49 protein-coding genes (1 of these 49 only partly in view) are annotated in these 57148 nt (G+C 63.8%); 16 read left to right on the top strand and 33 right to left on the bottom strand.

Going from position 1 to position 57148, the window contains the following annotated elements; all coding sequences use genetic code 11:
* A protein-coding gene (locus tag AC3WUT_RS20435; RefSeq protein ID WP_492349004.1) for a nuclear transport factor 2 family protein crosses the window boundary here: on the top strand, nt 1-125 show its final stretch. 340 nt of this gene lie to the left of the window's left edge; only the last 125 of its 465 coding nucleotides appear in the window; its start codon lies beyond the left edge, outside the window; it ends in the stop codon at nt 123-125.
* Between the two features lie 449 nt (nt 126-574).
* Here AC3WUT_RS20435 and glmS read toward each other — a convergent pair whose 3' ends face one another.
* Nucleotides 575-2476, bottom strand: coding sequence for a glutamine--fructose-6-phosphate transaminase (isomerizing) (gene glmS, locus AC3WUT_RS20430; RefSeq protein WP_492348922.1), 1902 nt, complete (start codon nt 2474-2476; stop codon nt 575-577).
* 158 nt (nt 2477-2634) lie between these two features.
* On the opposite strand from glmS, the gene AC3WUT_RS20425 reads away from it, so the two are divergent.
* On the top strand, nt 2635-3129 hold the full coding sequence (locus AC3WUT_RS20425) for an Lrp/AsnC family transcriptional regulator (protein ID WP_492348921.1): 495 nt from the start codon (nt 2635-2637) through the stop codon (nt 3127-3129).
* A gap of 31 nt (nt 3130-3160) precedes the next feature.
* On the opposite strand, the gene AC3WUT_RS20420 is transcribed toward AC3WUT_RS20425, so the two are convergent.
* Together AC3WUT_RS20420 and glmU are read right to left on the bottom strand one after the other, a co-directional pair.
* The gene (locus AC3WUT_RS20420; protein ID WP_492348920.1) at nt 3161-3925 is read right to left on the bottom strand and encodes a sensor histidine kinase; all 765 of its coding nucleotides are present in this window, start codon (nt 3923-3925) and stop codon (nt 3161-3163) included.
* Nucleotides 3925-5334 (bottom strand): bifunctional UDP-N-acetylglucosamine diphosphorylase/glucosamine-1-phosphate N-acetyltransferase GlmU, encoded by a 1410-nt coding sequence (glmU, locus tag AC3WUT_RS20415; protein WP_492348919.1) that lies wholly within the window; start codon nt 5332-5334, stop codon nt 3925-3927. The genes AC3WUT_RS20420 and glmU overlap by 1 nt, the downstream gene beginning before the upstream one ends.
* Here glmU and AC3WUT_RS20410 point away from each other — a divergent pair.
* The gene (locus AC3WUT_RS20410) at nt 5333-6253 is read left to right on the top strand and encodes a DUF6279 family lipoprotein (protein ID WP_492348918.1); all 921 of its coding nucleotides are present in this window, start codon (nt 5333-5335) and stop codon (nt 6251-6253) included. The genes glmU and AC3WUT_RS20410 overlap by 2 nt on opposite strands.
* Nucleotides 6254-6283: 30 nt before the next feature.
* On the opposite strand, the gene AC3WUT_RS20405 is transcribed toward AC3WUT_RS20410, so the two are convergent.
* Nucleotides 6284-6829: a DUF2917 domain-containing protein gene (locus AC3WUT_RS20405; RefSeq protein ID WP_492348917.1), complete on the bottom strand. Its 546-nt coding sequence runs from the start codon at nt 6827-6829 to the stop codon at nt 6284-6286.
* Between the two features lie 128 nt (nt 6830-6957).
* Between AC3WUT_RS20405 and AC3WUT_RS20400 the strand changes: the two genes are divergently transcribed.
* Entirely contained in the window at nt 6958-7953 is a 996-nt protein-coding gene (locus AC3WUT_RS20400; RefSeq protein ID WP_492348916.1) for a LysR substrate-binding domain-containing protein, read from the top strand.
* Nucleotides 7954-8014: 61 nt separating this feature from the next.
* On the opposite strand, the gene tyrS is transcribed toward AC3WUT_RS20400, so the two are convergent.
* A complete protein-coding gene (tyrS, locus tag AC3WUT_RS20395; RefSeq protein ID WP_492348915.1) occupies nt 8015-9250 on the bottom strand; it encodes a tyrosine--tRNA ligase in 1236 nt (411 codons plus the stop codon).
* Between the two features lie 202 nt (nt 9251-9452).
* Between tyrS and AC3WUT_RS20390 the strand changes: the two genes are divergently transcribed.
* Both AC3WUT_RS20390 and AC3WUT_RS20385 read left to right on the top strand, forming a co-directional pair.
* Complete coding sequence (locus tag AC3WUT_RS20390; RefSeq protein WP_492348914.1) at nt 9453-10808, top strand: peptidoglycan DD-metalloendopeptidase family protein; 1356 nt, start codon at nt 9453-9455, stop codon at nt 10806-10808.
* 56 nt (nt 10809-10864) lie between these two features.
* Entirely contained in the window at nt 10865-11995 is a 1131-nt protein-coding gene (locus AC3WUT_RS20385) for an anhydro-N-acetylmuramic acid kinase (protein ID WP_492348913.1), read from the top strand.
* Nucleotides 11996-12089: 94 nt separating this feature from the next.
* On the opposite strand, the gene mdtD is transcribed toward AC3WUT_RS20385, so the two are convergent.
* From mdtD to AC3WUT_RS20335, 10 genes are all read right to left on the bottom strand, one after another.
* A complete protein-coding gene (mdtD, locus tag AC3WUT_RS20380; protein WP_492348912.1) occupies nt 12090-13541 on the bottom strand; it encodes a multidrug transporter subunit MdtD in 1452 nt (483 codons plus the stop codon).
* Nucleotides 13542-13620: 79 nt separating this feature from the next.
* Nucleotides 13621-13986, bottom strand: a complete 366-nt coding sequence (gene erpA / locus AC3WUT_RS20375; protein ID WP_027476533.1) for an iron-sulfur cluster insertion protein ErpA — start codon at nt 13984-13986, stop codon at nt 13621-13623.
* A 58-nt stretch (nt 13987-14044) separates the two neighbouring features.
* Nucleotides 14045-14440, bottom strand: a complete 396-nt coding sequence (locus tag AC3WUT_RS20370) for a bactofilin family protein (RefSeq protein ID WP_492348911.1) — start codon at nt 14438-14440, stop codon at nt 14045-14047.
* A gap of 39 nt (nt 14441-14479) precedes the next feature.
* On the bottom strand, nt 14480-15187 hold the full coding sequence (locus AC3WUT_RS20365; RefSeq protein ID WP_492348910.1) for a DUF6776 family protein: 708 nt from the start codon (nt 15185-15187) through the stop codon (nt 14480-14482).
* 93 nt (nt 15188-15280) lie between these two features.
* Nucleotides 15281-15673, bottom strand: coding sequence for a 30S ribosomal protein S9 (gene rpsI, locus AC3WUT_RS20360; protein ID WP_492348909.1), 393 nt, complete (start codon nt 15671-15673; stop codon nt 15281-15283).
* A 9-nt stretch (nt 15674-15682) separates the two neighbouring features.
* Nucleotides 15683-16111 (bottom strand): 50S ribosomal protein L13, encoded by a 429-nt coding sequence (gene rplM / locus AC3WUT_RS20355; protein ID WP_019575878.1) that lies wholly within the window; start codon nt 16109-16111, stop codon nt 15683-15685.
* A gap of 260 nt (nt 16112-16371) precedes the next feature.
* Entirely contained in the window at nt 16372-16827 is a 456-nt protein-coding gene (locus AC3WUT_RS20350) for a hypothetical protein (RefSeq protein WP_492348908.1), read from the bottom strand.
* A gap of 148 nt (nt 16828-16975) precedes the next feature.
* The gene (gene queC / locus AC3WUT_RS20345; RefSeq protein WP_492348907.1) at nt 16976-17680 is read right to left on the bottom strand and encodes a 7-cyano-7-deazaguanine synthase QueC; all 705 of its coding nucleotides are present in this window, start codon (nt 17678-17680) and stop codon (nt 16976-16978) included.
* 35 nt (nt 17681-17715) lie between these two features.
* Nucleotides 17716-18189: a cyanophycin metabolism-associated DUF1854 family protein gene (locus AC3WUT_RS20340; RefSeq protein ID WP_492348906.1), complete on the bottom strand. Its 474-nt coding sequence runs from the start codon at nt 18187-18189 to the stop codon at nt 17716-17718.
* 9 nt (nt 18190-18198) lie between these two features.
* Entirely contained in the window at nt 18199-20502 is a 2304-nt protein-coding gene (locus AC3WUT_RS20335; protein ID WP_492348905.1) for a cyanophycin metabolism-associated ABC transporter, read from the bottom strand.
* A 183-nt stretch (nt 20503-20685) separates the two neighbouring features.
* Here AC3WUT_RS20335 and AC3WUT_RS20330 point away from each other — a divergent pair, with 183 nt between their 5' ends.
* The 3 genes from AC3WUT_RS20330 to AC3WUT_RS20320 all read left to right on the top strand — a co-directional run bounded on the left by AC3WUT_RS20330 (nt 20686) and on the right by AC3WUT_RS20320 (nt 26988).
* The gene (locus tag AC3WUT_RS20330) at nt 20686-22905 is read left to right on the top strand and encodes a cyanophycin synthetase (protein WP_492348904.1); all 2220 of its coding nucleotides are present in this window, start codon (nt 20686-20688) and stop codon (nt 22903-22905) included.
* A gap of 41 nt (nt 22906-22946) precedes the next feature.
* On the top strand, nt 22947-25514 hold the full coding sequence (gene cphA, locus AC3WUT_RS20325) for a cyanophycin synthetase (protein WP_492348903.1): 2568 nt from the start codon (nt 22947-22949) through the stop codon (nt 25512-25514).
* A gap of 61 nt (nt 25515-25575) precedes the next feature.
* On the top strand, nt 25576-26988 hold the full coding sequence (locus AC3WUT_RS20320; RefSeq protein ID WP_492348902.1) for an FkbM family methyltransferase: 1413 nt from the start codon (nt 25576-25578) through the stop codon (nt 26986-26988).
* Here AC3WUT_RS20320 and AC3WUT_RS20315 read toward each other — a convergent pair.
* Both AC3WUT_RS20315 and AC3WUT_RS20310 read right to left on the bottom strand, forming a co-directional pair.
* On the bottom strand, nt 26981-27274 hold the full coding sequence (locus AC3WUT_RS20315; RefSeq protein ID WP_492348901.1) for a 2Fe-2S iron-sulfur cluster-binding protein: 294 nt from the start codon (nt 27272-27274) through the stop codon (nt 26981-26983). The genes AC3WUT_RS20320 and AC3WUT_RS20315 overlap by 8 nt on opposite strands.
* Before the next feature lie 3 nt (nt 27275-27277).
* Nucleotides 27278-28066 carry an SDR family oxidoreductase gene (locus AC3WUT_RS20310; RefSeq protein ID WP_492348900.1) on the bottom strand — a complete coding sequence of 263 codons (789 nt, stop codon included), beginning with the start codon at nt 28064-28066 and terminating at the stop codon, nt 27278-27280.
* 80 nt (nt 28067-28146) lie between these two features.
* Here AC3WUT_RS20310 and AC3WUT_RS20305 point away from each other — a divergent pair, with 80 nt between their 5' ends.
* Nucleotides 28147-28656 (top strand): CreA family protein, encoded by a 510-nt coding sequence (locus tag AC3WUT_RS20305; protein WP_492348899.1) that lies wholly within the window; start codon nt 28147-28149, stop codon nt 28654-28656.
* A gap of 4 nt (nt 28657-28660) precedes the next feature.
* Here the strand turns inward: AC3WUT_RS20305 and AC3WUT_RS20300 are convergent, their stop codons facing one another.
* Entirely contained in the window at nt 28661-29599 is a 939-nt protein-coding gene (locus tag AC3WUT_RS20300) for a LysR family transcriptional regulator (protein WP_492348898.1), read from the bottom strand.
* Between the two features lie 104 nt (nt 29600-29703).
* On the opposite strand from AC3WUT_RS20300, the gene AC3WUT_RS20295 reads away from it, so the two are divergent.
* From AC3WUT_RS20295 to AC3WUT_RS20285, 3 genes are read left to right on the top strand one after another with little or no spacing between them, the layout of a single operon-like run.
* On the top strand, nt 29704-30669 hold the full coding sequence (locus AC3WUT_RS20295; RefSeq protein ID WP_492348897.1) for a 3-hydroxyacyl-CoA dehydrogenase family protein: 966 nt from the start codon (nt 29704-29706) through the stop codon (nt 30667-30669).
* A gap of 39 nt (nt 30670-30708) precedes the next feature.
* The gene (locus tag AC3WUT_RS20290; protein ID WP_492348896.1) at nt 30709-31527 is read left to right on the top strand and encodes a beta-keto acid cleavage family enzyme; all 819 of its coding nucleotides are present in this window, start codon (nt 30709-30711) and stop codon (nt 31525-31527) included.
* 33 nt (nt 31528-31560) lie between these two features.
* Nucleotides 31561-32556 carry a Bug family tripartite tricarboxylate transporter substrate binding protein gene (locus tag AC3WUT_RS20285; RefSeq protein ID WP_492348895.1) on the top strand — a complete coding sequence of 332 codons (996 nt, stop codon included), beginning with the start codon at nt 31561-31563 and terminating at the stop codon, nt 32554-32556.
* Between the two features lie 61 nt (nt 32557-32617).
* On the opposite strand, the gene AC3WUT_RS20280 is transcribed toward AC3WUT_RS20285, so the two are convergent.
* Nucleotides 32618-33481 carry a fumarylacetoacetate hydrolase family protein gene (locus tag AC3WUT_RS20280; protein WP_492348894.1) on the bottom strand — a complete coding sequence of 288 codons (864 nt, stop codon included), beginning with the start codon at nt 33479-33481 and terminating at the stop codon, nt 32618-32620.
* Nucleotides 33482-33664: 183 nt separating this feature from the next.
* Between AC3WUT_RS20280 and AC3WUT_RS20275 the strand changes: the two genes are divergently transcribed.
* Nucleotides 33665-34264, top strand: a complete 600-nt coding sequence (locus AC3WUT_RS20275) for a hypothetical protein (protein ID WP_492348893.1) — start codon at nt 33665-33667, stop codon at nt 34262-34264.
* A 16-nt stretch (nt 34265-34280) separates the two neighbouring features.
* Here the strand turns inward: AC3WUT_RS20275 and slmA are convergent, their stop codons facing one another.
* The 4 genes from slmA to argB are packed head-to-tail and all read right to left on the bottom strand — an operon-like array spanning nt 34281 to nt 38085.
* A complete protein-coding gene (slmA, locus tag AC3WUT_RS20270; protein WP_492349003.1) occupies nt 34281-34967 on the bottom strand; it encodes a nucleoid occlusion factor SlmA in 687 nt (228 codons plus the stop codon).
* A 52-nt stretch (nt 34968-35019) separates the two neighbouring features.
* Nucleotides 35020-36447 (bottom strand): sensor histidine kinase, encoded by a 1428-nt coding sequence (locus AC3WUT_RS20265; protein WP_492348892.1) that lies wholly within the window; start codon nt 36445-36447, stop codon nt 35020-35022.
* A 5-nt stretch (nt 36448-36452) separates the two neighbouring features.
* Entirely contained in the window at nt 36453-37157 is a 705-nt protein-coding gene (locus tag AC3WUT_RS20260) for a response regulator transcription factor (protein ID WP_492348891.1), read from the bottom strand.
* A gap of 37 nt (nt 37158-37194) precedes the next feature.
* Nucleotides 37195-38085: an acetylglutamate kinase gene (gene argB, locus AC3WUT_RS20255; RefSeq protein ID WP_492348890.1), complete on the bottom strand. Its 891-nt coding sequence runs from the start codon at nt 38083-38085 to the stop codon at nt 37195-37197.
* 192 nt (nt 38086-38277) lie between these two features.
* Between argB and AC3WUT_RS20250 the strand changes: the two genes are divergently transcribed.
* Complete coding sequence (locus AC3WUT_RS20250) at nt 38278-40665, top strand: tetratricopeptide repeat protein (RefSeq protein ID WP_492348889.1); 2388 nt, start codon at nt 38278-38280, stop codon at nt 40663-40665.
* Nucleotides 40666-40732: 67 nt separating this feature from the next.
* Here AC3WUT_RS20250 and AC3WUT_RS20245 read toward each other — a convergent pair whose 3' ends face one another.
* Together AC3WUT_RS20245 and AC3WUT_RS20240 are read right to left on the bottom strand one after the other, a co-directional pair.
* Nucleotides 40733-41830, bottom strand: coding sequence for a glycosyltransferase family 4 protein (locus AC3WUT_RS20245; protein WP_492348888.1), 1098 nt, complete (start codon nt 41828-41830; stop codon nt 40733-40735).
* A 64-nt stretch (nt 41831-41894) separates the two neighbouring features.
* On the bottom strand, nt 41895-42629 hold the full coding sequence (locus AC3WUT_RS20240) for a SapC family protein (protein ID WP_492348887.1): 735 nt from the start codon (nt 42627-42629) through the stop codon (nt 41895-41897).
* A 135-nt stretch (nt 42630-42764) separates the two neighbouring features.
* Here AC3WUT_RS20240 and AC3WUT_RS20235 point away from each other — a divergent pair, with 135 nt between their 5' ends.
* Nucleotides 42765-46424 (top strand): methyltransferase domain-containing protein, encoded by a 3660-nt coding sequence (locus AC3WUT_RS20235; protein ID WP_492348886.1) that lies wholly within the window; start codon nt 42765-42767, stop codon nt 46422-46424.
* A 69-nt stretch (nt 46425-46493) separates the two neighbouring features.
* On the opposite strand, the gene AC3WUT_RS20230 is transcribed toward AC3WUT_RS20235, so the two are convergent.
* The 8 genes from AC3WUT_RS20230 to gspD form a co-directional block, all read right to left on the bottom strand.
* A complete protein-coding gene (locus tag AC3WUT_RS20230) occupies nt 46494-47630 on the bottom strand; it encodes an acyltransferase family protein (RefSeq protein ID WP_492348885.1) in 1137 nt (378 codons plus the stop codon).
* Nucleotides 47631-47755: 125 nt separating this feature from the next.
* Nucleotides 47756-48685 (bottom strand): hypothetical protein, encoded by a 930-nt coding sequence (locus AC3WUT_RS20225; protein WP_492348884.1) that lies wholly within the window; start codon nt 48683-48685, stop codon nt 47756-47758.
* Nucleotides 48686-48693: 8 nt separating this feature from the next.
* The gene (locus AC3WUT_RS20220; protein ID WP_492348883.1) at nt 48694-49959 is read right to left on the bottom strand and encodes an ABC transporter ATP-binding protein; all 1266 of its coding nucleotides are present in this window, start codon (nt 49957-49959) and stop codon (nt 48694-48696) included.
* Nucleotides 49959-50759: an ABC transporter permease gene (locus tag AC3WUT_RS20215; RefSeq protein WP_492349002.1), complete on the bottom strand. Its 801-nt coding sequence runs from the start codon at nt 50757-50759 to the stop codon at nt 49959-49961. The genes AC3WUT_RS20220 and AC3WUT_RS20215 overlap by 1 nt, the downstream gene beginning before the upstream one ends.
* Nucleotides 50760-50911: 152 nt before the next feature.
* Nucleotides 50912-51916 (bottom strand): peptidylprolyl isomerase, encoded by a 1005-nt coding sequence (locus tag AC3WUT_RS20210; protein WP_492348882.1) that lies wholly within the window; start codon nt 51914-51916, stop codon nt 50912-50914.
* A 178-nt stretch (nt 51917-52094) separates the two neighbouring features.
* Complete coding sequence (locus AC3WUT_RS20205) at nt 52095-54002, bottom strand: cell surface protein (RefSeq protein ID WP_492348881.1); 1908 nt, start codon at nt 54000-54002, stop codon at nt 52095-52097.
* A 202-nt stretch (nt 54003-54204) separates the two neighbouring features.
* A complete protein-coding gene (locus AC3WUT_RS20200) occupies nt 54205-54627 on the bottom strand; it encodes a hypothetical protein (RefSeq protein WP_492348880.1) in 423 nt (140 codons plus the stop codon).
* Between the two features lie 42 nt (nt 54628-54669).
* Nucleotides 54670-56826 carry a type II secretion system secretin GspD gene (gene gspD, locus AC3WUT_RS20195; protein WP_492348879.1) on the bottom strand — a complete coding sequence of 719 codons (2157 nt, stop codon included), beginning with the start codon at nt 56824-56826 and terminating at the stop codon, nt 54670-54672.
* Nucleotides 56827-57148: the final 322 nt, after the last annotated feature.

Below are 57148 nucleotides of genomic sequence, written 5' to 3'. Positions count from 1 at the left end.
GGCTCATGCGTCGTCGTTACGCCTGTATCAACGACATGCCCATTAAGGAATCGGATCGGAAGTTCCATTGGCCACTCGGCCGTCGTCCCGACGATCATCCGAGCCTGAGTGAGCTGGGCCTGTGAGCTGACTCATTCGTCAGCGACGGTACTTGTCGGAACTGTCTAAGCGCCGCGCGCGTCTCGGGTGCGAAGCGCCCCCGGCGGCCACCCAAAGTGCCCCACTTATGGCCACCCGAACTGTTCTGCCTTGACCACTGTGATCTGACGCATTGAACGCGGTGCGTCGGGCACCGCGAAGCCGGACAGGCAGGACGTTACTTCCCCCCCCTCTGAGCGAGGGGAACAGCCGAACAGGCAAACCGGCAGACAATGCGGTAGCGGATCGCTTCAGTGGCCGGCTGCGGCGTGCACCCGACAGACTTTCTTTGAAGGAGCGCAGTAGATAGCATGAAAGCAGCGGTTTCCGACGGACTTTCCTCTACGAGTAGCATCTCGATAGATCAAAGACTTACGGTCGATGTCTCCGACGGACTTTCTTTGTTGCCATCACTTTGATGCCGAACGATCCGCCCTCACTCCACCGTCACGCTCTTGGCCAGGTTGCGCGGCTTGTCCACGTCGGTGCCTCGCGCACAGGCGGTGTGGTAGGCCAGCAGTTGCAAGGGCACCACGTGCAGCAGCGGTGACAGGGCGCCGTAGTGCTCGGGCATGCGGATCACGTGCAGGCCTTCGCCGGTTTCGATGCGGGTGTCGGCATCGGCCAGCACGTACAGCACGCCGCCGCGGGCACGCACCTCCTGCAGGTTGCTCTTGAGCTTTTCGAGCAGGGCGTCGTTGGGCGCCACGGTGACCACCGGCATTTCGCTGGTGACCAGGGCCAGCGGGCCGTGCTTGAGTTCGCCGGCGGCGTAGGCCTCGGCGTGGATGTAGGTGATCTCCTTGAGCTTCAAGGCCCCTTCAAGAGCGATGGGGTAGTGCAGGCCTCGGCCCAGGAACAGGGCGTTCTCTTTGCGCGCGAAGTCTTCGGCCCAGCTGATGACCTGGGGCTCGAGCGCCAGCACGGCCTGCAGGGCGGCCGGCAGGTGGCGCATGGCCTTGAGGTGCTCGGCCTCCTGCTCGGGGCTGAGCATGCCGCGGCTTTGCGCCAGCGCCAGGGTGAGCAGGAACAGGCCGGCCAATTGGGTGGTGAAGGCTTTGGTGGAAGCCACGCCGATCTCGACGCCAGCCCGGGTGATGTAGGCCAGTTTGCACTCGCGCACCATGGCACTGGTGGCCACGTTGCAGATGGTCAGGGTGTGCGCCATGCCCAGGCTTTGGGCGTGGCGCAGGGCGGCCAGGGTATCGGCAGTTTCGCCCGACTGGCTGACGGTGACGACCAGGGTCTTGGGGTTGGGCACCGATTCACGGTAGCGGTACTCGCTGGCGATCTCGACCTGGGTGGGGATCTTGGCGATGGATTCGAGCCAGTACTTGGCGGTGCAGGCGCTGTAGTAGCTGGTGCCGCAGGCCAGGATCAGCACCGAGTCGATCTGCTTGAACACGCGCCAGGCCGCGGCGCCGGTTTCGCCGGGTTGGGCTGGCACGCCGTCGAACAACTCGGGCACGATGCCTTCCACCCCTTCCAGGGTGTCGGCAATGGCGCGGGGCTGTTCGAAGATCTCTTTTTGCATGTAGTGCCGGTAAGGGCCCAGGTCGGCTGCGCCGCTGTGGGCGTGCACCGTGCGCACCGGGCGGGTCACCGGCTTGAGGGCGCCCTGGGCATCACGCCCCAGCACCCAGTAGCGACCCAACTGCACGTCAACCACATCGCCCTCTTCGAGGTACACGATCTGGTCGGTGACGCCGGCCAGGGCCATGGCGTCGCTGGCCAGGAAGTTCTCACCCGCGCCCTCGCCCTCGCTGCGGCCCACCCCCAGGATCAGGGGCGAACCGGCCCGGGCGCCCACCACGCGGTGCGGCTCGTCCTTGTGCAGCACGGCAATCGCGTAGGCACCGTGCAACTGGACCAGGGCGGCCTGCACGGCTTCGAACAGGTCGCCGTCGTACAGGCTGTCGATCAAGTGGGCGATGACTTCGGTGTCGGTTTGGCTGGCAAACACATAGCCGCGGCCCTGCAGTTGCGCCCGCAGCTCGTCGTGGTTCTCGATGATGCCGTTGTGCACCAGGGCCACGCGCGGGGCCCGCCCCTCCTCGGCCCCCTGCCCCTGGCTGAAATGGGGGTGGGCGTTGTGCACCACGGGAGCGCCGTGGGTGGCCCAGCGGGTGTGGGCGATGCCGGTCACGCCCTGCACCTGCTCGGCCTGCACCTGGGCGATCAGCTCGGCCACGCGCGAGGTGCTGCGGGCCCGCTTGAGGCCGTCGGCCCACACCGCGACACCGCAGGAGTCATAGCCGCGGTACTCCAGGCGCTGCAGGCCTTGCACCAGCACAGGAACAATGTTTCGGGTTGAGACGGCGCCAACGATGCCACACATGAGCAAGCTCCCGGAAGGGTTGAAAACGGGTTGCAGAAAAGATTGGATCGAATCTTAGGGAGGACAAAGAAAAATATTCAGCGAATTTATCAATAGGATATGAAATTAAAATTCACTCAAATTCGTTATTGAAATTTTCATTCAAATAACAAACAAATATGGAATCAATCGAACTCGACGACCTCGATCTGCAACTGCTGGATGCCTTGCAACGCGATGCAAGCGCCAGCAACCAGGCCTTGGCCGAGCGCCTGCGGATTTCGCCGCCCACCTGCCTGCGCCGGGTGAAACGCCTGCACGAAGCTGGCCTGATCGAGCGACAGGTGGCGCTGCTGCAGCCCGAGCGCCTGGCCCTGGCGCTGGGGCATGGTCTGACCGCCATCGTGGAGGTGACGCTGGACCGCCAGGACGCCGAGCCCCTGGCGGCCTTCGAGGCCCGAGTTGGGGCGGATGAGGCGGTGCAGCAGTGCTACCGGGTGTCGCCGGGCCCGGATTTTGTGCTGGTGGTGGGGGTGGCCGACATGCCGGCCTACCTGGCGCTGACCCAGCGCCTGTTCAACAGCGACACTCACGTGCGCAACGTGAAGACCTTCTTCAGCGTCAAGCGAAGCAAGTTCGAGCCGCGCCTGCCGGTGCCGCTGACCAGGGGCTAGGGCCTGGTGGGCCTGTTCACAGGCCCTAAGCTCAGGCTGCCGGCAAGCGCAAGGTCACGGTGCAGCCCTGGCCGTGCTGGCCCTGCAGGGCCAACTCGCCGCCCAGGCGGTCCACCATGCGGCGCGCCATGGCCAGCCCCAGGCCCAGGCCCTCGAAGTCGCGCACGGTGTGCAGGCGCTGGAACACGCCAAACAACTGGTCGGCGTGCTCAGGCCGAAAGCCGGCGCCGTTGTCTTGCAAGGTGAGTTGAACCTGCGGGCCCTGGCTCTGCACATCAATGGCGATGCGGGCCTCGGGCTGACGGCGGGTGAACTTGACGGCGTTGTCCAACAGCAGGCGCAGCAGGTCGCGCAACTGGGCCAGGTCGGCCTGCACCCGGGGCAGGTCCTGGGCCTCGGGCCACTGCCATTGCACGGCGCGCTCGCCACAGGCGGCCTTGGCCTGGCTCACGACCTCGCTGAGCACATCGGCCAGCGGCACAGGCTGGACATGGAGTTCGGCCGCGCCGATGCGGGCCAGCGCGATCAGGCCATCGATCATCTGACCCAGGTGGCGCGCCGACTGGGTGATGGTGTCGAGGTACTGCACCGCCGAAGGGTCGGCATTGCTGTCCTGCACCAGCTCACGCACCAGTTGGCCATACGACACGATGTGCCGCACCGGGGAACGCAGGTCGTGTGAGATGGCGCGCAAGAAGGCCTGCTGCTGTTCGCGTTGCTCGGCCAGTTCGGCGCGCAGCCGGGCCAGTTCGGCCCCCAGATCCCCATCACGATCCGTGTCGCTTGCCGCCCCCATCACTGGCCACCCTTGGCGGGGCGTTGCCAGTTGGCAATGCTGACCTGGCGGGCCCGGCTCACGCTCAGGGCGCCGGCCGGGGTGTCTTTGGTGAGGGTGGAGCCGCCACCCACCGTGCCACCAGCGCCCAGGGTGATGGGCGCCACCAGCACGCAGTTGCTGCCCACGTGCACGTCGGCCTCGATCACCGTGCGGTGCTTGTTGGCGCCGTCGTAGTTGGCGGTGATGCTGCCGGCACCATAGTTGACGCGCTCACCCACGGTGGCGTCGCCCAGGTAGGCCAGGTGATTGGCCTTGGCGCCCGCGGCGAGGGTGGAGTTCTTGACCTCGACAAAATTGCCGATGTGCACCTCGGCCCCCAGCACGGCGCCAGGACGCAGGCGGGCAAACGGCCCGATCAGCGAACCAGGGCCCACCTGAACCCCGGCCTTCTCGCCTTCGATGTGGGTGAAGGGGTGGATCACCGCGCCCGCGGCAATCCGGGCATTGGCGATCACGCAGTGGGCGCCGATGCGCACGCCATCGCCGAGCACCACCTGGCCTTCGAACACGCAGTTGACGTCGATCTCGACGTCGCTGCCGCATTGCAGGGTGCCGCGCACATCCAGGCGGGCCGGATCGGCCAGGCGCACCCCGTCGGCCATCAGGGCGTCGGCGCGACGGGCCTGGCAGGCGCGCTCCAGGGCGGCCAGTTGCTGGGGGCTGTTCACGCCGGCCACCTGCACCTCGTCGGTGGTGGGCAGGCCCAGCACGCCCACGCCGTCGGCCACGGCCATGGCCACGATGTCGGTCAGGTAGTACTCGTGCTGGCTGTTGTCATTGCGCAGGCGACCCAGCCAGGCCTTCAGACGGGCCGCCGGCACGGCCATGATGCCGGTGTAGGTCTCGGCAATGGCCCGCTGGGCTTCGGTGGCGTCTTTGTGCTCGACGATGCCGCGCACGGCCGCCCCCTCGCGCAGGATGCGCCCATAGCCGGTGGGATCGTCCAGCACCACGGTGAGCAGGGCCAGGTGCTGGCCGTCGCAGGCCTGCACCAGAGCCTGCACGGTGTCGGCGGCGATCAGGGGCACATCACCATTGAGGATCAGCACCACACCATCGTCGGGCAGCAAGGGCACGGCCTGTTGCACCGCATGGCCAGTGCCCAGTTGGGGCATCTGGCGGGCAAACTGCAACTGGCCACCCTGGCGCAGCGGGTGCCCGGCCAGGTGGGCCTCGACGGCTTCGGCGCCGTGCCCGGTGATCAACACCACGCGGCGGGGCGACAGCGACTCGACAGTGTCAAGAACATGGCGCACCATGGCCTTGCCCGCGACACGGTGCAACACTTTGGGCAAACTGCTCTTCATTCGCGTGCCCTTGCCCGCAGCCATCACCACCACATCCAGCGCAGATCCAAATCCCGACATGAAACGTCCTCTTGCTTTTGGCGGCCCGGTCACAACAACGCCGGCCATCCTGTCATTGCGCCGGATTATCTCGCTGGCAACGCTGCTCATGGCGGTTTTGTGGCTGAGTGCCTGCAGCGCCGTGAAGCTGAGCTACAACGCCCTGCCCGAGGTGACGTACTGGTGGGCCGATGCGTACGGGGATTTCAATGGTGAACAGTCGCTGCGCCTGAAACAGGACCTGGCCGATCTGCAGGCCTGGCACCGCTCGCGGGAGCTGCCGCGCTACCGCGAACTGCTGCAAAACCTGGAACGCCTGACCGGCACCGAGCCCGACGCCACCCAGTTGTGCAGCCTGCTGCCCCCGGCGCGCGAGCGCCTGCAGGCCCTGGCTGAACAAAGCGCCCCCATGATCGCCCGCCAGGCCTTGAGCCTGAGCCCGGCCCAACTGGAGCACATGGCCAAGAAATTCGCCAAGAACGAGGCCAAGCTGCGCAGCGAGTGGGTCGACCTGTCGCCCGGCGAGTTGCTGGACAAGCGCATCGAGCAGTACACAGACCGGGCCGAGGCGCTGTACGGGCGGCTGAGCCTGCCGCAGCGCCAAAGCCTGCGCGAGGCCTTGCAAGCGTCGCCGTTTGACCCGCGCATTCGCCTGGCCGAGCAGCAGCGGCGCCATCAGGACATGCTGGACACCCTGCGCCGCCTGCGCAGCAGCGGCGCCAGCCAAGCCCAGGCCGAACAGGCCTGGCTGGGCTGGCTGGCCCGGGCCTTGAGCCCGCCGGTGCCAGCCCACCGCCTGCAGCAGGAGCATTCGATCGAAGAGGGCTGCCAGATCTACGCGCAATTGCAGCGCCAGGCCACGCCCGAACAACGCGACAAGGCGGCCAAACGCCTGCGTGGCTGGGCCGGCGATGTGCAGGCCTTGTCGCAGCAGCCTTGAGGCCCGCGGTCTCAGAACGTGTTGACGTTCTCAGGCCGGGTGCCGTTGCCGGCCGCTCTGCAGCAACAGCCAGCTCCAGCGTGCGCTGCCCACGGCCAGGCGCCCCAGCGCCCCCACCACGGCGCCACCGGCCTGCCAACCCTGCCACAAGCCCCGGCTCAGGTCGGCCAGGGGCAAGGCGAGGTCGGTGGGCAAGGCGCTGGCCGCCTGCAAACGGCCTGGAGCCTGCGCCACCAGAGGCAGTGCACGGTCCCAGCGGAAGACCACGTCGACCGGCGCCGCCTGGGTCAGCTCCTGCGCCAACACAAAGGCCTCCAGCACCACGGTCTGGCCGGGTTCAATCACCAGCCAGTCGCCCGGCATCAGAAAGCGGTCGCCCAGGTCGTTGGCGTGGCCGCGGTGCGGCCCAGTGAAGGTAAGCCACAGGCGGCCCTGGTTCATTTCGATCACGCTGCGCTCGCGCGGGCACAGGGTCAGTGCGCGCCCGGGCAAGATGTTCCAACCGCCGGGGAACGCGCGGCCAGCCGGTGCAAAGGCGGCGGATTGTTGCGATTCCAGAACAGGGCGGGACAGCATGATGAACTCCTTGAGTGAGAAAAAACCGTTGAGGAGCCTTCATGATCGGCGGCAGAATGCAGATGGTCCAATGAATTGCACACCCGCGATTGATACCTCTTTCGCATGAATGAGACGATGCCTGCCGCATGAGCAAAGCCAGCCCTTCCATCACCCATCTGCGCACCCGCACCGTGGCCGTGGGCCACCTGCGCGCCTTCGAAGCCGTGGCCCGACACCTGAACTTCCGCGCCGCCTCCGAAGAGCTGGCGCTGACGCAGTCGGCCGTCAGCCGCCAGATCCAGTCGCTGGAAGATGAGATCGGCGTGCCCCTGTTCCTGCGCCACACCCGGGCGGTGGAGCTGACCAGTGCCGGCTCGCAGTTGCTGCGCACCCTGCTGCCCACGCTGGAGCGACTGGACAGCACGGTGCGCCAGATCCGCCAGAGTGCAGGACGCAAGAGCGTGGCCATCACCACCTGGGCCTCTTTCGCGTCGATGTGGCTGATCCCGCGGCTGGAGGCCTTTCAGCGCAGCCACCCCGACATCGACATCCGCATCGACGCCACCGACACCGCGGTCGACCTGGAAACGGCCGACATCGACCTGGCCTTGCGCTACAGCCTGCCCGGGGCTTCCGTGCGCGGGGCACAACGCCTGTTTGGCGAACAACTGGCCGTGGTGGCCAGCCCCTGGTTGCTGAAAAGCGGACAGCCCATCCGCAAACCCGCTGACGTGGCCAAGTTCACGCTGATCGAGGCGGGTGACGCCCATCGCACCCAGCACATGGAGTGGCTGTCCTGGCGGCGCTGGTTCGAGACCCAGGGCCTGAGCAATGTCGAGCCCAAGCGCTGGCTGTATTTCAACTACGCCCACCAGATCGTGCAGGCTGCCCTGACCGGCCAGGGTGTGGCCCTGGCACGCATGCCCTTGATTGCCGACAGCCTGGCCTCGGGCGATCTGGTCGAGGTGTTGCCAGGCTTCCGCCTCGATTCGCCACTGGTGTATTGGCTGCTGGTGGGCCCGCGGACGGCCCACCGCCCCGAGGTCAAGGCCTTCAGCGACTGGCTGGTGGACGAGGCCTCACGCACCCGCCACACCGTGGGAGAAGTGCCGGACACCGATCTGTGCGACGACCTGGGCTGAGCCCGGCGGCCGCACGGCCACCACCGCAAGGCCGCCGCACGACGGCCCTTCAGGCCTGCGCTCAGCTCAGCGTCACCCGGGCGAACTTGCGCTTGCCCACCTGCACCACGTAGGTGCCGGCGGCCAGCTTCAGGCCCTTGTCGCTGACCACGCTGGAATCCACACGCACCCCACCGCCATCGATCAGGCGGTTGGCCTCGCTGCCCGAGGGGGCCAGGCCCGCCGCCTTGAGCAGGGCACCGATGCCCATGGGGGCGCCCGACAGGCTGACTTCCGGGATCTCATCGGGCACACCGCCCTTGCTGCGGTTGTTGAAGTCCTGCTCGGCCGCGTCGGCAGCAGCCGCGCTGTGGAAGCGGGCCGTGATCTCCTTGGCCAGGGCCACCTTGGCGTCCTTGGGGTTGCGACCACCCTCCACTTCGGCCTTGAGGGCGGCAATCTCGGCTTCGCTCTTGAACGACAACAGGGTGTACCAGCGCCACATCAGGGTGTCGGAGATCGACAGCACCTTGGCAAACATGGTGTTCGGGTCTTCGCTGATGCCGATGTAGTTGTTCTTGCTCTTGGACATCTTGTCCACGCCGTCCAGGCCTTCGAGCAACGGCATGGTCAGGATGCACTGGGGCTCTTGCCCGTACTCCTGCTGCAGGTGACGGCCCATCAGCAGGTTGAATTTCTGGTCGGTTCCGCCCAGTTCGAGGTCGCTTTTCAGGGCCACCGAGTCGTAGCCCTGCATCAGGGGGTACAGGAACTCGTGCACGCTGATCGACTGGTTGGTGGTGAAGCGCTTGTGAAAGTCGTCGCGCTCCATCATGCGGGCCACGGTGTACTTGGCCGCCAACTGGATCATGCCCCGCGCGCCCAGGGGATCGCTCCATTCGCTGTTGTAGCGGATCTCGGTCTTGGCCGGGTCGAGCACCAGGCTGGCCTGCTTGTAATAGGTCTCGGCATTGACCTTGATCTGCTCCGCTGTGAGGGGCGGGCGGGTGCTGTTGCGGCCCGACGGGTCACCGATCATGCTGGTGAAATCACCGATCAAAAAGATGACGGTGTGCCCCAGGTCCTGCAGCTGGCGCATTTTGTTGAGCACCACGGTGTGGCCGATGTGGATGTCAGGCGCAGTCGGGTCCAGCCCCAGTTTGATGCGCAAAGGCACGCCGGTGGCTTCGGAACGGGCCAGTTTTTGCACCCAGGCGTCTTGTGGGATGAGTTCGTCGCAGCCCCGCAGGGTCACGGCCAGCGCCTCCCGCACACGGTCGGTGACGGGGTGATTTGTAACAGCAGCAGCTTGATTCATAAGGGTTTTTTCAGATGTCGGGGCGGGGCGGGCAGCTATACTCGTTCGGCTCGCAAAAGTGGATTTTAATTGGCCCGCTTTTTGCGAACAGGTTCAGGCACAGGCCGAACACCTGCCACCGTCGGGAATCGTCAGGAATAGCATCCCATCGTGCCCGACCCACTGCCTTGAAAAAAGGCGGAACGATCCTGGGGATAGATTCTTGAAAAACGGTTTCTTCGCCGCCGGCGAGCTTTTGCTGACACGACTGGCCCACCAGGTCGAACACCACCCCAAACGCATCACCACCTTGGTGGCCGCCCTCTTGCTGGGCGGTGGCGGAGGCGCCTTCGCCGTGGCCTCCATGGCCCCCGACGCGGCCGACCTGCCAGTGCGCCAGATCACCGAAACCGTCCAGCCGATCTCGGTGACCGAGCAGGCTGAGGCACTGGACATCCACCGGTTCAACCTGTTTCGCTCCGACATGGTGCGCCCCACCGACAGCGTGGACACCCTGCTGCAACGCCTGGGCATCAGCGACCCGGTGGCTGCCGCCTTTTTGCGCAATGATGCGCTGGTGCGCATCAGCCTGCTCGGTCGCAATGGTCGCCAGGTGACGGCCGAAGCCAGCGAAGACCACCACTTGGTGCGCCTGGTCGCACGCTGGACGCCTGACGACAGCAACACCTTTCAACGCCTGGTATTTGAAAAGACCCCGCGCGGCAGCTACAGCTCGCACATCGAAACAGCCCCACTGAGCGCCAGCAGCAAGTTGGCCGGCGGCACCATCCGCAGCTCGCTTTTTGCGGCCACTGATGAGGCCGGCATCCCCGACACGGTGGCCACGCAACTGGCCGAAATTTTCTCAGGCGACGTCGATTTTCACCGCAGCCTGCGCAAGGGCGACCGCTTCTCGGTCGTCTACGAAACCCTGGAGGCCGACGGCGAACCCCTGCGCGCTGGCCGTGTGCTGAGCGCCGAGTTCATCAACGATGGCAAGGCCTACCAGGCCATGTGGTTCCAGGAACCCGGTCAAAAGGGCAGTTACTACACGCTGGACGGCAACAGCATGCGCCGCGCCTTCCTGACCTCGCCCGTCGAGTTCTCGCGCGTGACCAGCGGCTTCAAGATGCGCTTCCACCCCATTCTGCAAACCTGGCGCGCCCATCTGGGCACCGATTACGCGGCCCCCACCGGCACCGCCGTGCGTGCCGTGGGTGATGGTGTGGTCGATTTTGCAGGGGTACAGAACGGCTACGGCAATGTGGTGATGCTGAAGCACCGCAACAACCAGATGACGGTGTATGCCCACCTGAGCCGCATCGGCGTGACCCGGGGCCAGACCGTGAGCCAGGGCCAGACCGTGGGGGCCGTGGGCGCCACCGGCTGGGCGACCGGGCCGCACCTGCATTTTGAATTCCGCGTCAATGGCGTGCACCAGGACCCGATGACCATCGCCCACCAGGCCCAAGCGGTTCCGGTTTCCCCGGCAGCCCGCCCCGCCTTCAACCGCCTGGCTTCGGCCATGCGCATCCAGCTCTCGGCTGCGGCGTCGGTGCAACAGGCCAGCGCCGATTGACGGCGGGAGTGCAGGCGCCACGCTGAGCGAAGCGCACAGCCCGCTATCATCGGCCCATGCAAGGCAAGGCAGACCACTACATCGGACTGATGTCCGGCACCTCACTCGATGGGGTGGATGGCGTTCTGTGCCGCTTTGAGGGCGATCAGCCCCAGGTCCTGGCGCATGTGGCCCTGCCCTTCACGGCCGAACTCAAGCGATCGCTGCTGGAACTCAACAGCCCCGGCCCCGACGAGCTGCATCGTGCGGCCATCGCGGCCAATGCCCTCGCCCGCACCTATGTGGTGGTGGTGTCGCGCCTGCTGGCCGAGGCCGTGCTGCCGACCTGGCATGTGGCGGCCATTGGCGCCCACGGGCAGACCGTGCGACACCAGCCCGGCCAGTACGACGGCACCGGCTACACCTTGCAACTCAACAACCCGGCCCTGTTGGCCGAGCACACCGGCATTGATGTGGTGGCCGACTTTCGCACCCGCGATGTGGTGGCCGGCGGGCAAGGTGCGCCGCTGGTGCCCGCGTTTCACGCGCGGGTGTTCGGACAGCCTGACCAGACCCAGGCGGTGCTGAACATTGGCGGCATTGCCAATCTGACCGTGATCCCGCCGCAAAGCCAGCTTGCGGCGCCCGTGCTCGGCTTTGACAGCGGGCCCGGCAATGCCTTGATGGACCATTGGTGCCTGCAGCACACCGGCCAGCCCTTCGACCGGGATGGCCAATGGGCCGCTCAAGGCCAGATCCATGCAGGCTTGCTGGCCGACCTGATGCAGGAGCCCTTTCTGCAGCAAGCGCCCCCCAAAAGCACCGGGCGTGATCTGTTCAACCCGGCCTGGCTGGAGCTTCACCTGAAAGCCCACCCGCACCTGAGTGCCACCCAGGTGCAGGCCACTCTCACGGAGTTCACCGCCCTCTCCTGCGCCCAGGCTGTGCAAATGCACGCACCGGACAGCCGTCGCCTGCTGGTGTGTGGCGGCGGGGCACTGAATGGGCATTTGATCAGTCGCCTGCAACATCACCTGCCCGAGGTGAATGTCGAATCCAGCGGTCTGGCCGGCCTGCCTCCGCTGCAGGTCGAGGCTGTCGCCTTCGCCTGGCTGGCACGCCAGGCCCTGCAGCGCCAGCCCGGCAACCTGCCCAGCGTGACCGGTGCCCAGGGGCCGCGCATTCTGGGCGCGCTTTATCCGGCCTGAATCCGGGCCTACACGCCGGCGCCAAGCCCCTGTGCCAAACCCCTGCGCTGAATTCCGGCGCAGAGTCCCAGGCCCGCTGCCCCCCCCCTGCTGCTCAGGGTTCGTGCGGACCGGCCGCAGAGGCATCGCCCCGCACCAGCCCTGGCTCCAGACCCGAAGGCAATTGCCAGAAGATGGCGGCGGACGCCAAGGTGATGAAGCCCATGGTGACAAAAGTAGCGTGAAACGAGGACAGGGTGTCCAGGTGCGCCGCACTTGCATTGCCGCCAGGGCCCAGCAAGGCCGCAAAGCCCGCCAGCACGGCGCCCGCCACGGCCACCCCCATGCCCATGGCCAGCATCTGCACCATCGACAACAAGCTGTTGCCGCTGCTGGCCTGGGAGCCCTCCAGGTCTTTCAGCGTGAGGGTGTTCATGGCCGTGAACTGGATTGAATTGACCGCACCAAACACAGCCAGTTGCAGCAGTCGCAAGCCCAGGGGCTGGCCCGGACTGATCAGGGCAAAACTCATCATGGCCAGGCCTACCAGTGCCGTGTTGCCCACCAGCACCTTGCGGTAGCCCAGCCGGGTGATCAGGGGGGTGGTGATGCGTTTGACGGCCATGCCGGCCATGGCCACCGGCAGCATCATCAGACCGGCCTCGAAAGGCGAGTAGCCGAGGCTGACCTGGAGCAGCAGGGGCACCAGAAAAGGCATGCACGAACTGCCCAGGCGCGAAAACAGGTTGCCCAGCAAACCAATCGCCAGCGACGCCACGCTGAACAGCTGGGGCGAAAACAGGGGCGCCGGGCTTCGCATGGCGTGCAGCCAATATGCCACCAGGCTGGCCAGCCCGAACACCAGCAGCACCAACACCCCGGCCTGCCCCAGGCCCAGGCCCGACAGCCCATCCAGCGCCAGCGACAGGGTCACCATGCCCGTGGCCAGCCACAGGTAGCCCGACCAGTCGAACCTGGCCACGGTGACTGCAGGACCGCTGCGCATGAAGAAATAAGCCGCCACCGCGCCAATCACCCCGACCGGCAGGTTGATCAGAAAGATCCAATGCCAGGAGGCCACCTCCACCAGCCAGCCCCCGAGGGTGGGTCCGATCAGGGGTCCGATCAGGCCCGGGATGGCGATGAAGCTCATGGCCTGCAGAAAGCGCTCCTTCGGAAAGGTGCGCAGCACAGCCAGTCGCCCCACCGGCAACAGCAGGGCACCGCCCAGGCCCTGCACCACCCGTGAGGCCACCAGCAGTGGCAGGGACGTCGACAGCGCGCACAGCAGGGAGCCCAGGGCAAACAGGGTGATCGCCGCCACGTAGACCCGCCGGGTTCCGAAGCGGTCGGCCACCCAGCCGGAGGCAGGGATCAACATGGCCATGGCCAGCGAGTACGCCACGATCACCGACTGCATGCGCAGCGGGCTTTCGTGCAGGCTTTGCGCCATGGCCGGCAGGGCCGTGTTGACGATGGTGGCGTCCAGCGTCTGCATGAAAAAGCCCAGGGCCACCAGCCACAGCAGGCGTTGCTGGGAACGACTTTCGGGATCGACGACCGTCATGCTTTGAATGATTGAAGGTTGGCTGGACAAGAAAAAACCGCCTCAAGGGCGGTTCTCCAGGAGGGCGGCAGGCGCGCCATCAAACTGAGAAGCTGGAGCCGCAGCCGCAAGTGGTGGTGGCGTTCGGGTTTTTGATCACGAACTGGGCGCCTTGCAGGTCTTCTTTGTAGTCGATTTCGGCCCCCAGCAGGTACTGGTAGCTCATGGCGTCGATCAGCAGCGAAACACCATTTTTGGTCATGGTGGTGTCGTCTTCGTTGGTGATTTCATCAAAGGTGAAACCATACTGAAAGCCCGAGCAGCCGCCGCCCTGCACGAACACGCGCAGCTTCAGGTCGGGGTTGCCCTCTTCAGCGATCAGATCGGCCACCTTGGCGGCAGCGCTGTCTGTGAAAAGAATGGGGGCGGGCATTTCGGTCGGCAGCGACTCGACAACAGCACTCATGGGGTTCTCCGGAAACGGGTTTGGGCGAATAGTACAAGAATTCGCTCGGGAATTCAGATCAACGGCTATTTGCCGCTAGTGTCAACAGGGGTTTTTCTTCGATCGGAGCCGCCGGGCACAGCATGCCGGCGATCACCGCACCCTGGTGCATCTCAAGTGCCTTGTAATACACATCCCCCTCAATGCGGGCATGGGGCTGCAGTTCCAGCAACTCGCGGGCATGCACAGGCCCCTTGATGCGCCCGTTGATGATCAGGTGATCGGCGTACACCGCGCCCATCACGGTGGCCGTTTCAGAGATCACCAGCAGGCTGGGTTGCGACTCATCGACCCGAATGTCGCCCACCACGTCACCATCAACCCGCAGGCCCTCGGCAAACGTGATGTTGCCGTCGATGCGGCTGCCTTGCGCGATCAGGCTTTTGATGGGCGGTTGCTTCTTTTTCGCGAACATGGGCCGTCCTTTCAGGAAGTGTGCCGGATGGGGAAAAACTCAGAGCTTGAGTGTCTGGACGGCACGCGAACTGCTGCCATCAAAAATGCGTGCCGTGACCTGCTTGACCGACACCTGCGGCGGCAGATCCACCAGGCCCTCGAGTCGCCGATATTGCCTGAATTGCAAGGGCACCGGGCCTTGCGGCAAGGGCTGCTCCCAGGGCTTGCCGGCCAGCGTGCCCGTCAACACCAGTTCCAGCCGGCCCTTGAACTCGGGGCCGCTCTTGACGGGCTGGATCACCAGCACCTGCCAGCGCAACTGCTGGCTGGCCACGATTTCGGCCTGCAGACCGCGAATCGCCACGTCCTCGACGCTGTTGGCCGGGATCAGCTTTTCAAAAAAGCCCAGGTCGTCGCGCAGGCTGCGGTTGTCGAGCTCCAATTGGTGGATCTGCGCCAACAGGCGCTCCTGGGTGGCACGTTCGGCCGTCAGCAAGCTGCCCGAGGTGTTGGCAATGGATTGCGCCTTGTCCCGCTCGTCCTGCATCTGGGCCACCTGCTGACGCAAGGCCGCCAGTTCTTCGCGCGAGTGGCGGTCCAGCCCGGCGATGTTCTTGCCGGTCTCGAACGCCCACAGCGCCACGGCCGCGCAAAAGCCGAACACCAGGGCCAGCAGCACCCAGCGCAAAGGCCAGGGCATGGCACTGCGCACCGCCATGCGGGGCGTGCTGATGGTGAGGCGGCGGCGAAGCAGGCGAAGACGCATGAACAGGCTTGAAACTGGAAAAACCGCGAGCGTAAAACAAAAAAGCCGCAACAAGCAGAACTTGTTGCGGCTTTTTGCAGAGAAGAAAGCGGATTAACGCTTGCTGAACTGCTTGGCGCGGCGAGCAGAATGCAGACCGACCTTCTTACGTTCGACTTCACGAGCGTCGCGGGTCACGAAGCCGGCTTGGCTCAGTGCGGGCTTCAGCGTCGCGTCGTAATCGATCAAAGCGCGGGTGATGCCGTGACGGGTTGCACCGGCTTGACCGGATTCACCACCACCGTGCACATTGACCTGGATGTCGAAGGTTTCGACATGGCTGGTCAGAACCAGCGGCTGCTTCGCGATCATGATGGAGGTCTCGCGGCCGAAGTAGGCCTGGATGTCCTTACCGTTGATCGTGATCTTGCCGGTGCCTTTTTTCAGAAACACACGGGCGACGCTGGATTTGCGACGGCCGGTGCCATTGTTCCATTCACCAATCATCTCGGCTCCTTACAGTTCCAGCACTTTGGGTTGCTGCGCGGTGTGGGGGTGCTCAGCACCACCGTACACCTTGAGCTTCTTGATCATGGCGTAACCCAGAGGACCCTTGGGCAGCATGCCCTTGACGGCCTTCTCGAGTGCACGGCCAGGATGCTTGGCTTGCAGGTCGCGGAAGTTGGTAGCAGTGATGCCACCGGGGAAGCCGGAGTGACGGTAGTACACCTTGTCCAGGGACTTGGTGCCGGTGACCTTCAATTTGGCGGCGTTGATGATGACGATGAAATCGCCAGTATCGACGTGAGGCGTGTAAATGGCTTTGTGTTTGCCGCGCAGACGGAGGGCAACTTCGCTGGCTACCCGGCCGAGCACCTTGTCGGTGGCGTCAATCACAAACCACTCGTGCTTCACGTCTGCGGGCTTAGCGCTGAACGTAGACATGTATTGCTTTCGAGTTGGTTGCCAGCCGTTGCGAAATCGCGGGCTGGCTACAAAAGGCCCTTTTCCACGGTCGGTGTTTCTCTGCTGGAAACCTCTTAGGTGGGGGGTGTCGGGGGCTTGGCTGCCAAGCTGAAAAAACAGCCTGCCGCAAGCCTCCAACGAACTTCGCCGCGGGGCCTAAAACGCTGCGAAGCCTTCCATTCTACAAAAAGTGCAGTTGGTCGTCTATATGCGTCGCAATGGCCGTGCGAGCGGTGTGCTCACAAACCGCCGCTGCGCTTGACCTTGGGGTCGGTGTAGACCAGCAGATTGGTCGATAGACCCTGCTTCTGCTTTTCCTTTTCAAGCCGATTCGCCTCTGCACTGGCTTGTTCGGCCGCCAATTCGACCACCGAGCCACTGGCCTTCCACATCGAATTCAGGAAGTCGATCAACTTCTTGGAGATGGGCTCTGGTGGCGGGGTCTTGGGCTCCTCGGTCGTGGCCTTTTTCTTGACGGCCGTCCAATCCTTGTTGGGCTGATCGTTGGAAGCAGAAGGTTTATCGGGGCTTGCCGCTTTCTGCCCCGAGACGGTCACGATGGTCGACTCGGTGGGCGCATTCGTCACGGTCGTGGCCGCCGGCTTGGTACTGACGGCCTTGTCCGCGCCTGCCAACGACTGGCCGGCGCCTGAATAGGCCCAGTTCATCGATCGGTCAACAGGAGGGAGTTGCATGGCAGTTCCGGCGGATACAGTTTGTTTACATCATGACGGGAAAGGTTTTTAGGCGTCCTCGTACGGTGTAACGGCATTGCGCAGGAAAAGTTGAGGCCCGTTTCAAAAAATTTTCAGTTTTTTTGAGTGCCGCTCCGAAAAACCTTGATCAGCCGACCAAAGCAGCGCGGTAACGCTCGTAACCACGTGCACGAAGTTCGCATGCCGGACAACTACCGCAACCCCAACCCCAGGCATGGCGGTGCTCACGGTCGCCCAGGTAGCAGGTGTGGGAATGTTCCACAATCAAGTCGACCAGGGCCTGCCCCCCCAGTTGCTCGGCCAAAGCCCAGGTGTCGGCCTTGTCGATCCACATCAGAGGGGTTTCGATCAACAGGCGCCGGTCCATGCCCAGCGACAAGGCCAGTTGCATGGCCTTCATGGTGTCATCCCGGCAGTCGGGGTAACCGGAGTAATCCGTTTCGCACACCCCGGTCACGATGACCTCCAGACCACGCCGGTAGGCCAGCGCGGCGGCCAAGGTCAGAAACAGCAGGTTGCGCCCGGGCACAAAGGTGTTGGGCAAGCCCCCCTGCTCCATCTTGAAAGCCATGTCGCGCGTCAGGGAGGTCTCACTGACCTGACCCAACACCGCCAGGTCGAGCAGGTGGTCCTCCCCCAGCTTGGCGGCCCAGGCAGGGTACTGCTGGCGCAGGGCCCCCAGCACCGCCAGGCGCGCGTCCAGCTCAACGCTGTGGCGTTGGCGGTAATCAAAAGCCACTGTTTCAACCCGCTCATAGCGCGACAGGGCGTGGGCCAGACAAGTGGTCGAGTCTTGCCCCCCTGAGAAAAGAACCAGTGCGGATTTGTGCATGGCAATCGAATGGATGGAGGTTGAAAGAGTCCGACTCAGAGAAAGCGCTCCAGCAGCCGGCGCGATCCCCGGTCGAGGGCTTGAAGGTCACGGATCTGATAGACGATGCCCTGGCTGCCGGTGATGAGCAGGCGCCCACGGTCCAGACGGCGGATGTCGTCTTCGGTCTTGAGCACAAAATCGGTGCGCCCGCGATCGGTCTCCACCGTCCAGGTACAGGGGGTGGAAAAAGAGGACACGGCCAGCAGCTTGCGAAGTTCAGGGCTGAACTCGCGACTGGCCAGCTCTTCCTCGATCAGCTGGCGCAACTCGGGCGCCAGGGCCGACAGGCGAGGCACCCAGGCCAGTTCATGGCCCTCGGGGCCCACCAGCGACAACCCTTCATCGGGTGCCGCAATCGGAAAGGCGCGCACGGGGGTCACGCCCAGGTGATCGAGGCCTTCGGCATCGGTCAGCACCAGCCGGCCCAGCGGGTGGCGGCTCAACTTGAAATCAGCTTGGGGGGTCATGGAGGCAGCTCAGGGTTGGCCGGCCGGGTGGGCCGAATGGGCGCTGGGGGTCAGGGTGGCGCCATCGTCGTCCGAGCCGTCCACACGCCGGGCCTGGGCCTCGTACAGACGCCAGTAGGCGCCTTGCTTGGCCATCAGCTCGTCGTGCGGGCCCACTTCGACCACCTGGCCGCGGTCCATCACCACCAGCCTGTCGGCCTTGCGCAGGGTGGAAAGCCGGTGGGCGATGGCGATGGTGGTGCGCCCCTGCACCAGGTTGTCGAGGGCGCGCTGGATTTCCTTCTCGGTTTCGGTGTCCACCGCCGAGGTGGCCTCGTCCAGGATGAGGATGCGTGGATCGATCAGCAAGGCGCGTGCAATCGAGATGCGCTGGCGTTCGCCCCCCGACAGCCCCTGGCCGCGCTCACCCACCAGCGAGTCATAGCCCTGGGGCAGGCGCAGGATGAAGTCGTGTGCGTGCGCGGCCCGTGCGGCCGCCACGATCTCTTCGCGGGTGGCACCCGGTTTGCCGTAGGCGATGTTCTCGGCAATCGTGCCAAAGAACAAAAAGGGCTCTTGCAGCACCAGGCCGATGTTGCTGCGGTAATCCGACACCTTGAAACGGCGCACGTCGGTTCCGTCGAGCTTGATCGCCCCATCGGTCACGTCGTAAAAGCGGCAGATCAGGTTGACCAAGGTGCTTTTGCCTGAGCCGCTGTGCCCCACCAGACCGATCATTTCGCCGGGCTGGATGTCCAGATCCACGCCACGGATCACCGTGCGCGTGCCATAACGGAAGCCGATACCACTCATTTCAATGCGGCCCAAGACCCGCGGCAGGGGCGCCGGCTGGCTGGGTTCGGGCACGTTCGAGATGTGATCCAGGATGTCAAAAATGCGCTTGGCACCCGCGGCGGCCTTTTGCGTCACCGACACGATGCGGCTCATCGAATCGAGCCGGGTGTAGAAGCGCCCGATGTAGGCAATGAAGGCGGTCAGCACGCCCACCGTGATCTGGCTCCTGGACACCAGCCAGATGCCACAGCCCCACACCACCAGCAGGCCGATCTCGGTCAGCAACGACACCGTGGGCGAGAACAGCGACCAGGTTCGGTTGAGCTTGTCGTTGACCTCCAGGTTATGGCGATTGGCTTGCTTGAAGCGGTCGGCCTCGCGCTGCTCCTGGGCAAAGGCCTTCACCACCCGGATGCCCGGAATGGTATCGGCCAGCACGTTGGTGACCTGCGACCAAACCCGGTCGATTTTCTCGAAGCCGGTTCGCAGGCGATCCCGCACGGTGTGGATCAGCCAGGCGATGAAGGGCAACGGCACCAGGGTGACCAAGGCCAGCCAGGGGTTGATCGAGAACAGAATCACCGCGGTCATGGCGATCATCAGCACATCGGTGACGAAATCCAGGGCGTGCAAGGACAGGAAGACGTTGATCCGGTCGGTTTCTGACCCGATGCGGTTCATCAGGTCGCCCGTGCGCTTGCCGCCAAAATAATCGAGCGACAAGCGCAGCAAATGCTCATAAGTGGTGGTGCGCAGGTCGGCCCCGATGCGCTCGGACACCAGCGCCAATATGTAAGTGCGTGCCCAACTCAGGCCCCAGGCCGCCAGCGCCGACAACAACAGCCCGCTCAGGTACAGCAGCACCAGCATGGGGTCGATCTGCTTGCCGTTCTGGAACGGGATCAGGATGTCGTCCATCAGCGGGATGGTCAGGTAAGGCGGGATCAGGGTGGCCGCCGTGGAGGCCAACGTCAGCGCAAAACCGGTGAACAGTTGCTTGCGGTAAGGCCGGGCAAACCGCCACAGGCGCAGCAGCACCCAGGTGGAGGTGGTGGCACTCGCTTCGCGCGAACAGGCCGGGCATTCGTCGCTGTCGGCGGGCAAGGGGGCCCCGCACGATGGGCAGGCGGCAGTCTCCTCGGCCTCTTCCGGGGCGGCCCCGGCCAGCACGGCCAGCCGTTGCTCGAACACCTTGATCACGCGCATCGCGTGCACGTCCAGCGCCATCGTGAAGCGCCAGCTGGCCAGCCGCGCCCCCGGGCCCAGCAGCTCCAGTTGGCCCACGCCGGCGTGGTCGCTGTGGCGCAGCATCAGGCCCTCTTGCAAGGGCCAGGACTGCCACTGCCCGGCGCCCGGCGCCCAACTGAGCAGGCGCTGCTCGGTGACCACCAGCAGCCCGTTTGCAAAACAAAGACGCTCGTCCAGGTCAACCGGCAGGGAAGCGAGCACGTTTTCACCACGTGCAAGCTGAGTTTGGGGGTTGATTCTTCCGGGATCCGCCGCTTCGCCAGATGAACCTACAGGATGTGAATGTTGCATTTTGATTCCGTACCGCGCGGCACCGTTCGACCTCCCGCGCTCAAGCAGGAAAAGTCGATTTTCGCCGAAACCGAGGCCATGCGGCAGGCTGCAGGAGAATGCAGCCACGGCCAAGCCCCCAAACTGAGCGCACAATCTCGCCTGACTGCCGGTATGGCGCCAGGCACCGAACCCGACTCGAACATGATCAAAGCCGACGATCTCAAGCTCTTGCGCATCAATTACCTGCGCGGCCCCAACATCTGGACTTACCGCTCCGTGCTGGAAGTCTGGCTGGACCTCGGGGAACTGGAAGACTACCCCTCCAACAAGATCCCCGGCTTCAAAGACCGGCTGGTCGCCCTGCTGCCTGCCTTGATCGAGCACCACTGCGGTGTCGGTGAGCGTGGTGGCTTTCTGCAGCGGCTGGAGGAAGGCACCTGGGCCGGGCACATCCTGGAGCACATCGTCATCGAGCTGCTGAACCTGGCCGGCATGCCGACCGGCTTTGGCCAGACGCGCAGCACCTCACGCCACGGCGTGTACCGCATGGTGTTCCGTGCCCGCGAAGAGCGCGTGGCCCGGGCCGCCCTGGACGAAGGCCACAAACTGCTGATCGCCACCATCCAGGGCGAGTCCTTCGACGTGAAGACCGCCGTGAACCGCGTGCGCACCGAGGTCGACAACTGTTACCTGGGCCCCAGCACCGCCTGCATCGTTGACGCAGCCACCGACCGCCGTATTCCCCACATCCGACTGAACGACGGCAACCTGGTGCAACTGGGCTACGGCGCCAGCCAGCGCCGCATCTGGACAGCCGAGACCGAATTCACCAGCGCCATCGCAGAAGGCATTGCGGGCGACAAAGACCTGACCAAATCACTGCTTAAATCGTGCGGCGTTCCGGTGCCCGAGGGGCAGATCGTCAACAGCCCCGAGGAAGCCTGGGAAGCCGCCCAGGACATCGGCCTGCCGGTGGTGGTCAAACCCTCGGACGCCAACCACGGCCGTGGCGTGACCCTGGACCTGCACGAACAAGCCGACATCGAAGCCGCCTACCACGTGGCCTACCCCGAGGGCAGCGACGTGATGGTGGAACGCTTCATCCCCGGTCACGAACACCGACTGCTGGTGGTGGGCGACCGGGTGGTGGCCGCGGCCCGCGGCGAGATCATCGGCATCACCGGTGATGGTCGCAGCACGGTGCGCCAGCTGATCGACAGCCAGCTCAACTCCGACCCGCGCCGCGGCATCGAAGAAGAGTTTCCGCTGGAGACCATCGTCATCGAAACCAACAACAAGGTGCAGCTTGAAATCCAGCGCCAAGGCCTGACGCCTGAAGCCGTGCCGGCTGCCGGCCGCTTTGTGGTGATCGAGCGCAACGGCAACGTGGCCATCGACTGCACCGACAGCGTGCACCCCGAAGTGGCTCATGCCGCCACCCTGGCCGCCCGGGTCGTGGGCCTGGACATCGCCGGCATCGACATGGTGGCGCAGGACATCTCGCGCCCCCTGAACGACCAGGGCGGCGCCATCGTCGAGGTCAACGCCGGCCCCGGCCTGTTGATGCACCTGAAGCCCGCCGAGGGCTCGCCCCGCCCGGTGGGCCGCGCCATCGTCGACCACCTGTTCCCCGAAACCGAGGGCGACAACGCCCCCGGCCGCATCCCGGTGGTGGGCGTGGCAGGCACCCGCGACACCCACAAGATCGCCCGCATGGTGGCCTGGCTGGCCCATTTGAGCGGCCGCCAGACCGGTCTGGCCTGCAGAGACGGCCTGTTCCTGGACCGCCGCCGTGTCGAATCGGTGAATTGCGCCCACTGGGAGGCCGGCCACCGCCTGCTGATGAACCACTCGGTGCAAGCCACCGTGATCGAAAACGGTGCTGAAACCATCCTGCGTGATGGCCTGCCCTACGACCGCTGCCAGGTGGGCGTGGTGACCGACCTCGAAGGCTTTGAGGCCCTCAGCCACTACGACGTGCACGAGCCCGACCAGATGGTGCGCGTGATGCGCACCCAGGTGGACGTGGTACTGCCCGACGGCGTGGCCGTGCTCAACACCGCCGACACCCGCGTCAGCGACATGGCCTCGCTGTGCGATGGTTCGGTGGTGCTGTACGGCCTGCAGGCCGGCATCCCTGCCATCGAAGCCCACCGCGCAAGCCAGGGCCGCGCCGTCTACCTGAAGCAAGGTTACGTGGTACTGGCCGAAGGCAGCCACGAAAAGGTGCTGTCCGACCTGGGCGACATCCGCGAGCGCCAGAACACCGCTTTCCCCATGACCGAAGAGGCCCTGCTGGCCGCCGTGGCCACAGCCTGGGCCCTGGAGATCTCGCCCGACCTGATCGCCGCCGGCATCGAGACCTTCGATCCCGATCCGCAACCGGTCCGCCCGGCCGGCAGCACCGCCTTTTTCCGCTGAACAACGGCCCCCCTGCGCCCCTGAACACCCAAGAGAAACAGATGGAAGTCTCACGCATCCGGGCCCTGCGCGGCCCCAACATCTGGAGCCGCCACACCGCCATTGAGGCTGTGGTGGAATGTGCCCCCGCCGAGCGCTCGATTGCCGCCCTGGAAGGCTTCGAAGCCCGTATCCGAGCCCTCTTCCCGGGCCTGGGGCCGCTGCGCCATGACAGCAACGAAGGCCCGGTCTCGCTGGCCCACGTGCTCGAAGCCGCCGGCCTGGCCCTGCAATCACAGGCCGGCTGCCCGGTCACCTACAGCCGCACCAGCACGACCTCCGAAGCCGGCATCTACCAGGTGGTGATCGAGTACAGCGAAGAAGCCGTCGGCCGCCAGGCCTTCGACCTGTCGCTGGCCCTGATCCAGGCAGCGCAGAACAACGCGGCCTTCGACATCGATGAGGCCATCGCCAAGCTGCGTGAAACCGATGAAGACGAGCGCCTGGGCCCCAGCACCGGCTCGATCGTCGAAGCCGCCGTCAAACGGGGCATCCCCTACCGTCGCCTGACCTCGGGCAGCCTGGTGCAGTTTGGCTGGGGCTCGCGCCAGCGCCGCATCCAGGCCGCCGAAGTGGACACCACCAGCGCTGTGGCCGAATCCATCGCGCAAGACAAAGACCTGACCAAGATGCTGCTGCGCGCCGCCGGCGTGCCCGTGCCGCTGGGCCGCCCCGCGACCAGCCCCGACGATGCCTGGGCCGCAGCGCTGGAGATCGGCCTGCCCGTGGTGCTCAAGCCGCAGGATGGCAACCAGGGCAAGGGCGTCACCGTCAACATCGTCGACCGCGCCCACCTGGACCTGGCCTACAAGGCCGCCGCCGACATCGGCGAAGTGCTGGTCGAGAAATACCTGCCCGGCAATGACTTCCGCCTGCTGGTGGTGGGCGATCGCCTGGTCGCTGCGGCCCGCCGCGACCCGCCCCAGGTGATCGGCGACGGCGTGCACACCGTGCGCCAACTGGTCGACATCGTGAACGCCGACCCGCGCCGCGGCGTGGGCCACGCCACCTCGCTGACCAAGATCCGCTTTGACGACATTGCCATCGCCCGGCTGGCCCTGCAAGACCTGAAGCCTGAATCCGTGCCGCCCAAGGGCCAGCGCGTGATCCTGCGCAACAACGCAAACCTGAGCACCGGCGGCACCGCCACCGACGTGACCGACGACGTGCACCCCGAAGTGGCCGCCCGTGCGGTGGCCGCGGCCCAGATGGTGGGCATGCACATCTGCGGCGTCGACGTGGTCTGCGAAAGCGTGCTGCGTCCGCTCGAAGAGCAGCACGGCGGCATCGTCGAAGTGAACGCCGCCCCCGGCCTGCGCATGCACCTGATGCCCTCCTTTGGCAAGGGCCGCCAGGTGGGCGAGGCCATGGTCTCGCATCTGTACAACAGCGGAGAAAACGGCCGCATCCCGGTGGTGGCCGTCACCGGCACCAATGGCAAGACCACCACCGCCCGCCTGATCACGCACCTGTTCAGCGCCAGCGGCCTGCGCGTCGGCATGACCAACACCGACGGCGTGTACGTGAACGGCCGCCAGATCGACAGCGGCGACTGCAGCGGCCCCAAGAGCGCCCGCAACGTGCTGCTGCACCCCGATGTGGATGCGGCCGTGTTCGAGACCGCGCGCGGCGGCATCCTGCGCGAAGGCCTGGGCTTTGACCGCTGCCAGGTGGCTGTGGTCACCAATGTGGGCGCCGGCGACCACCTGGGCATGAACTACATCGACACGGTGGAAGACTTGGCCGTGGTCAAGCGCGTGATCGTGCAGAACGTGGCCCCCCAGGGTTACGCCGTGCTCAATGCCGTCGATCCCATGGTCGCCGCCATGGCCGAAAGCTGCCCAGGCCAGGTGATCTACTTTGCCCGAGACCGCAACCACCCCGTCATGGCCACCCACCGGGCCCAGGGCAAGCGCACCGTCTATGTGGACGGCGACGCCATCGTGGTGGCCGAAGGCACCTGGCGCGAGCACATCCTGCTGCGCGACGTGCCCATCACCCGCAACGGCACCATCGGCTTCCAGGTCGACAACGTGATGGCCGCCGTGGCCGCCGCCTGGGGCGTGGGCCTGAGCTGGGACACCATCCGCAGCGGCGTGGCCAGCTTTGTCAACGACAGCGACAACGCCCCCGGCCGCTTCAATGTGATGGACTTCCGCGGCGCCACCGTGATTGCCGACTACGGCCACAACCCCGACGCCATGCGCGCCCTGGTCTCGGCCGTCGAGGCCATGCCGGCCCAACGCCGCGCCGTGGTCATCAGCGGTGCCGGTGACCGGCGCGACGAAGACATCACCGAACAGACCGCCATCCTGGGCCAGGCCTTTGATGACGTGGTGCTGTACGAAGACGCCTGCCAGCGCGGCCGAGCCGACGGCGAGGTGATGGCCCTGCTGCGTCAAGGCCTGGCCGGCGCCACCCGCACCCGCCATGTCGAAGAGATCCAGGGCGAGTTCAAGGCCATCGACGTGGCCCTGGACCGCCTGCAACCCGGCGACCTGTGCCTGGTGCTGGTGGATCAGGTGGAAGAGGCGCTGGCGCACCTGGCGAAGCGAGTGGCGGAGGGGTGAGTCCTTCCACGCCTTGAGTCACCCGACCCGCCTCGAGCGGGTCTTTGCTTGATGAGACCTGATGCAAAAGAAAATCACACTCCCTTTGAACGGGAATATCCAGGTGGTACTGCCTGATTCACTCGAACAGATCTCCACCTATGTACTGCAAGAGCAGGGTGACTGGTTTGAGGATGAAATCCGATTTGTCCGCACGTTGATGGAGGAGGGTCAACAGGCCATCGACATCGGCGCCAACTATGGCATGTTCACATTGTCGCTGGCCAAGGCCGTGGGGCCTGCTGGACGCGTCTGGGCTGTCGAGCCGGCCTCCAGCACCGCGGCTTTTCTGCGTGAGAGCGTCCAACTGAACGGTTTTCAGCAGGTCAACATTGATCAATTGGCCCTTTCGGACCACCTCGGTACAGCCCGGTTGTCTTTGAACAACTGCGCCGAGCTCAACGAACTGATTCGGGATGAAAGCAGTTCTGCCCCATCAGAGGAAGTTGCCCTGTCGACCATCGACCACTTGATGGCTGAACACGAGTGGACTGACATCTCTTTCATGAAGATGGATGCGGAAGGGGAAGAGGTTCCCATCATCCGCGGCGGCAAGGCGTTCTTCCAACGCCACTCGCCCCTGGTTCAATTCGAACTGATTGCAGGCCATGGCATCAACCATCAATTGGTTCAAACCTTTGAAGAGATTGGTTATCAGTGTTACCGGCTGATCCCGGGTCTGGGCATGATCGCCCCACTTCAAGCCCTGGAGGCCCGGGAGCCCCGTCAACTCAATTTATTCTGCTGCAAGCCTGATCGAGCAGCCCTATTGGCCACACGAGGCCTGCTGCTGCAAGCGCAGGATGTGCTGGACGATGCGACTGCGGCCGCGAGGCTTGCTTCGCACCTGCAGAGTGGCCGCTACGCTTGGCAACAACAACTGACGGTGATGCCCTACGCTCAGGCCTTGGCCGCCACCTGGCAACAGCGCCGCGCCGATGAGGCCAGCACCCAGACGGATGAAGCCATGGCGCTGTACGCGTTGGCGATGGACAGGACGGTTTCACTGGGTGAACGTTATGCCGCCTTGCACCGTAGCCTCGCTCTGTTCCAGGCATTGGCCACGCTGCAACCCGGCGCGCTGCACGCCGCCAGCCTGGCCCGGGTGGCCCGGGAGGCAGGGCAATACACCTTGGCCCTGAGCTCAGTTGCCAGCCAGATCGACCGGCTGAACACCCAGCGGCAAATTGACCCCAGTGTTCCGTTTTTGACGCCATGCGCCGCCAATCAATTCATTGACCCCGCCACCCAACTTGGCAACTGGGTTTTTTGCAGCCTGCTTGAAGGCATTGAGCGCTACTCGGGCTACTCGTCGTTCTACTCGTCCTCGCAAGAAGTGCTCAACCGCCTGGCCTCCATCCGCCAACTCGGTTTCGGCAGCCCGGAGATGCTGCGCAGACTTGAGCTGATGGTGCAGCGCTACAAAATCATTTGAGACTGGCCCAGGTGCTAAGCAACGACAAATCATGCGGACCCGTGGCTTCCGCCACACATGGCAGCACCCATCCCTCAGCCTTCTCCTCCCGGCTGAGGCCCGGCCATTCAATGCGGTAACGCACCTCACCCGCCACCAGCCGGCACATGCAGGTGCGGCATGTGCCGTTGCGGCATGAACTGAGCAACTCGATGCCGGCATGCTCGGCCGATTCAAGCAGTGATTCACCCTCAGCCGCCGTCCACTCCGCATCCAGATCAGGACAGCGGATGCGCCACTCGGTCATGGCTCAGACCACCATCGGTGTCACTGCGCCATCCATGGCCAGGATGGCGCCGGTGACGTAACTGGCCTTGGGCGAGGCCAGAAACACCACGGCGTTGGCAATTTCGTCCGGGGTGGCCAGTCGCCCCAGGGGCAGCTTGGCGCGGGAGCGTTCCAGGGCCTCTTCCGGGCTGATGCCTTGCAGACGGGCCTCGGCATTCAGGCCTTCACGCAGGCGTTCGGTCAGGGTGGCGCCGGGGTTGACCGCGTTCACTCGCACGCCCCGCGGGCCATAGGCGGCTGCCAGTCCGGCGCTGACCAGCATCAGCGCGGCATTGGCCGCACCGCCGGGCAGGTGGATGGGGCTGGCCACCTTGCCGCCCGCGCCCACCACGTTGACGATCACGCCCCGCCCGCGTTGGCCCATGCGCTTGATGGTGGGGTCAATCATGTGCAGATAGCTGAAGTACTTGGCCTGCATGGCGTCATGCCAGGCCTGCGGGGTCAGCTCATCGGGCGGGGTGCGGCGGGCGGCACCTGCCGAGTTGACCAGCACATCGACCGGACCCAAACGAAGCTCGGCGGCGTCCAGCGCAGCCAAGGCGGCGCCGGCATCGCACAGATCGGCAGCCACCGTGGCCACGCGCTGAGCGTCTGCGCCCAGGGCCTCCATCGCTTGGGCCAAGGTCTGCGGGTTGCGCGCCACCAGGGTCACACGGGCCCCTTCGGCCAGAAAGCCCTTGGCGCAGGCCAGGCCAATGCCTTTGCTGCCACCGGTGACCAACACATGTTGCGCGTCCAAGCCGAGTTCCATGCTCATCTCCAGAGTTGTCAAGAAATGCGGGCAGACTAACGCAATCGCCGCCATTGGGCGCAACCTCAGGAGAAAACCCCATGCCCGATTCCGTCACCCCCGCCATCCGGACGGCCCTTCAACGCCTGAGCGCCGGGCTGGGGCTTGCCCTGCTCTCCCTGAGCACCCACGCCAGCCCCGATCTGGTCGGCGACGTCAGCACGGCCTTCAAGCTGATCGGCCCCAACCACAAGATCGTGGTTGAAGCCTATGACGACCCCCAGGTGGAGGGCGTGACTTGCTTTGTGTCTCGCGCCCGGACCGGCGGCCTTTCGGGGGCTTTTGGCCTGGCCGAAGACAAGGCCGAGGCCTCGATCGCCTGCCGTCAGGTGGGTCCGATCACGTTCAAGAAGCCCTTGCCGCGTGAAGACGAGGTGTTCTCGGAGCGCATGTCCATTCTGTTCAAGCGCCTGCGCGTGGTGCGCATGGTGGACATCAAACGCAACACCCTGGTCTACCTGACCTACTCGGATCGCCTGGTCGAAGGCTCGCCCCAGAACAGCCTGACGGCGGTGCCGGTGGATCGGGCCCAGGCCATTCCGCTGAAGTAAGCCCTCAAGCCTTCATTGCAGCGCGGTGCCGGCGCGCCGGCACCAGGCGCAGCATCTCTTCGCGCAGCAGCGCCACCATCTCGGTGGCGGCGGGGCTCAGGGCGCGGCCGCGGCGCGTGACCAAGCCGATGGGGCGGCGGATGTCGGGCCGACACAGGCGCCGCTTCACCACCCCGGGCAAGGGGGCCACGGCCGCCGCCCATTCGGGCAGGGCCGCCACGCCCAGGCCGGCCGCCACCATGGCCTGGATGGTGGCCAGGTGCTCCACCTCGTAGCGCGGCGCAAAACGCAGGCGGTGCTCCAACAGGGCGGCGTCAGCATATTGGCGCACGCTGGTGGGCTGGGGCATGGAGATGTGCACCAGGTCGGCCACCTCGGCCCAACCCAAGGCCTGCCGACTGTTGGCCAAGGCGTGCTGCGCGGGCAGCAGCAGCACAAAGCCGTCCGAGGCCAAGGGCTGGTCATCCAGATCGGCGTAGGCCGGGTTGGCGGCCGTGAGCGCAAAGTCCACCTCGCCGCGACGCACCAGATCAAAGGCCGGGCCCGACAAGGTATCGATCACCGACAGCCGGATGCCCGGGTACTGGGCAGCCAGCCGGGCCATGGCGGCGGGCACCACCGTGGCCGCCAGCGAGGGCAAGGCCGCCAGCGTGACTTGCCCCACCTGCAATTCGGCCACGCTGCGCACCGCCCGCACGGCCTCATCAGTCTGGGTGCGCAGCACCTTCACCTGCTCAAAAAACACCTGCCCGGCCAGGGTGAGCTGCACGCTGCGCGTGGTGCGATCGAACAGCCGCGTGCCCAGAGACTCTTCCAGCCGGGTCAGCACGCCCGACACCGCCGACTGCGACAGGTGCACCTGATCGGCGGTGCGCCGAAAGCTCAGGGTTTGTCCCAGGGCGAGAAAGACGTCGAGCTCACGGGTGGACCAATTGATCTGCATGGCCGATCAGTTTATTGAAAAAATCGTCTGGACGGTGCAATGCCCTCTTCCTAGACTGCGCTGACTTTCTCAATTCAGCGGCGCAACCTCAGCCCCTAGACACCATGAACCCTGACTTGCTTTTACCTGCCCACCCCCGCCACACCCATGCCGTGGTGGTCGGCGCCGGCACCATGGGCGCCGATGTGGCCACCGTGCTGGCCCGGGGCGGCTGCCGCGTCACCGTGAGCGACCCCAACCTCGTCCAGCGGCAGGCCCTGGCCCAACGGGTGCGACAAGGCCTGCAGGCCCTGGAGCTGGGCCACCGCGTCGAACGCGTGCAGGCCGTGGCCAGCCTGCAGGACGTGGATTGGCATGACGTGGTGCTGGTCATTGAATGCATTCCCGAAAAGCTGGACCTGAAACAGGCCCTGTTCGCCGAACTGGTGCAGCGCGCCCCCGCCCACGCGGTGCTGACCAGCAACAGCTCCAGCTTCCCCATCAGCGCCATTGCGGCAGGGCTGCCCACGGCCGAGCGCATGCTGGGCCTGCATTTCTTCATGCCAGCCCACCTGGTGCCCTTGGTCGAGGTGGTGCATGGTCCGACCACCGACGAGGCCCAGGCCACCCGTCTGTGCCAGTTCATGCGTGGCTGTGGCAGCGTGCCGGTGCGGGTGCGCAAGGACAAGCCGGGCTTTCTGGCCAACCGCCTGCAGCACGCACTGGCCCGCGAGGCCTTTGCCATGATCGACGAGGGCGTGGCCACGCCGGAGGACGTGGACGCCGCCGTGCGCTTCGGTTTCGGCTTTCGCTACCTGGCGGCCGGCCCGGTGCTGCAACGCGACCATGCCGGGCTGGACGTGCACTGCGCCGCCGCGGCCACCATGTACCCCTCGCTGGCCGCCAACACCGAGCCGGCCCGGGTGCTGCGCGAGCAGGTGGCCGCCGGCCGCCTGGGCATGAAAACCGGGGCGGGCTTCTACGAATGGCCCGAAGAGCGGCGACTGGCCGAGCGCCAGCGCTACGACACCCTGCTGCAACAAGGCCTCGCCCTGCTGGCGTCCGAATTGCCGCCTATCGAGCGCGACTGAGCCCACACCACGCACTCCCAGCCCTGACCGGAGAACCCCATGCCCAGCACGCCACTGATCATCACCTCGGCCCCCAACGGGGCCTACAAACTGCACAGCGACCACCCCGCCGTGCCGCTGACCCCCTCCGCCCTGGCGGTCACCGCACGCCAGTGCCTGGATGCCGGTGCAGCCATGCTGCACCTGCACATCCGCGACGCCCAGGGTCACCACAGCCTGGACGTGGAAGGCTACCGCGATGCACTGAGCGCCGTGCGCGCCGCCGTGGGCGACCAGATGGTGCTGCAGGTCACCAGCGAGGCCGCCCGGGTCTACCACGCCCCGGCCCAGATCGCCATGGTGCGCGAGCTGCGGCCCGAGGCCGTGTCCGTAGGCTTGCGCGAGCTCGATCAGCCCGAGATCGGTGAGCAAGGCCTGGCCGACTTCTTCAGCTGGCTGGCCCGCGAGCGTGTGATGACGCAGGTGATTCTTTATGACAATGCCGACCTGTTGCGCTGGCAATCGCTGCGCGAACGCGGTGTGGTGCCCGAGGCGCCCTGGTTCCTGCTGTTTGTGCTGGGGCGCTACACCGCAGGGCAAACCTCCAGCCCACGCGACCTGGTGCCTTTTGTGCACGCCCACACCGGGCCCGAGCCCTGGGCCGTGTGCGCCTTTGGGGCCACCGAACACGCCTGCGTGACCGCCGCCGCCGCCCTGGGCGGGCATGTTCGAGTGGGCTTCGAGAACAATCTGCAGCTCAAGGGTGGCAGCCGGGCCCCGCACAACGCGGCCCTGGTGGCCCAGGCGGCCGAAGCGGCCGCCAGCCTGGGCCGCCCGCTGGCCACGGCACGCCACATTCGCGAACTGTTCGCAGGCTGAGCCCCCACAAGACCAAGACCGGAGACAAACAACATGCAACGCCAACAATTCACTCGGGCCCTCGGTGGCCTGGCCCTGGCCGCCCTAGCCACGCTGTTCAGCACAGGCACCCAGGCCCAGGAGCCCTGGCCCAACAAGACCATCCGCTTTGTGGTGCCCTACCCGCCCGGCGGCCCCACCGATCTGATGGCGCGCCTGCTGCAAGGCGAGATGCAAACCCGCCTGGGTGTGTCGGTGATCGTCGACAACAAGAGCGGCGCCGGCGGCAACCTGGGCAGCGCCGAAGTGGCCAAGCAAGCGCCCGCCGACGGCTACACCCTGCTGTTGGCGGCCAGCGGCCCCATGGCCGTCAACCCGACGCTGTACCGCAGCATGCCCTTCAACCCGCTGGCCGACCTGACGCCGGTGATCCAGCTGTCGGCATTCCCGCTGGTGTTGGAGGTCAACCCCAAGACGGGCATCAAATCGGTCAAGGAACTGATCGCCGCGCTCAAAAGCAAACGCGCCACCGAGCTGGCCTTTGCCTCGGCCGGCAACGGCACGCCCCAGCACCTGGCCGGCGAATTGTTCAACACCCAGATCGACACCAAGATGCCGCACATCCCCTACCGCGGCGCGGGCCCGGCCTTGAACGACCTGTTGGGCGGCCAGGTGAACGTGATGTTCGACATCCTGGGCAGCTCACTGCCCTACATCCAATCGGGCAAACTCACCGCGCTGGCCGTCACCACCCCCAAGCGCGTGCCCACCCTGCCCGATGTGCCCACCATGGCCGAAGCCGGCATGCCCGGCTACGAAATGACGGGCTGGCACGGCATCGCCGTGCGGGCCGGCACGCCGCCTGCCGTGATCGACAAGCTCAACAGCACCCTGAACGCGATCTTCAACCAGCCCGAGTTCCGCAAGAAGTGGGAGGCCATCGGTACGCCGGTCGTGGCCGGCAGCGCGGCACAGTTTGGCGAACTGATCAAGAAGGAGTCGGTGCGCCTGGGCAAGCTGGTGAAAGATTCGGGGGCGACAGTGGACTGAGGCTTGGCCCACAAAAAAGCCCCGGGGCCTGCGCGCCGGGGCTTTTCTCTGAGGAGCCGCTTCAGAGCTTGAAGGCCACCACCTCTTGGCGTTGCTCGCCCAGGCCGCTGATGCCCAGGGTCATGACATCGCCCTTCTTCAGGAACACCGGTGCCGGCTGGCCGTCCTTCTTGACGCCCATGCCCACGCCGGGCGGGGTGCCGGTGGTGACGATGTCGCCCGGCTCCAGGGTCACGAACTGGCTCAGGTAGCTGATGATCTTGGCCACGCTGAAGATCATGGTCTTGGTGCTGCCGCTTTGCATGCGCTGGCCGTTCAGGTCCAGCCAAAGATCCAGGCGCTGCGGATTGGGCACCTCGTCGCGTGTCACCAGCCAGGGGCCCACAGGACCGAAGGTGTCGCAGCCCTTGCCCTTGTCCCAGGTACCGCCACGCTCGATCTGGAACTCGCGTTCGCTCACATCGTTGACCAGCACATAGCCGGCCACATGGTTCAGGGCCTCTTTTTGCGACACATGGCGTGCCTGCTTGCCAATCACCACGCCCAGTTCCACCTCCCAATCGGTCTTCTTGGAACCCTTGGGCAACATGACGGGATCGTTGGGGCCCTGCAAGCAGCTGATGGCCTTGGTAAAGACCACGGGCTCCTTGGGCACCGGCAGGCCAGCTTCGGCCGCGTGATCGGCGTAGTTCAAACCAATCGCAATGAACTTGCGCACGCCGGCCACCGGCGTGCCGAAACGCGGCTTGCCACGCACCAACGGCAACTTGTCAGCCTTGACCTTGGCCAGCTTGGCCAGGGCGGCGTCGCTGAGTTGATCGGGCCCCAGGTCCTTGAGCACGCCGCTCAGGTCGCGTAGTTTGCCGTCAGCGTCAATCAGGCCGGGTTTTTCTTTGCCGGGGTTGCCGTAGCGTACGAGTTTCATGGTGTCCTTTCAAAAATGGTCCACGCCGTCAATGCGACGGGCTGGCCTCATTATCGATAAAGGCCTCATCCGCTTCAGGCGACACCGGTTCGGACAGTCCCCAGCAGGGCGGTAGACTTCCCTGCCCCTCCGACCGAAACTGGCCCAGCTACCATCGGGTACTTGCCTCCTCTCCTCTGCACCATGATCGCTGTACTTCATAACGCCCCCCCCCTCGTGCTGTTCTCGGCATTGACGTTTCTGGCCGGCATCCCCAGCACAGCCCAGGCGCAGCCCGCATGTCCCAGCGCCAGCGAAACCGTCAAGGTGGGCTTGAGCAACCCCTCCTTCAGCGAAACCGAAGACGGTCGCATCAAGGACTGGAAGGCCATCGAACACCGAGTCAGCGGCAACTACGTCTTTGAGCTCGACACCAAAATCTTTCACTCAGCCCCCTGCAGCGCGCAGATCCGCCAGGTCAGCACGGAAGACTTCGGGGTGTTGAAGCAAGAAACGCTCATTCCTGCCTGCTGGAAGGGCAAGCTGGCCAGGTTGTCAGGCTTCCTGCGCACAGACAAGGCCATGGGCGCTGGCGGCGCACTCGTGCTGCATGTCACGGACGGCAGCAGCATCCTCAAGTGGAACCACATGAACGATGCACGTGTGAAAGGTACCCAGGACTGGAAGCTCTACGCGATCGAGCTCCGGATTCCGGACAACGGCTACATGCTCGAATCAGCGGTCATGCTGGAAGACGACGGCGCCTTGTGGGTCGACGACCTGACCCTTGAGATCATGCCTTGAGAGAGGCCCGGGGTGTTCAAGCCAGCAGCAAGTCCAGCACGCCTTCCAACTGCTCCGACGGCAATCGCTTGAAACCCGTGCGCGCATAGCGCTGCAGACGCCCTTGGACGAAAGCCGTCAGCATCGCGGCCTGGGCTTGTGAGCGCACCGAGGGCTTGGACGAGCCTGCGGCCTCGGCCTGCGGGCGCAGGCATTGGCGAAACGTCAACTCCAGCCGCTCAAAGAACTGGTTCATGCGCTGCTGCAAGCGCTCGTGCTCCAGCACCAAGGCATCACCGCACATCACGCGCACCATGCCCGGGTTCTTTTCGGCAAACTGCACCAGCAGGTACATCACCCGGGTGGCCTGGCGGCGCCCCAGGGTGGCTGGATCAGGGTTGGCGCTGGCTTCGCGCTCGATCATCTGCTTGGAGAGCGAGAACACGGTCTGCTCGATGAAATCGATCAGGCCTTCGAACATCTGGGCCTTGCTGGCGAAGTGGCGGTACAGGGCCGCCTCGCTGACCCCGATGCGGGCCGCCAGCGCCGCCGTGGTGATGCGCTCGGCACCGGGCTGCTCCAGCATGCTGGCCAGGGTCTGCAGGATCTGCACCCGGCGCTCGCCGGGGCGTGGTCGTTTGCGGGTGGCCGGGACATCGGGCTCGGTGCCGACCAGGTGAGCGCCGGTTTCGGGTGCGGCAGGGAGTTCGTGCGGTTCAGTCATCGGCATGGAAGATGGGCTCGAACGATTCTCGCACACCGGCCCAACGCGACCGCTAGGCCAGCTGGGCCGGCAGCACCAGCCTGACCAGCAGACCACACTGCCCCGGGCCGCTCAACAGCTCCAGGCTGCTGTGGTGCACGCGGGCGATTTCATGGGCGATGGCCAGCCCCAGCCCACTGCCCTCGCCCTGAGTGCCCGGCACTCGGTAAAAACGCTCGGTGACCCGGTGGCGTTCAGCCGGCGCAATGCCTGGGCCGTCATCCTCCACCGCCAGGTACGGCAGCGGCGCATCCCTCCCGCTCAGCAAACCGCAGCGGATGGTCACGCTGCCGCCGCGCGGGGTGTAGCGGATGGCGTTGTCGATCAGATTGCCCAGCAACTCGCGCAGCAGCCACTCATGCCCTGTCGTGTGAGCCGGCTGGGCTGCCAGCCCCAGGTCCAGGCCGCGCGCCGTGGCGGCGTCCAGATGGGCCTCCAACAGCGATTCGCACAAAGCCAGCAGGTCAACCCGCTGCATGGGTTGAGCCTCCATGGCGCGCGCATCGGCACGCGACAGGGCCAACAGCTGGTTGGCCAACTGGGAGGTGCGCCGCGTGGCCTGGCGCAGCTTGTCGAGCTGCTCGGCATTCAGGGTGATGCTGGCGGGAGTCGAATCGACTGCAGCCCCGCTGAGCCGCAAGCGCTGCTTCGTTTGCAGCACCTGGGCCCAGGCCTCCACTTGAGCCTGCAGGCCCGCCAGCGGGGTGCGCAATTGGTGAGCGGCATCGGCAATGAAGCGCCGCTGACTGGCCGACTGCGCATTCACCAGATCAAACAGCCGGTTGAGCGAGGCCACCAGTGGCCGCACCTCGGCCGGAGAAGCTTCGACGTCAATGGCACTCAAATCCTGGGGCGATCGCTTGCTGACCGCCTCTGTGAGTTCCGTCAAGGGCCGCAAGGCGCGGCCCACGGCCCAGCTCACGGCCAGGGCGGCCGCCACCATCAGCACGCCATTGGGCAGCAGCACACGCAACAAGGCACTGAGCCACTGTTGACGAGGATCGGAGCCATCGGCCAATTGCACCATCAGATCGCCTGCGCGGGTGTGCATCCGCTGCGAAACAATGCGGTAGGTGACGCCGTCGTACTCGGTGCTGTGAAACTCGGGTTCGGCAGTGGCCACAACGGCACTGGGCAACCACAGGTCGCCATGCAGCAGGTGGCCTTCCAGGTCATTGATGCTGTAACCGGCCAAGCCGCCACGGCTCTTGAGGAAATCCTCCACCGGCGGCGCCAGCAGCAGCACTGGCGGGTCGCCCGTTTGCACCCCCGGCGCCAACACCGAGTCGGCCAGCAAAGGTACGTAGCGCAGCAATTGCCGGTCGTGCTGCACGGCCGCGCTGTCGGCCGAGCGGTAATCCACCCAGACGTTGACCAGGCCCAAGACAAACAAGGGCCCCAGCAGCAGCACCAGCAACCGGTTGCGCAAGCCTGAGGCCATGGGGCTCAGACCTCCTGCTGTTCGAGCCGGTAGCCAAAGCCCCGGATCGAGCGCAGCGCCAGACCATGCGGCTCCAGTTTGCTGCGCAGGCGCGAGATATAGACCTCGACCGCGTTGGGCGTGATTTCCTTGTCCCACCCGGTCAACGCTGCCAGCAGCTTGTCTTTGCTGGCGGGCTTGGGGGCGTTGATGAGCAAGTACTCCATCACCGTCCACTCACGCGGACCCAGTTCGATCACTTGCTGCCTGACCTGGCCTTCCACCACGCTGCGCACCGTGGCTCGGCGACTGGCCGTGTCCATTTCAAGCGGGCCGAAGCTCAGCACCGCCGAGGTCGCGGCCTGCGAGCGGCGCAGCAATGCGCGCAACCGGGCCAGCAACTCCGGCAGTTCAAAGGGCTTGACCATGTAGTCGTCGGCCCCCAGGTCCAGGCCCTGTACCCGGTCTTGCAGCGCGTCGCGGGCGGTCAGGATCAACACGGGCATGGTCCGGCTGGCCACGTCCGACAGGCGCAGACGCCGAGTCAGGTCCAGGCCGCTCATGCCCGGCAAACCGATGTCGATGATGGCGGCGTCAAAGGTTTCGTCGCGCAGCACTTCTTCGGCCCGCTCACCACTGCCCACCCAGTCGACGGCATAGCCGGCATCCGTCAGGCCCAGCTTGATGCCGCTGGCCACCATCACATCGTCTTCGACCAGCAACAGTCTCATGGCGATGCCATCCTCAACAGAAGGGGGGATGCGCCGCTCAATGCGAGCGGATCATGGTGCCGTAGGCCTGATCGGTCAGGATTTCGAGCAGCATGGCGTGCGGCACGCGGCCATCGATGATGTGCACGGCATTGACGCCGCTCTTGGCAGCATCCAGAGCCCCCGCGATCTTGGGCAGCATGCCACCCGAGATGGTGCCGTCGGCAAACAACTCATCGATGCGCTTGGCCGTCAGATCAGTCAGCAGTTGACCCGACTTGTCGAGCACGCCGGGCGTGTTGGTCAGCAGCACCAGCTTTTCGGCCTTGAGCACCGTGGCCAGCTTGCTGGCCACCACGTCGGCATTGATGTTGTAGCTTTCGTTGTCCTCGCCAAACCCGATCGGGCTGATGACGGGGATGAAGGCATCGTCCTGCAAGGCCTTGACCACGCTGGGGTCGATCGAGACGATGTCGCCCACCTGGCCCACGTCGTACTCTTTGCTGGGGTCTTGGTTGTCGAGCATCTTGAGTTTCTGGGCGCGGATCATGCCGCCATCCCGGCCGGTCAGGCCCACGGCCTTGCCGCCGGCCTGGTTGATCAGACCCACGATGTCCTGCTGCACCTCGCCGGCCAGCACCCACTCGACCACCTCCATGGTCTCGGCATCGGTCACCCGCATGCCCTGGATGAACTCGCCCTTCTTGCCCAGGCGGTTGAGGGCCGTCTCGATCTGCGGGCCGCCGCCATGCACCACCACCGGGTTCATGCCGACCAGCTTGAGCAGCACCACGTCTTCGGCAAAGTCGGCCTGCAGGGCCGGGTCGGTCATGGCATTGCCACCGTACTTGATGACCAGCGTCTTGCCGTGGAACTTGCGGATGTAGGGCAGCGCCTGGGCCAGGATCTCGGCCTTGTCGCGCGGGGCAATGGATTGGAGTTCGGTCATGGTCTGAACTGGATTGTGGAGGTCCGGCCCCAACAGGCCGCAACGGGGTGGCGAAAACAAGGCCAGTCGGTGCCAAAGCACCCTGACAAGGTGGAATTGTGCCGCAAGCGACACGCTCCTTGCGTGTCAGCAGCGCTGATAATGGCGGCCTCGCGCCTGCGGGCGCCTTGCAGACTCATTTCAGCGCAGTCCATGGAACTCTTCAATCAGGCCATTTCACTTCACCAACAGGGGCGTCTGCCCGAGGCCCGCCAGCGCTACGAGCAATGGCGCCGAATGAACCCTGGTGACATCAATGCCTTGCAACTGCTGTCAGTGTGCCTGGCCCAGATGGGTGAACTGCCCCAGGCCTTGCAGATGCTGGACCAAGCGATTGCCTTGGCGCCCCAGCAGCCCGCCTTCCACAACAACCGCGCCAACATGCTGCGCCTGCTGGGGCGTCTGCCGGAAGCGCTGCAAAGCTGCAGCCGGGCCATCCAGCTCAAGCCAGACTACGCCGAGGCCTACAACAATCGGGGCAATGTGCAGCAAGACCTCAAGCTGACAGATCTGGCATTGAAGGACTATGCCGAGGCGATCCGCTTGAACCCAAGCTATGCCGAGGCCCTGTACAACATGGCCGTGGCTCAGCAAAGCGTGCAAAAGCACGCCGAAGCCATCGAGGGGCTGAACAAGGTGCTGGCCCTGGCGCCCGGGCAAGCCCAGGCCCTGGCCCGACTGGCGGTGTCGTACAGCCACTTGCGCGAGTACGAACAAGCCAAGCAGGCCATCGTGCCGGCTTTGCAAGCCCAACCGGACAACACGGAATTCCTGCTGATTGCGGCCACGCTGGCAGTGGACTGGGCCCGGTATGAAGAGGCCATAGCGCATTGTGAACAGCTGCTGGCCCGCGAACCTGGCAACGCTGCTGGGCTGGCCAAGCTGGCCTTTGCGCACCATGTCAAAAAGCACCCTGTCAAGGCCCGACTTTTTGCGGACAAGGCCCTGAGGGCGGACCCATCCAACACTGAAGCATTGCTCGTTCAGGGGCATCTGGTCTCAAGCGAGGGCCTCTACGAAGAGGCTCTGGTGCATTACCGAAAGGCCGTCGAAAAGGCACCCACCTCTGGCCCGGCCCACCTGTACGCGGGCCAGATGTTGAGCCAGCTCAAGCGCTTTGAAGAAGGCCTTCGCATGCTGGAAAAAGCCCGAGAACTGGAACCAGAGCAAAACGGCATGCTGGAATCGTTGATTGACATCAAGCTGTCCAGCGCCAAGTGGCAAGATCTGGACAGCTTGATCGAGGATCTTCAACAGGCCGTGCTGTCCGAACACATTCAAAACCAGCCCCTGACCTTGGCCAAGGTATTCAATGACCCGATGCTGCTCAAGCATGGGGCCGAAAAAGTCGGCAAAGGACTGACACTCACCGACGAGGGCAAGCCCAAATTTGCTCGCCGCGACCCACGCCGCCAGAAAATCCGGATCGCCTATGTCTCGGCCGATTTTGGCGAGCACCCCGTGGCCTTGCTGCTGCTCGAAACCCTGACCCGGCATGATCGAGATCGCTTTGAGTTGTATGCCTTCTCGCTAGGCCCTCTGCACGATGACCAGATGAACCGGCGCATCACCGAGTGCTTTGACCGCTTTCTGGATGTGCACGAATCCTCTGACGCCGACATCGCCGACATGGCGCGCCAACTGGGCATCGACATTGCAATCGATCTGACCGGCTACACAGCCCACAGCCGCCCCGGTATTTTTGCGAATCGTGCCGCGCCTGTGCAGGTTAACTACTTGGGCTTTCCGGGAACGCTGGGGGCGCCCTACATGGACTACATGATTGCCGACCCGGTGGTGATCCCGGACGAACTGCGCCCGGCCTACACCGAGCAGATCGCCTACCTGCCAGATCAGTTCATGCCCAATGACACACGCCGGGTTGTCCATGCGCCGCCCAGTAGGGCCAGCCAGCAGTTGCCGGAATCGGGCTTTGTGTTCTGCGGCTTCAACAACCTCAACAAGCTGACCCCGGAGGTCTTTGACAGCTGGATGCGCATCCTGCTGGCCGTGCCCGACTCGGTGCTCTGGCTTCAGGCCGGGGGCGTGGTACAGAACACCTTGCGTGAGCATGCTGAATCACGTGGCGTGACTGGCGATCGGCTGGTTTTTGCCGGCCGGGTTCCCAGCCAGGCCGATCACCTGGCTCGCTACGCGCTGGCCGACCTGTTCCTGGATACCGCCCCTTACAACGCGCATGCCACGGCCATGGATGCCCTGTGGGCAGGACTACCGGTACTGACCTGCATGGGCCAGACTTTTGCCAGCCGGGTGGCCGGCAGCCTGGTGAGCGCCGCAGGGCTGCCCGAGCTGGCATGCACTGAACGCAGCGAATTTGAACGCCTGGCCATTGAGATCGCCACTACGCCAGGCCGTGCCCAAGCGCTCAAGCAGAAACTGGCCGACGGGCGAGCCCAGGCGCCGCTCTATGACAACGCTCTGTTCACCCAAAACCTGGAAGCCTTGTACGAGCAGATGTACCAACGTCATCTGCAAAGTCTGCCACCTGCCGTGTTGACGCTTGGGACGTCCAGCCGCTGAATTGACATTGAGAAGATGCCCCTGCGCTGGGGCATCTATTTGATCTGAAAGGCCTTCAGCGCTTGAATCAGTGCTTCAGCCAGTGGGGAATCTTAAAACGAACAATCGCCAGGTAGGCCAAGACATACAGAACGGCAAAAAGCGCGCAGCACAGCATCAGCGCCAAAGTCGACTTCCAGAACAACACGGCCGGCAGCACTGTCAATGCTGAAAACCCCCACAGGTAAGGAGAGGTTCGGTTGTTTCGGATCAACAAATGCCGCACCCGGCCATCGTGGAACACCCCTTTGACCAGACGGCGGAAAATCAGCTGGTGAAAATGCAGCGCATCCGCCAAGCCCGGCGAATGTCCTCGGGCCGCCTTTCGATAGATCGAGAACAGGGTCTCCCACACCGGGTACATCAAGAGCAAAACCGGGAACCAGGGTGAGACCTGGGGATTGCGCTGCACCAGCATGATGGCGCCAAGCGCAATCACCCCGCCCCAAAGGTAAGCCCCCGCATCACCTGCGAACAACTGCCCCCGGGGATAGTTCCAGAACAAAAAGCCCGCCGTGGCGCCCACCAGTGCCATCATCAAAGCGGCCACGGCCCGGTCCCCCACTTGCAAGGCCACATGGGCCAAGGCCAGTGCGATCAAGGTCACGACCACCCCAGCCAGACCGTTGTAGCCATCAATGATGTTGAAGGCATGTGGCAGCCCCGTGATCGCCAAGACGGCCAAGCCGATGCCGAGCCAGGGCCAGGCCTGCAGCCAGGCATCCAGGCCCCCAACACCCATGCGATTGATCGACAAGCCCAACGACCAGCAAGCCACAGCGCCGCTCAGGAGTGTGGCGACCATGCGCCGACGTACCGACACCCGCTGGGTCAGGTCTTCGACCAGACCAACCGCCATGGCTGGCATCAGGGCCAAAGCAGCCAGCAACACGGTTTTCAAAGGCAGATGCAGATTGAGTTGCAACAACCAGCCATCCAGCCCCGCGCCCACCAGCCAAGCAGAAACCAACGCCACGACCAATGCCACACCACCAAGGCGTGACACCTCACCCTCATGAAAGCGCTGAGGCTTGTCGTCGCTGTAGGCACTGGCCGGCATGCGCAGCACCAGCCAGCCCCCAAGGAACACGGCTAGCAAAAAGGCGATCGAGGTCAGCACCACCATGCGCGCTCAACCTCCATGCCGTCGCTGGCTCAGATCACCATCGATCGAGATGATCAAATGCGCCTCAAGCCTGCGCCGCAGCGTCTACGCCACGAAGACGCGCCTGTTCACGCTCAGCAGCCTGCAGACGGCCCAACTGCTCACGGGAGAAGAACTGCGCATACGCCACCAGCGCGGCGCCTTCGGCATGCAGCGTGGCCAAGGCCTTGGGCGACAGTGCAGCAAAGCGCACATCATCCAGGCGATACAAACCTTCCACAGGCTGCACCTGCCCGTTGTGGGTGGAGGTCAGTTCCCAAGGCACCAGCAGTTTCGCGGCCACCAAGGCATCAATGGCACGCCAGGTTTGCGTGCGGCTGGTGTTGAAGTCGACCAAGAAGTTCATGGCACGCTGCGTCTGCGGGCTGGGTTGACCCGATGCATCAAAGAACGGCATCCCCTCGTTGGCCTCCACAATGTGGTCGCCCTCTTCGGTGGTACACAGCACCAGCGTGTCAGTGCCCTGCGGGCGGGCCAACGCAAACGGGTAGCCACGCATCGAGGCCGGAATGTACTGGCCCACCCATTGGCCCTGCGGGCCTACCAGCAAATTGGTGCCAGGGATCAGCGAGGTGACGGCCATCAATTGCCAACGACCACCAAACTCAACAAACGCCAGCGGCATGTGCGCGGCCGCCTTGGACAATTCGGCGGCCACCACCGGAATGAGGTTCAAGCCAGCGGCATAAAGATAGTTACCCGGGTGCTTCCAATATTTGCCCGCAAATGCTTCGGGGGTGACGGCTTTCAGTGCCTGCATGAATGACCTTTGATCGAATTGAATGGGCGGCCCAGGCCGGTACCAATGAATGGACAAAGCGCGATTCTAAATCGGAGGGGCGCCCCCTTTACCAACACCCACTTCTCGCCCTCAAGAGGGCGAGATAATTCACGCATGCAAAGCGCCCCCTCCAACCTCCACGTCTACCAACGCGACCTCAGCCTTGACGCCGCCCATTCACTCGGGCGACTGGCACAGTGGGTTGCCCCTGGGTCCCGCGTGCTGGACTTGGGCTGTGGTGCAGGGGCTCTGGGCCATATGTTGCGCCAGCGGGGCACAGATCACATTGACGGCATCACCTACAACCCCGCGGAGGCCGAAGCAGCACGGCAGTGGTACCAGCAGGTGTCAGTGGCCGACCTGGACCAGTGCGAGCTGGCCACCCTGCTGGGCGAGCAACGCTACGACGTGATCGTCTGTGCCGATGTGCTGGAACACCTGCGCTCGCCCGAGCGCCTGCTGGCCCAATGTCGCCAACACCTGGCGCCAGGCGGTCAGCTACTGGCCTCAATCCCGAATGCAGGCCACGCGGGCCTGATCGGCGAGCTGATGGGCGGGCGACTTGAGTACCGAGACGAAGGCCTGCTGGACCGAACCCACCTGCGATTCTTCACCCGCAACAGCTGGCTTGGCTTTTTAGCCGACCAAGGCTGGGGGGCCACGCGACTGGAGGGCATTCAACGGGATGTGCCTCAAACCGAATTCGAGGTGGCTTTTGACCTGTTGCCACCTGCGGTGTCTCACTACCTGTGCAACCTGCCCGATGCCCTGACCTACCAGTTCATCACCGCCTGCGTGCCCGATGCGCCGCACTCGCCCACCTTGCAGGCGCCGCCCGCCCCCTTGCCGCCCAGCTTCGGCACCACGCTCTACTGGGACCTGGGCCAGGGCTTCCAAGAGGCCCAGAAACTTCAAGTCAGTGGGGTCATCGGCCAGGACTTTCAGACCCTGCGCTACCCCCTGCCCGCCCAGACGGGTCTGTGCGGGCTGCGGCTGGACCCTGCAGACCGGCCCGGCTTCATGCGCTGGCACCGACTGGAACTGCTGGATGCTGAAGGCCAGCGCATTTGGGAGGCCGACTGCCGACAACTCGGCCCGGCCGCGCTGACCGGCTGCGCCCTGCATCAGATCAGCCTGGCCCCAGCTGTGGATGCACAGTCCGGGGTGCTGTCGGTGCTGGAGGGGAAAGACCCCTGGCTGGAACTGCCCCGTCAACTGCCCTGGCAGACTCTGATGGGCGGCAGCCTGCAGGTCAGTTTGGGCTGGCCGGCCTCGACCGACTACCTGGCCTTGCTGGCGCACCTGCGCCAATGCCAACCCAGCGAGCAAGAAATGACACGCCTGCGCGAAGCCTGGTCGGTCAATCAGGAGCACACGCAGCAGTTGGAACAACAACTGACCGCCATGGAGCGCGAGTGGCGCCACGAACATGGGCAAGCAGTGGCGCGGCATGAGCGCCTGCAACAGTTGCAAGCCGAGCACGAGCACACCTTGCAAACCTTGCAACAAAGCCAGGTGGCCCTGCAGGCCGCCCATGCCAGTCCACTGCGGCGCCTGTTCAACGTGGCCCGACGGTGCCTGCCCTCGCGAGCGCCGCAAGGCACCGCCCCCCACCCCTCCGTAGCGCAGGCCACGGCCCCCCAAGCGCCCGTTCAAGCCCGACCTCCTGAAGCAATCTCAGGCCCGACACCACGGCAAGTTTCTTCGACAGCACCCAGCCAAGCCGCTGCCAATACCAATGCCAATCAACCCTTGTCGCCGACGGTGGACATCATCGTGCCGGTGTATCGCGGGCTGAGCGACACCCGGCAATGCCTTGAATCCGTGTTGGCTCACCGCCAAAGCACCCCCACCCGCCTGATCGTGATCAACGACGCCAGCCCCGAGCCAGCACTCAGCGAGTGGTTGCGCCAATGGGCCTCGGCCCACCCCGAGGTGATGCTGCTGGAGAACGAAAGCAACCTGGGCTTTGTGGCCACCGTGAACCGTGGCATGACGCTGAGCGAGGCCCACGATGTCCTGCTGCTCAACAGCGACACCGAGGTGGCCAATGATTGGCTAGACCGGATGCGGCGTGCTGCCTACAGCGAGCCCCGGGTATCCTCAGTGACCCCGTTTTCGAACAACGCCACCATTTGCAGCTACCCCCGTTTTTGCGAAGCCAATGATTTGCCCGAAGGGTTGGACACGTCGGCTCTTGACCAGATGCTGGCCCGGCATCTGTCCGGGCAAACCGTTGACATTCCGACGGCCATCGGGTTTTGCATGTACATCCGGCGTGACTGCCTGCAGGCGGTAGGCTTGTTTGACGTGGAGCACTTTGGCAAGGGCTACGGCGAAGAGAACGACTTTTGCTGCCGCGCCAGCGCCACGGGTTGGCGCCATCTGCATGCCCTGGACACCTTTGTGCTTCACCGAGGCGGTGTGAGCTTTGGCGACAGCAAGAACGATCGTGAACGGGCCGCCATGCGCACCCTGCGCCGCCTGCACCCCGGCTATGAAGCCGAGGTTCAACGCTTTGTGCAGGCCGACCCGGCCCGCCCGGCCCGTCGACAGATCGACTTGCTGCGCCTGCGGGCCACAGGTCGCCCCAAGGTGCTGGCCGTGAGCCACAACGCTGCCGGCGGCACCTTGCAACACATCCGAGAGTTGGCCGCCCAACTGGGTCACCGGGCCGACTTTCTATTGCTGCGCCCCTATGAAGGTGGCGTGCTGAAGCTGAGCTGCGTGGACCCCCGCGAAGGCTATCTGGAATCGTTTCAACTGCCCGACGAGGCACCGGCGCTACTTGACCGATTGAAACAACTGAGCGTGGTACTGGTCCACTACCATCACCTGATGGACCACGGCAGCGAAGTGCTGAACCTCCCCCGAGACTTGGGCGTGCCCGCCGACTTCACCGCGCATGATTACTACACCCTGTGCCCCCAGGTGTCGCTGGTCGATGCCAACGGGCGTTACTGCGGCGAACAGGGTCCCAGTCAATGCACGACTTGCCTGAAGGAACGCCCCGCCCCCGATCACAAGACCATCGAAGTGTGGCGCCGTGATCACCGCGCACTCTTGCAGCGCATGCGCCATGTACTGGCCCCCAGCATCGACGCGGCCCGCCGCATGCATAGCTTCGTACCCCAGGCCGACTTGCGCCTGACCCCGCACCCCGACCTGCCGGCAGGCCAGTCCTTGCCCAACCCGAACCCCCAGGCACTGCCCCAGGGAGCTCGGCTCAAGGTGGCCGTGATCGGCGCCTTGAACGTGCTCAAAGGTGCCGACCTGCTGGAACAAACGGCCTTGCTGGCGGCCCGCCAGGGGGTGGCCATCGACTTTCACCTGCTTGGCCACGCCTATCGAGACCTCAGCACCCAGCCAAGAGCCCACCTGACCGTGCATGGACGCTACCAGAACGATGAGCTGCCCGCCTTGCTGGGTTGGTTGAAGCCCGATTTGGTGTGGTTTCCGGTGCAGGCGCCCGAAACCTACAGCTACACCCTCAGCGCCTGCCTGCAGGCTGGTCTACCCATCGTGGCGCCCGATCTGGGGGCGTTCCCGGCTCGGCTGACGGGGCGCCCCTGGACATGGGTGCTGCCTTGGAACACGGATGCTGCGGGATGGCTGGGGGTTTTTCAGGCACTCATGGCGCAGCATTTCAGTTTGGGGCAACCACCAGCGTTGCCGTGCGGGGATTCAGGCCCTTTCGAAACTTTCCGCGCGACCCCGTTTGATTATCAGGACGAATATCTACCAGGCGCGACCAAGGCAGGAAGTGCCACTTGAACCAAGGACTGAAAGTGCTTGCCTGATACCCGCAGGCAGCACTGCCTCGGCCGATCCGCGTCAGGCTGATTAAAACGGTGACGCATCCACTTTGCGGGTAAATCGCTCTCTCAAATCTGCTACCGGGCCTTCAAACCCGTGGTACACCAAGGCTGAAATCAGCAGCACACTGACCAACCACCCGACCATGGCAGCGGCCAGTGTCCATGCGCTGACAGGCCCTTGCACCTTCAACACGTGCAAGTACACGAACATCATCGGAAAATGGCTCAGGTAAATCGAGTAGGCGTACATGCTGAGCCTGCCCGTGAAGGCAGCCCATCGGGGCTTGGCACTGAATGAGCGTGTCAACCACGGCATGACAAAGAATGTGCCCGCGGCCATGCACGCAATCGCGGCCACGTTCCAGACACGACCCATGAGAGGCGTGACGGGCTGCAACAAGTCACACACGCCATACAGGCCCAACCCCATCAAGCCCACCCCAAGACAGGCTTTGGCCCCCTCATGGGAGCGCCACCAGGGCTTGAACCATTTGTTCATCACAGCGGCCAACACACCCCAGCCTGTGGCATCGAGGTGGTAAATCGTGACACGTCGGATATCAGCATCCCAGCCAAAGAACTCGACCGAAGGTGCATGCCAGGCCCGCAAAAATGTTGGACCCAAGATCAAGAACAGCGACACCAGCATGAATCGCTTTTGGTTGCTCTTCACCCCCAGGAAGGCTGCGATCCCAAGAAGCCAAGGCATGCAGAAGTAAAACCATTCATCCAAAGCGAGTGACCATGATTCACCGAAAAAATGGGGAGTGGCTTCGGTCCACGCCAGGTTTTGCGAGAAGACCAGAAACTTCCATTCAAAAACCCCATCCATCCACCCCCAGGACACCAGGGCCAGATTCAAAATCAAGAACAGGTAGTAATTGGGCAGCGTGCGAAACCAACGACGCAGCCAAAAATCTCGAGCACAGGCCGACCAGGTGCGCCCCGATTCGAAACTGCGAATCATCATGGCGCCGATCAAATAACCACTGAGCAGAAACAACCACTCAATCGACAGAACGGCGCTGGCGCTGAGTTGAGCCACCCACCCTTTGAACGGCAAAATTCCTTGGCTGAAGATGAAACCGATCAGGCCGTGATTGCACAAAACAATCAAGATGCCCAGGCTGCGCAGGCAATCCAGGCCCAGACTGCGACTCATGGTGGGCTGGGCGGCAGGGGTTTTGGCAGGTGAAGACATCAACAGTGAAACTCACAAAATCCAGACGACGGACTGCACTTTACGGCTTGTGGGCCCACTCAATCGACAAACAACGCTCAACGCAGTCAAACCTGTGCTTGGGTGGGCACAGTTGCAAAGATGCGCTCAGCCTCACCCCAAAAATGCCACAGAGTCGGAGACTCTCGCACCAGGCGATCCATGTGCTGAAACACGTCTGGCATCAAAGTCGACAGATCATTGGACGTTTTGACGCGACGAATGCTCAAGCGCCGGTGGCCCGTGTTCAGGTCAATGCCCATGCTGAACACCGTCACAGGCACCTGCTGTTCAACCGCCACACGCAGCAAGCCACTGGGCATGGCAATGGCTTGACCCAGAAACTCGACCACGCGTGTGGAACGCACCGAATCTGAGGGCACGTCCATCACCGCCATGATCTGCTCGCGTGCCACCAGGGCAGCCTGAATCGGCTCTTTTGACTGCAAGGGGTCGATGGTGGCATGGCCGCCCTCGCGCGCCACGCCCGCCGTGCGCGCCCGTGCGTAGCGAAGCAACACGGGATGATCCGCAAAATGGTCTGGATTGAAACGCGCCAACATCATGTGCGGTTGCAGCCCCTCGGCACGGGCATGGCGCAGCGCCCACATGCCTGCACCCCAGTGAAAGGTGCACAACAGGCCGGGTTGCCCAGGTTCAGGCCAGGCCCCCTCCACCGTCACATGCCGGCGCAGCCAGGCCACGCTTCGCGTGGCGCACAGGTAGAAATCGGCATGGTCTACCAAGCGGACCAGGCGCAGATCGCGAGCCCAGCGGGACTTTTCTTGAGGCAACATCCAGCCCCGCTGAAGGGCCTGCTCCAGTCCACGTCGCACGGGCATGCGATACAGCAAGCCAAAGCCCGCAATCCAGCGAAACAGACGAAAACACAGGGGCCAGGGCAAAACAATGGCCAGCGCGGGGATGCAGACCAACTCAAGTGCGTCACGCAATTGAACGCGCCACCAATGGCGGTAGCGCTGCAGCCGAGCCCCCATACCTGCTCTTATTCCCAACGGTGAGGCAAACGAACCAGCCCCGGCAGCTTGCTCGCGTACACCACCCGAAAGTAGGCATGGTGCAGCCACTCGTCGTACACCACCAGGCCAGCATGATCAAACAGATAGGCACTGACCACGTATTCGCCGGAATACAAGGGCAGATCGGTGAAACGCAGCTGCACCTGCCAGCAGCCATTGCCCAGTGAGCGTGGTGCCACACCATCGGTGTGAGTGGCCACCACGGTGATGCCAGCGCCCTTGGCTTGCTCAAGCATGATGCCGATCTGCGGTTGCTCGTCGTCGGCCACACGCACGGTCACGGTGACCAGCAAATCTTGCTGGATCAACAGGGGTGGCTCCCCCTCCCCCATGCCACCGAGCTCAAGCTGCAGAATGCGCGCACGGGTGCCTTCGATCAAGGCCGGAAGGTCTGGGGCTTCTCGGGAAACCGGCACTGCGGCATGGCTGGCAGCCATCTGCTTGGCCACCGGCACCACCTCGGTACCCCGGGCGGTTTGGGTGACGGTGGGCGGTAGTTCTGCCTCATAGGCACTCAGCACTGCCTCGGTTTCGCCAAAGGCGCGCACCCGCCCGCCCTCCAGCCAGATGGCCCGGTTGCAGATGCTGCGCACGTGGTACATGCTGTGCGAGCAAAACAAGATCGTGCAGCCGTTTTGGCGAAATGCATCAATACGTTCGATGCATTTTTTCTGAAAATGCTGATCGCCCACGGCCAAGGCCTCGTCAATGATCAGCACATCAGGCTCGATCGCGGTGACCAAGGCAAAAGCCAGGCGCACCACCATGCCCGATGAATACGATTTGACCGGCCGGTCGATGGCATCACCCAGCTCGGAAAACTCGATGATGCTGGGCGCCAGTTGATGGATCTCAGCGTCAGACAAGCCAATCAGGCGGCCACCAAAAAACAGATTGTCGCGGCCTGTAAAGTCGGGGTGAAAACCCGCACCCAACTCCAGGATGGCCGTGACGCGGCCACGCCGCTCCAACACACCCTGGCTAGGCTGCAAGGTACCCGCCACCAATTTGAGCAGCGAGCTTTTGCCTGCGCCATTGTTGCCCACCACCCCCAGGCATTGACCGCGGTAGAGCTCGAAGTTCACATCCTGCAACACCCGCTGGGTGCGGTAGCCAGCGCCCCCCCACAGCAGCGAGCGTAGCCTCGCACCGGGCGAGTCGTACAGACGGTATTCTTTGCTGAGTTGCTGCACGCGCAGCACGGGCTGATCGTTGGGTCGTGAGGGATTCATCACAGCCAATCCACCAAATGGTCACGACTGCGGCCCAGCACCAGCGAGAGCAAGCTGCCGCAACCCATGACCCACAGCAGCATCACCCCCCAATGGGCTATGGGTGGCCATTGGCCAGTCAAGAAGACGCTCTGATAGGCCAATACAAAAGGCGTGATGGGATTGATCCACAAAGCCCATCGCCAGTTTTCAGGAAACTGCGACAGAGGGAACAAAATGGGCGAGATAAACACCCCTAGTGACAACAAGAAACCAACGACCTGAACCGTGTCGCGCAGTGCCGCAGCGAATATGGCCAACAAATAGGCCATGAACAAAGCCAGCAAGGTTTGCAACAGCATCAGCAGCGGTAGCGCCAACAATGCCGTTTGATATTGATGGTGCGCCCCGTACAAAGGGATCAAGGCCAATATCAGAGGTCCATAAACCACTGAGCTGGCCAATACCGAGCGAACGGGAAACAACACCGGTGGCAATGCGTTTTTCTGCAACAGGCCCCCAGCATCAATCAAGCTGGTCATACCCCGGTTGACGAATTCGCAAAAGGCCATCCAGGGCAAAGATCCGACGATCAAGAAGGTGCCCACAGCCCTCACCGGGGCCTGCTCGCCCAGGCGCATGGCAAAAACGATGTCAAACACCAGGTAATACACAGCCACCGTCAGCAAGGGCTGAATGTAAGACCACAGCGCGCCGGCTGCCGTACCGGCATGACGGGCCGCGATTTCACGCCGCACGAGCGTGCGCAGCAAAGAGCGGTTTCGCCACAGTTGGCGCGTATCGTCTAGCAGGGCCTGCACGGCAGCCTTTCTTGTTTCATTGACAAACAAAAAACCGAGGTCGCAACAGGGCGCCTCGGGTTGGGTTCAGCCTTGATTGGCTGCCCCCAGTGCGATTATCTGTACTACAGATCCGAGTGGGGGAGGAGGTCAGAAACGAGTCTGGAACGGCCTTACTTCTTGTCGGCTGCTGCCGCGGCTTCGGCAGGCTTGGACTCGGCTGCAGGTGCGGCTGCGGCTTCTGCAGGCTTGTAGGCATCGACAAAACGTTTGAGCGCGTCGCCCTGAATGCTGGCCTCATTGTTCAGGCGTTCTGCCTCCAGCTTACGGCCATCGACAATCGCCTTTTGCTGCACGTTCTTGACCAATTCATCCTTGATATCGGCGTAGGCGCGAACACGCACCATGTCATGCTTTTTGAGCTTCAAGATGTGATAGCCGAACTGCGATTCAACCAAGCCCGACAGTTCGCCAGGCTTCTTCAGTGCAAAAGCAGCATCTTCAAAAGGCTTGACCATGCGACCACGGCCAAAACGGCCCAGATCGCCCCCTTTAGCTCCGCTGCCTGGATCTTCTGACTTTTCTTTAGCCACGGTGGCGAAATCGGCACCGTTTTTCAGATCGGCCAAAATGGCTTCAGCCTTGGCTTTGGCGGCCGCTTTGTCTTCGCCAAAGCGAATCAAGATATGGCTGGCCTCGACTTCCTCGGGGGCTTCAAAGTTCTTCGGGTTGACCTTGTATTCCACGGCTGCCAGTTTCTCGGCATCGGCCAATTTCAATTCGTTTTTCTTGTCTAGAAATTCCAGGTAGGCATCAGTGATCAGGCGCTCGCGGTTGAGCTGATTCAGGCGTTGCAACAAAGGTGTTTGACCAATGCCTTCCTTGTCGGCCGTCTGTGTGATTGCGCGGCGCAAAAAGATGTTCTGCACGATTTGGCCCACAGTCTCGGGCTTGGTCAGCATGCCCGCACGCTGATCGGCAGGAACTCGCTGCATCTCGGCCAGCACATCAAGGGTGGTCACTTCAATGCCCGGGGCCATCAACAGCACTTCGGGCTTTTGAATGAACACGTCATCTTGTGCCTGCGCGCTGAACGAGGCAGCACTCAGTAGAACCCCGCACGAAACGGCGGCCAGAGAAGACAACATCCAGGACGACTTGAATTGAAACGGCAACATGGTGGTGTGATTCGATCGAAATGGAATTAAGAGAACTTGGCTTGAGTCTGTCCTTGTACAGAAGTTCAAGCAGCCCCACGGGCTTTACCCAAAAAAAAGGCGGAGACCGAAGTCTCCGCCTTTTTGAATTGCGCAGGCCTTTTGCAAGACCTGACAGAACCGGCGAGCCGGCCCGCAATTAACGGTGGGTGTAGGACAGACCGAAGTTGCCCGACACGCCAGCCGACACGGCGCTGTTCACAGCCTTCTGAGCAGCGAAGCCCAGGATAGGCAGCGTGCCAACCACGTTGGCAGCACCAGAGCTGGTCGAGAAGGTAGCCCAGCCGTCAACTGCCGGCAGGCTAGCAGACGGGTACACGGTGTTGGCCACGGTGGCGCTCAACAGAGCCGAAGCCTTGCCGAACGACAGCACCGAGGTTTCGCCGCACAGGCTCAGGGTTGCCGAAGCAGCCACGGTACCAGGCGACACCACGAAGCCAGGGTTCGACACAGCAGCGACTTGCTCTTCACGACCGAAGGCGGTCACGCCAGTAGCCAGCTTGGTGCAGATCTGCAGACCGTTGGTCGACGACACCGAGGTGTTGCTCGGGCTGAAGAAACGGTAAGCAGAGCCGGTAGCACCTGCGTTAGCCACAGTAGAAGCGTTGGTGTAGTCAGTGTAGATCTGACCGTTGCCAGTGGCGCCAGCGTAGCTGTAAGCGTAAGCGGTGTGGTAACGACGGGTGGGCATCGAGAACACCCAGTCAGTTGCAGCGTTCAGAGCCGAAGTGGTCAGGTACGAGTTGGTCACCGACGACTTGGCCAGCAGAGCGGTCACAGACAGCGACTGGTTCAAGGCAGAGATGTTGTTAGCAGCAGTACCGGTGGCGACAACCACACCCACGTACGGGGTAGACAGGTCAGGCTGATCGTAGTAAGCAGCAGCAACGGCAGGAGCAGCCAAAGATGCAGCAGTCGACGAAGCAGCGTTCTGGATCGTACCGTTGGCGGTGTTGGCAGCGCTACCGTTGTTCACGTTAGCGTTAGCCAGAACCGTGCCTTGGTTGTAAGCCAGGTTGGTGGTACGGAAGATCGGGTCAGCCGTCACAGCGTCCAGAGTGGGCGTAGAAACAGCCAGCGTAGCAGCAGTACCGCTCACGATGGCGGTGGTAGCCGTCACAGCAGTGCTGTTGGTGGTCGGGATGGCAGTGCCAACCTGCGGGAAGAACACCAGGTTAGCGGTGTCAGCAGTGATGGCGGTAGCTTGACCCGACAGAACGGTGGTGCTAGCCACGTTGATGATGGTCCAGTCAGCCAGCAGCTTGCCGGTGGGGAACACCAAGCCCAGGCCTTGAGCGGTGGTCGAGCTGGTAGTGCCCGAAACACCAGTGCCCACGGAGATAGTGCCAGCATTGGCGGCGCCAGTGCTGAACGTACCGGTGGCAGAGTAAGCCGTCGGATCTTGCACCAGCAGGTTGATGGCAGCAGCGCCAGCAGTGGTGGTCGAGCAAGGAGCCACGCCGCTCACGTGCTTGATAGCCGTGTACAGGGGGTTGGTGGTCGGTGCAGTCAGGGTGGTGCCCGAAATGGTACCTTGGTCGAACAGACCGAACTTCGGAATGTCAGCCATGTTCAGGATTTCGATGTAACCTTCGCGAGTCTGGTTAGCGATCGAAGATGCGGTGCTGAACTGCTGAACGCGACCGGTTTGGAATGCGCCGTTGACCGAAGTGGGCAGCGTGCAGGTTGCGTCGGTGGTGCTCAGGGTGCTGATGCCGGTGGTGGCATCTTGCGACACGGAAGCAGTCCACACGTCGCCCGGCGACAGCAGAACTTGGAAGTCATACAGGTCGTCAGAGTTGGCAGCGCCACGGAAACGAACCTTGACAGCCTTGCCGTTCACGGTGTCAGTGTTGGTGATGTTCAGCAGGGTAGCGTTGCCACCTTGGGTGCTGAAGTAAGGAACCAACAAGATGTGGCCAGCAGCATTACCGACGTTAGTCAGGGTGGTGCCGCCTTGGCTAAACACAGCAGCGGAAGCACCGCCAGCCAGACCAACACCGCCAATCATGGCAGCAATGCTCAAGGACAAAATCCTTTTTTTCATGAAAACTCCTGTTTAGAAAAAATTTGGTAAGCGCAACTACCAAGATTGTCAACGCCTACGAATCGTAGCACAGAAAGAAACGGGCTCATCCAGTGGATTGTGGGCTAGCCCATCATGTTGAAGAAAAGCAACAAAATCCAATACCTGGTTGACGTTCCTCCTGTAAGACAAGGCAGTGCTCTTTGAGCACTGGGATTGTCAATCAAAGCTGCGGCTTGATTCGCCACTGCCCCTCTTCCAGCACCCAGCTCTCATCGAGCCCTGTATTGATGTTACCGCCATACCTTGCGCCCAGGGGAGGTTTTGCCTCCAAACTGATGCGTACAGAACACACTTCATCGGCGCAAGCCACGGAAATTGCCTTGGCCTTGATCCAACCCCCATTGGCCATGCGTCCACGATAGCGCTCATAGGGGGTGACACGGCGGTAGCTGTCGATCAACATGTCGTAGGCTTTTTGAATATCACCCTCAATCAGGTACTGCCAACGCTGGTTGGCACGGGCTTCCACCATCTGCTCAGGCGTCTGGGGTTGCAGGCTGGCGCAGCCGGCCAGAGTCAAGGCCGTCGCAGCACAGGCGGCCAAGGCCCAGCGGCGTGTATTGAAAGAAGATGCAAGGGTCATGATGCGAAGACTTTCTCTCTATATATAGAAGAAACAAACTGCTTACTTAAGGGTGGACGTGCTTTGCGTCAAGGGTGCCTTGCCCGCCGGGGTCACTGCCAGATTCTTGAAACCTGACAACCCCTTGAGCTTGTCACGAACCTCCTCGCTGACGTCGCGGATCTCCTGGTCGGAGCGCACCACGCGGGGCGTCAGCACCACCAACAGCTCGGTTCGGTTGGTGCTGGAGTTTTTGGCACCGAACAGCCCACCGATCACCGGAATCGAACTGAGCAGGGGCAAGCCCGAGCTGCCGTTGCTGTTGTTGTCGCGGATCAGCCCCCCCAAAACGATGTTTTCGCCCGAGCGCACGGCCACCTTACTGGTGATCTGGCGCTGGTTGAAGGGGTACTGCCCGGTGGCCTTGTCTTGCGTGGCACCGACGTCGCTGACAGTTTGCTGCAATTCCATGGTCACCATGTTGCCGGCGTTGACCGAGGGGGTCACAGTGAGGTTGACACCCGTGTCTTTGTATTGAATCGAGCTGACTGTGGTACCCGTGCTGGTCACGCTGCTACCGGCCTGCACCGGCTGCTGGGTGCCCACGGTGATGTTGGCCGTGTGGTTGTCGAGCACCATGAGGGTGGGACTAGAGATCACTTTGAGCAGCGATTCGCCCGCCAGCGCATTGAGCACGGCCTGCACGCTGCCCGCCGAATTGGACAGGGCATAGGTAAAACCCTGGGCGGCGGTGGCAATCGAGCCATCTGAGGCCGAGCTGAGCACGCCCTTGCCCGTGCGGCCACCGGACGTGCCACCGCTGAAGGCCCATTGCAAACCGTAGCTCAAGGTGTCGCTGAGGGTCACTTCGATGATACTGGCCTCAATCAACACCTGGGTGGGAGGCACGTCCAGGCGCTTGAGGGCATTTTCGATCTTGGCAAAGTCGGCTCGGGTGCCCCATACCAAGATGGCGTTGTTGAGGTTGTCGGCAATCAGGCGCACCCCGCTGTTGCCCAGGGCCACGGCCTGCACGTTGTTGGCGCTGTTGGCGGCATTGGTGCTGCTGCTGCCCGAACCAAAGGAGCTGCCGCCCAAGCCTGTGCTGGAGCTGGTGCTGCCAAACGCCGAGTTGCTGGTGCCCGAAGAACCCAAAAAGGTCGAACCCGTGCTGGAGCTGCCCAGGCTCGGGGCCACCCCTGTATTGGAGGTGGTACCGGACGTGTTGCCACCAAACAAACCGCTGATCACGCTGGCAAGGTGTTTGGCGTTGCCGTTTTGCACGGGGTACACATAAAGCTGGGGCTCACCGCCGTTCAGGCCCGGCTTGTCAATGCCATCAAGCCAGCGCTTGGCCTCGTCCAGATAGGGCGCGCGCGGCGTGACCACCAGCACAGCATTGAGCCGGTCCACCGTCATCATGCGGATGGCACCAAACAAGGGAAACGCCTCACTGACACCGCCGGTGCGGTTGGCCGTGCTCGACGACGCGCCCAACCCCCCCGCGGCGACCGCAGCCCCAAGGCTCATAGTCGGGGCAGCAGGAGCGGCCGAAGCCACACCCGTCCCCCCCGCGGTGGAGGTGCCCAAGGTGGTGCCGGTTGAAGCCGCCAGCATCTTGAGGGTGTCTTCCACCTCTTTGGTGGTGATGTATTTGAGCGGGAACAGGCCAATCGACATCCCCTTGAGCAGGTTCACGTCAAAGGTGCGCACCAAGTCCAACCAACCCTCGGCCTGGGTGCGCGAGCCCACCAGCACCAGCATGTTGCGGGTAGTGTCGGTGCGCACCAGGGCATCAGGCGGCAACAAGGGCTTGAGGATGCTCGCCATTTCAGCAGCGCCAATGAACTCCAGCGGCACCACGATCACGCCGTAACCGGGTTGCAAGGCCTTGCCGGCTTCAAAGCGGCGCACAGCGCCACCGATACCCTTGAGCGATTCAGGTTTGCCCACATGGAAGATGCCCCGGGTGTCGCGCACCATCTGCAGGCCCGCCGCTTGCAGCGCACTTTCAAGCAGATAGACCGCCTGATCGGTGCTGACATTGGCACGCGTGGCCAGTGTGACGCTACCGGTCAAGGGTGGGTGAATGACGAAATCCACCTTCAAGATGTCGCGCATCAGCACATTGACCACGTCGAGAATCGGCGCCTCTTCAAAACCAAACGAGGTGGCTGAACCGTCAGGAGGCGGCGCCAATAAGCTGGGAGCCGTGATCACGCCGGTGCCACGATCCAGACGAGGCTCGGTATCGACCTGGGGAGCCAGGGCTGAGCCCTTGGAATCACTTGCCCTGGGCTGCGCGATGGCCGGCAAAGGGCCGCTGCCCGCTGTAGCCGGAGCTTCGACAGGCTGAGGAGGGGCCGCAGGCGTGGATTCAACCGGTTTCGACGTCATCCCCGGAGGCACAGCAGAAGCAGCACCTGCCGACGCAGAAGGCGCTGAGACCGCGGCCGCGGCTGGAGCTGGAGCTGGAGCTGGAGCTGGAGCTGGAGCTGGAGCTGGAGCTGGAGCTGGAGCTGGAGCTGGAGCTGGAGCTGGA

The sequence above is a fragment of the Curvibacter sp. EU05-FHT14A10 genome (assembly GCF_058791075.1).
This window is presented reverse-complemented; position numbering and strand designations above follow the sequence as displayed.

Excerpts from the sequence above, each read along its gene's own strand:
- glmS (WP_492348922.1), bottom strand. The coding sequence starts at position 2,476 with ATGTGTGGCATCGTTGGCGCCGTCTCAACCCGAAACATTGTTCCTGTG.
- AC3WUT_RS20425 (WP_492348921.1), top strand. The coding sequence starts at position 2,635 with ATGGAATCAATCGAACTCGACGACCTCGATCTGCAACTGCTGGATGCC.
- AC3WUT_RS20420 (WP_492348920.1), bottom strand. The coding sequence starts at position 3,925 with ATGGGGGCGGCAAGCGACACGGATCGTGATGGGGATCTGGGGGCCGAA.
- AC3WUT_RS20410 (WP_492348918.1), top strand. The coding sequence starts at position 5,333 with ATGAAACGTCCTCTTGCTTTTGGCGGCCCGGTCACAACAACGCCGGCC.
- glmU (WP_492348919.1), bottom strand. The coding sequence starts at position 5,334 with ATGTCGGGATTTGGATCTGCGCTGGATGTGGTGGTGATGGCTGCGGGC.
- AC3WUT_RS20405 (WP_492348917.1), bottom strand. The coding sequence starts at position 6,829 with ATGCTGTCCCGCCCTGTTCTGGAATCGCAACAATCCGCCGCCTTTGCA.
- AC3WUT_RS20400 (WP_492348916.1), top strand. The coding sequence starts at position 6,958 with ATGAGCAAAGCCAGCCCTTCCATCACCCATCTGCGCACCCGCACCGTG.
- tyrS (WP_492348915.1), bottom strand. The coding sequence starts at position 9,250 with ATGAATCAAGCTGCTGCTGTTACAAATCACCCCGTCACCGACCGTGTG.
- AC3WUT_RS20385 (WP_492348913.1), top strand. The coding sequence starts at position 10,865 with ATGCAAGGCAAGGCAGACCACTACATCGGACTGATGTCCGGCACCTCA.
- mdtD (WP_492348912.1), bottom strand. The coding sequence starts at position 13,541 with ATGACGGTCGTCGATCCCGAAAGTCGTTCCCAGCAACGCCTGCTGTGG.
- erpA (WP_027476533.1), bottom strand. The coding sequence starts at position 13,986 with ATGAGTGCTGTTGTCGAGTCGCTGCCGACCGAAATGCCCGCCCCCATT.
- AC3WUT_RS20370 (WP_492348911.1), bottom strand. The coding sequence starts at position 14,440 with ATGTTCGCGAAAAAGAAGCAACCGCCCATCAAAAGCCTGATCGCGCAA.
- AC3WUT_RS20365 (WP_492348910.1), bottom strand. The coding sequence starts at position 15,187 with ATGCGTCTTCGCCTGCTTCGCCGCCGCCTCACCATCAGCACGCCCCGC.
- rpsI (WP_492348909.1), bottom strand. The coding sequence starts at position 15,673 with ATGATTGGTGAATGGAACAATGGCACCGGCCGTCGCAAATCCAGCGTC.
- rplM (WP_019575878.1), bottom strand. The coding sequence starts at position 16,111 with ATGTCTACGTTCAGCGCTAAGCCCGCAGACGTGAAGCACGAGTGGTTT.
- AC3WUT_RS20350 (WP_492348908.1), bottom strand. The coding sequence starts at position 16,827 with ATGCAACTCCCTCCTGTTGACCGATCGATGAACTGGGCCTATTCAGGC.
- queC (WP_492348907.1), bottom strand. The coding sequence starts at position 17,680 with ATGCACAAATCCGCACTGGTTCTTTTCTCAGGGGGGCAAGACTCGACC.
- AC3WUT_RS20340 (WP_492348906.1), bottom strand. The coding sequence starts at position 18,189 with ATGACCCCCCAAGCTGATTTCAAGTTGAGCCGCCACCCGCTGGGCCGG.
- AC3WUT_RS20335 (WP_492348905.1), bottom strand. The coding sequence starts at position 20,502 with ATGCAACATTCACATCCTGTAGGTTCATCTGGCGAAGCGGCGGATCCC.
- AC3WUT_RS20330 (WP_492348904.1), top strand. The coding sequence starts at position 20,686 with ATGATCAAAGCCGACGATCTCAAGCTCTTGCGCATCAATTACCTGCGC.
- cphA (WP_492348903.1), top strand. The coding sequence starts at position 22,947 with ATGGAAGTCTCACGCATCCGGGCCCTGCGCGGCCCCAACATCTGGAGC.
- AC3WUT_RS20320 (WP_492348902.1), top strand. The coding sequence starts at position 25,576 with ATGCAAAAGAAAATCACACTCCCTTTGAACGGGAATATCCAGGTGGTA.
- AC3WUT_RS20315 (WP_492348901.1), bottom strand. The coding sequence starts at position 27,274 with ATGACCGAGTGGCGCATCCGCTGTCCTGATCTGGATGCGGAGTGGACG.
- AC3WUT_RS20310 (WP_492348900.1), bottom strand. The coding sequence starts at position 28,066 with ATGGAACTCGGCTTGGACGCGCAACATGTGTTGGTCACCGGTGGCAGC.
- AC3WUT_RS20305 (WP_492348899.1), top strand. The coding sequence starts at position 28,147 with ATGCCCGATTCCGTCACCCCCGCCATCCGGACGGCCCTTCAACGCCTG.
- AC3WUT_RS20300 (WP_492348898.1), bottom strand. The coding sequence starts at position 29,599 with ATGCAGATCAATTGGTCCACCCGTGAGCTCGACGTCTTTCTCGCCCTG.
- AC3WUT_RS20295 (WP_492348897.1), top strand. The coding sequence starts at position 29,704 with ATGAACCCTGACTTGCTTTTACCTGCCCACCCCCGCCACACCCATGCC.
- AC3WUT_RS20290 (WP_492348896.1), top strand. The coding sequence starts at position 30,709 with ATGCCCAGCACGCCACTGATCATCACCTCGGCCCCCAACGGGGCCTAC.
- AC3WUT_RS20285 (WP_492348895.1), top strand. The coding sequence starts at position 31,561 with ATGCAACGCCAACAATTCACTCGGGCCCTCGGTGGCCTGGCCCTGGCC.
- AC3WUT_RS20280 (WP_492348894.1), bottom strand. The coding sequence starts at position 33,481 with ATGAAACTCGTACGCTACGGCAACCCCGGCAAAGAAAAACCCGGCCTG.
- AC3WUT_RS20275 (WP_492348893.1), top strand. The coding sequence starts at position 33,665 with ATGATCGCTGTACTTCATAACGCCCCCCCCCTCGTGCTGTTCTCGGCA.
- slmA (WP_492349003.1), bottom strand. The coding sequence starts at position 34,967 with ATGACTGAACCGCACGAACTCCCTGCCGCACCCGAAACCGGCGCTCAC.
- AC3WUT_RS20265 (WP_492348892.1), bottom strand. The coding sequence starts at position 36,447 with ATGGCCTCAGGCTTGCGCAACCGGTTGCTGGTGCTGCTGCTGGGGCCC.
- AC3WUT_RS20260 (WP_492348891.1), bottom strand. The coding sequence starts at position 37,157 with ATGAGACTGTTGCTGGTCGAAGACGATGTGATGGTGGCCAGCGGCATC.
- argB (WP_492348890.1), bottom strand. The coding sequence starts at position 38,085 with ATGACCGAACTCCAATCCATTGCCCCGCGCGACAAGGCCGAGATCCTG.
- AC3WUT_RS20250 (WP_492348889.1), top strand. The coding sequence starts at position 38,278 with ATGGAACTCTTCAATCAGGCCATTTCACTTCACCAACAGGGGCGTCTG.
- AC3WUT_RS20245 (WP_492348888.1), bottom strand. The coding sequence starts at position 41,830 with ATGGTGGTGCTGACCTCGATCGCCTTTTTGCTAGCCGTGTTCCTTGGG.
- AC3WUT_RS20240 (WP_492348887.1), bottom strand. The coding sequence starts at position 42,629 with ATGCAGGCACTGAAAGCCGTCACCCCCGAAGCATTTGCGGGCAAATAT.
- AC3WUT_RS20235 (WP_492348886.1), top strand. The coding sequence starts at position 42,765 with ATGCAAAGCGCCCCCTCCAACCTCCACGTCTACCAACGCGACCTCAGC.
- AC3WUT_RS20230 (WP_492348885.1), bottom strand. The coding sequence starts at position 47,630 with ATGAGTCGCAGTCTGGGCCTGGATTGCCTGCGCAGCCTGGGCATCTTG.
- AC3WUT_RS20225 (WP_492348884.1), bottom strand. The coding sequence starts at position 48,685 with ATGGGGGCTCGGCTGCAGCGCTACCGCCATTGGTGGCGCGTTCAATTG.
- AC3WUT_RS20220 (WP_492348883.1), bottom strand. The coding sequence starts at position 49,959 with ATGAATCCCTCACGACCCAACGATCAGCCCGTGCTGCGCGTGCAGCAA.
- AC3WUT_RS20210 (WP_492348882.1), bottom strand. The coding sequence starts at position 51,916 with ATGTTGCCGTTTCAATTCAAGTCGTCCTGGATGTTGTCTTCTCTGGCC.
- AC3WUT_RS20205 (WP_492348881.1), bottom strand. The coding sequence starts at position 54,002 with ATGAAAAAAAGGATTTTGTCCTTGAGCATTGCTGCCATGATTGGCGGT.
- AC3WUT_RS20200 (WP_492348880.1), bottom strand. The coding sequence starts at position 54,627 with ATGACCCTTGCATCTTCTTTCAATACACGCCGCTGGGCCTTGGCCGCC.